The following is a 57,671-nucleotide window of genomic DNA, read 5'->3' on the forward strand; positions in this document are numbered from 1 at the left end:
GCACCAGTGCGGTATCGAGACCGGGGGTGAGGGTTAAAATGCCAGCGGCAAGCGCGTAAGAAAGCAGGGATTCGGTAACGGTCATTGGCTTTTCCTGATGAGCGAAAAAACCAGAATAGTGAAGCGGACGGCAGAGATGCAATCGCGAATTTAAATGAAATTCGGCATAAAAATACTGGCAAATAAAAAAGCCTGTGGAAGTCGGGCTTCCACAGGCTTTTCAGAGGGTTTTCTCGCAGACGATTATTTGTAGATTTCAGCGTCAGCGTGCAGTTTGTTGTTCCCGGTCACGGAGATGATGCGGTAAGAAGAGGCACCGGCATCTTTCGCTTGTTGTGAAAGTTTCGCTTCCAGGCCACTGATAGAGGTGGAGTTGGCGGCGGAAATCACCCCAATTTTCTGCATGTCACTTGATGGCTGAGTAATCTGCTGAGCCGCGAAGCTGCCGAAAGAAATCAGGGAAAGGGTTGCAGCTACAGCAAAAATTTTGACGTTTTTCATGATGATTTATCCATTCAGGTTATGAGAGTGAAAGGTGGTTGCCTTTCGATGAATGTATAATAGGCGTGATACCCGGAGATGAAAAACGGATTGATTTGAGTATCTTGTTCAAAATATTTGGTCTACTTTTTACGCAATTTTACGTGCGAATGCGGGTAGCTGACGAAACCGCATTCGTGCTGACACAGCCTGAAACTGCCTTAGGTTTCTCTGCATTTCTTCCCTTCCTGCTGATTTTGGGCGGTTTTGTAGAAAGGGTGCTAGACTTTATCTGCAGTTCAAGAAGAGGGCGTTCGTGCAAAACACACGTTCTGCTCGCAGAGCCTGAAACGTTCTGCTCTTGTTTGGCTAATTTGGCTGAACAATATTCACGGTAACGGAAATTTATTCGGAGGAGTCGAAAATGGGAATTTTATCCTGGATTATCTTTGGTCTGATTGCAGGTATTCTGGCGAAATGGATCATGCCGGGCAAAGATGGCGGCGGATTCATTCTGACCGTAGTCCTGGGTGTTGTAGGTGCCGTTGTGGGTGGTTATATCAGTACTTTCTTCGGTTTTGGTCGCGTAGACGGATTCAACTTCGGCAGCTTCGTGGTCGCCGTGATTGGTGCGATCGTCGTACTGTTTATCTACCGTAAAGTCAGAAGCTAAGGTGTCGACCTTAGGTTGAGATGTGAAAAGCCGCGCAAGTCGCGGCTTTTTTGTGTCTGTTAATCACTCCACCGGCGACGTCGGCAACCGTACGATGTCCTGATTATCATTACCCATCCAGTAAACGCCTTCCTTCGCCCAGAACGGTCCTTCGATAAAGTCGAGCAGGTCGGAATACTCTTCGTAAAATTGTTTGCCGTCGCGGTTGTAGACACGCATATAGCCGGAATAATGCCCGCCGTCGCCCGGCATGGTCATGCGCGGAATAAATTCGAAAGTTTTATACTCGCGCACCACATACTGTTTGTTCGGACTCCATTGCTCGGAGACGAGTTTCCCTTGTTTCCACCACTGATGGCCTGCGGCGATCACCGCCAACAGCACCGCCAGCATGATCCAGCGCTTGCGCTGACGCATCAGAGCTTCCTGACTTTTGATTTTGGGCATTAACGTAACTCTGTATTTTTACGCGGACGTCCGCCTTTTTTACCATTTTCCCGGCTGGCACTGGCTTTAACGGCGCTGCGCATGGCACCGTTAATTGAGGCAACAATTTTCTGTAAGTCGCTGGCATCAAAAAGAATTTTTGCAAGTAATCCCGGCAGGTAAATATCCACATTACAGGCCGGAATACGCAGTGCTTTGCTGAAACCATCGACTGCTGCGGTGTTCAGTTGTTCCTGCGTCGCGTGCTGAAGTTCTTCAATCAAATCAATGTTAATAAGATACCCGACGCCGTTGCCGTGCATGATCATAAAGGCATGTTGTTCAGGACGGTATTCGACCGAAACAGGGCGGGAAGGGTCATTAGCCGTTTGCTCCCCGCGCTTTAACGCCGCATCAAATCGTGTCATTGGTGCCATGGATCTTCTCCCATTCAGCATTGAGCGTGACGATATTTGCTTCTAAGTAACGAAACAAAGCTTTGATCTCCGCGTCGTAAATGAACATGGCGCGGCAGGTGATCATGGCTGTAAACCATAATCAACCATCCTGAAAAGCGGAGAATTGTGGGCATGAGTTTATCCATAAACCTAGCAGTTAGGTTTATGGTAGACCTGAAGGGATGAATTAGCGAGCGTTACTTTATCAGGGACTAAATCGCCACCAGCCCGCGCACGCCTTCCGCCTCCATTTCTGCCCCGCGCCCGCGTTTCACAATGCTGCCGCGCGACATCACCAGATAGCTGTCGGCCAGTTCGGCGGCGAAATCGTAGAATTGTTCGACCAGCAGGATTGCCATGTCACCGCGGGCGGCGAGCTGTTTGATCACCGCACCGATTTCTTTAATCACCGACGGCTGAATGCCTTCGGTCGGTTCGTCGAGGATCAGGAGATTCGGTTTGCAGGCCAGCGCACGGCCAATCGCCAGTTGTTGCTGCTGGCCGCCGGACAAATCCCCGCCGCGGCGATGCTTCATTTCCAGCAAGATCGGGAACAGATGGTAGATTTCATCCGGCACCTGTTTAGCATTGCTGCCGGAAAAACGCGACAGCCCCATCAGCAGATTTTCTTCCACGGTCAGACGCGGAAAAATTTCGCGTCCCTGCGGGACATAGGCAATGCCCGCCTGTACACGCTGGTGCGGTTTTCGGGAATTGATCACCTGATCCTGCCAGGTGATGGTGCCGGATTTCGCCGGTATCAGCCCCATCAGGCATTTGAGCAGCGTGGTTTTTCCGACGCCATTACGCCCGAGCAGGCACGTCACTTCGCCGATTTTTGCCTCAAAAGACAGGCCGCGCAGAATGTGGCTGCCGCCGTAAAACTGATTCAGTTCATTTACCTGCAACATAATGCGACTCCTCAGCGCCCTAAATACACGTCGATAACCTGCTCGTTGGCCTGCACTTCACGCAGCGAGCCTTCAGCCAGTACCTGACCCTGATGCAGTACGGTGACGTGGTCAGCGATGGTTTCCACAAACCCCATATCGTGCTCGACCACCATCAGCGAATGCCTGCCAGCCAGTTGTTTGAACAGTTCTGCGGTGTATTCGGTTTCGGCATCGGTCATGCCTGCCGCCGGTTCATCGAGCAGTAACAGATGCGGTTCCTGCACCAGCAACATACCGATTTCCAGAAACTGTTTCTGACCGTGCGAAAGCAGGCCCGCCGGTCGGTGGCGCTCAGCGGCGAGGCGCAGCGTGCCAAGCATTTCATCGATACGGTCACGCTGCTCGCTGTTCATTTTTGCGCGCAGACACGCCCATACCGATTTATTGGTTTTCTGCGCGATTTCCAGATTTTCGAATACCGTCAGCGCTTCAAATACCGTCGGTTTCTGGAATTTCCGCCCGATGCCTGACTGCGCAATTTGCACCGGATCCAGTTTCGTCAGATCGGTACGCTGGTCGTAAAAAACACGACCACTTTGCGGTCGGGTTTTGCCGGTGATCACGTCCATCAGCGTGGTTTTCCCCGCGCCGTTCGGGCCGATCACGCAGCGTAATTCGCCGACGCCGATGTTCAGCGACAAATTGGTCAGCGCCTTAAAGCCGTCAAAGCTGACGTTGATGTTTTCCAGTTGCAAAATCGGGTCAGTTTGTTCGCGGTGCCGGTCCGCCCGCTGCGGTTGGGTAAACAGGTCTTCGGTCATGGTCATCAGGATTTCCTCTTGCGCAGCAGGCCAATCACGCCTTGCGGCAGGAACAGTGTCACCAGAATAAACATGCCGCCGAGCACAAATTGCCAGTATTCGGGAATGGCGACGGTGAACCAGCTTTTCGCGCCATTCACGATGCCTGCGCCAATAACCGGGCCGATCAGCGTGCCGCGTCCGCCGAGTGCCACCCAGATGGCGGCTTCGATGGAGTTGGTCGGCGACATTTCGCCCGGGTTGATAATGCCGACCTGCGGCACGTACAGCGCACCCGCCAGACCGCACAGCATGGCGGAAATCGTCCAGACGAACAGCTTGAAACCTTTCGGATCGTAACCGCAGAAAATCAGCCGGTTCTCAGCGTCACGCACTGCCGTCAGCACGCGGCCATATTTACTTCTCGCCAGCGCAAAGCCCAGCGCCAGACTGGCGACCAGCACCAGAACCGTGGCTAAAAATAATCCCACGCGGGTGCCGGTGGCGGTGACCGGAAAGCCGAGCAGGGTGGTAAAACCGGTGAAACCGTTATTGCCGCCAAAACCGGTTTCATTGCGGAAAAACAGCAACATACCGGCGTACGTCAGCGCCTGCGTCATGATCGAAAAATAGACGCCTTTGATTTTTGAACGGAAGGCGAAATAGCCGAACACAAACGCCAGCGCGCCGGGCACCAGCACAATCAGGCACAGCGCCCAGGCGAAATGCTGCGTACCTGCCCAGAACCACGGCAACTCGGTCCACGACAGAAACGACATAAAATCCGGCAATCCGCTGCCTGCGGCCTGCCGCATTAAATACATGCCCATCGCATAACCGCCGAGGGCGAAAAACAGCCCGTGGCCGAGCGACAGCAAACCGGCATAACCCCAGACCAGATCGAGCGCGATCGCCACGATCGCATAACAGAGGATCTTGCCGATCAGCGTCAGCGTGTACGTGGAGATCGCCAGCGGATTACCGGCGGGCAACAGCGCCAGAAACGGCATCACAATCAGGAAGATGAGCACCAGCGTGCCCACCGAAATCGCAATCTTAGGCGCTTTTTGTACGCCGGTAATCGTCAGAGGCTGGCTCATCAGTCAATCACCCTGCCTTTGAAGGCGAAGAGTCCCTGAGGACGTTTCTGAATAAACAGGATAATCAGCGCGAGGATCAGGATTTTCCCCAGTACTGCGCCGATTTCCGGCTCAAGAATTTTGTTCACGATGCCCAGACCAAAGGCCGCCACCACGGTGCCCGCCAGTTGTCCGACACCGCCAAGTACCACCACCAGGAAGGAGTCGATGATGTAGCCCTGACCGAGTTCCGGGCCGACGTTACTGAGCTGCGATAATGCCACGCCACCTAAACCGGCAATGCCGGAACCGAGGCCGAACGCCAGCATATCGACGCGCCCGGTGGGCACCCCACAGCAGGCCGCCATGGCGCGGTTCTGGGTGACGGCGCGTACGTTCATGCCCAGCCGGGTTTTATTGAGCAGCAGCCAGGTCAGGCCGAGCACCAGCAACACGAAGATGATCACCGCGATGCGGTTGTACGGCAGCACCAGATTCGGCAGCAACTGAATACCGCCGGAGAGCCAGCCGGGATTCGCCACTTCGACGTTCTGCGCACCAAACAGCATACGTACGCCCTGAATAAGGATCAGGCTGATGCCCCAGGTCGCCAGCAGCGTTTCCAGCGGACGACCGTATAAATGGCGGATGACCGTGCGCTCCAGTGCCATGCCAATCCCCGCCGTAATGAAAAAGGCCACCGGCAGTGCCACCAGCGGATACAGCGCCAGCAGGCCAGGGGCATAGTGCTGAAACAGCGACTGCACCATGTAAGTCGAGTAAGAGCCGAGCATTAACATCTCGCCGTGTGCCATGTTAATCACACCCAGCAAACCGTATGTGATCGCCAGTCCGAGTGCGGCCAGCAGCAGAATCGAGCCGAGCGATAAGCCGGTAAACGCCTGACCCAGTAAATCGCCAATCATCAGGCGATGCTGCACCGCTTTCAGGCTGGCGAGCGCGGCATTACGCACCGTGGCATCAGGCTCGGTTTTCGGATCCGTCAGGCTTTGCAGGCGGCCCTGAGTATCCGGATCGCCCGACGTGCCGAGCAGTTCAACGGCTTTCAGGCGCACCTGCGGACTGGCATCAGCCAGTTGTAAATTTGCCAGCGCGATGGAAAGGGCGTCGTGAACGGTGCTGTCTTTTTCCCGTTCAAGACGACGGGTCAGCAGCGGCAACTGATCGGCCTGCGCTTCGCGCTGTAAGGCTTTGGCGGCCTGTAAACGGACCGCGCTGTCGGTGCTCACCAGACGGTGTGCGGAAAGCGCATTGGCAATCAGAATACGCAGGCGGTTGTTCAGCCAGACTTTTTTGGTGTCACCCTGCGGTTTAACGTCGCCTTCCAGCGGCGTCAGTTGATCGCCATTTTGCGCAAACGCATGTTTTGCTTCGTCGATGACGACGTTTTCCTGCTTCAGTGCCTCGAGCAGTGGCAGCCTTTCCGGCTGCGGGTCTGCCGCCCATTGCTGTAATAACGTGGCCTGCTGGCTGCGGCTGGCGGCAGCAAAGTCATTCGCCGCACCCGCCTCTGCCAGCAACGGAAGGCAACAAAGCAGGAAAAGCAGTGATCGGATGAGGATTCTCATAATGTTCTCGCCGCATAAAGTTGATGCTGGTTTGCTCCTCCCCCTGCGAAGGGGGAGGCGGGGAGGGGGTTTTGCAAACAACACAGTTGCCATTAATACCCCACCCCAGCCCTCCCCTTCGCAAGAAGGAGCTAAAGCAATCAGTTAGTCGTTTTTACCGGGGTATCTGGCTTTTTATCGTTACCCGCGATGTACGGGCTCCACGGCTGGGCGCGGATTGGTTTGTCGGTCTGCCAGACCACGTTGAACTGACCGTTGGATTCGATTTCGCCGATCATTACCGGTTTGTGCAGGTGATGATTGGTTTTATCCATGGTCAGCGTGAAGCCGGACGGTGCAGCGAAGGTCTGTCCGGCCATCGCGGCGCGGACTTTATCCACATCCGTCGTACCGGCTTTTTCCACCGCCTGCGCCCACATATGGATGCCGACATAGGTCGCCTCCATCGGGTCGTTGGTCACCGCGTTATCGGCGTTTGGCAGTTTGTGCGCCTTCGCGTAAGCCTTCCATTCAGCCACGAATTTCTTGTTGGTCGGGTTATCAACCGACTGGAAGTAGTTCCACGCCGCAAGGTCACCGACCAGCGGTTTGGTGTCGATACCGCGCAGTTCTTCTTCACCGACCGAGAACGCCACCACCGGCACATCCGTCGCTTTCACGCCCTGATTCGCCAGCTCTTTGTAGAACGGCACGTTGGAATCGCCGTTGATGGTGGAGATCACCGCAGTTTTGCCGCCAGCGGAGAATTTCTTAATGTTGGAAACGATGGTCTGATAATCGCTGTAACCGAACGGCGTATAGACTTCTTCGATGTCGCTGTCTTTCACGCCTTTGGAATGCAGGAAGGCGCGCAGAATTTTGTTGGTGGTACGCGGATAGACATAATCGGTGCCGAGCAGGAAGAAGCGTTTGGCCGCACCGCCGTCTTCACTCATCAGGTATTCCACCGCCGGGATCGCCTGTTGGTTAGGCGCGGCACCGGTGTAGAACACGTTTGGCGACATTTCTTCGCCTTCGTACTGCACCGGATAGAACAGCAGGCCGTTCAGTTCTTCAAACACCGGCAGCACAGATTTACGCGACACCGACGTCCAGCAACCAAACACCACCGCGACTTTATCCTGCGTCAGCAACTGGCGGGCTTTCTCAGCGAACAGCGGCCAGTTGGAGGCTGGATCGACCACCACCGGCTCGAGCTTTTTGCCGAGCACGCCACCTTTGGCGTTGATGTCGTCAATGGTCATCAGCGCGATGTCTTTCAGCGGAGTTTCTGAAATGGCCATGGTGCCGGAAAGCGAATGCATAATACCGACTTTGATGGTCTCGGCTGCCTGCGCGCTCCAGGCTAAGCCCATGCTGACTACGGTAGCGGAAAGAGCAAAGGCTTTAATAAAACGTCGACGTTGCATAGATGTACCCTCTGAAGAAAAGTTAAGAGAACGCTGGTATGTAGAAAGTCGAAAAAACATTTAAAAAAGTCATGACGGGTTGCCCTCGTCACTCTCCGCCCGGGCCCGGTGCAACATGTGCAGAGTAATTTTGCGTACCTCGGCCTTACTGACGGCAATATGATCGTGTAACTGGTGCTGTGCCTCCTCGGTTTGTTGTTGGATGATGGCGAGCAAAATGCTCGCGTGTTCTTTATAGGTGGCGTTAACCCGCTCACCTTTGGTGAAATCCAGCCGCCGGATGATGCGGATTTTCTCCGTCAGCTCGCGGTGGATTCGCGCCATTTCGGCATTACCCGCCGCGGCCACCAGCGTCATGTGAAACTCCTCGTCATAACGCGAGACCACCTGACCATCTTGCAGTTGCGGCTGATCGATCCAGAACGCTTTCAGTTCAGCCAGTTGTAAGGGCTGAGCGGCTGGCGGCAACGCACACAGACGTTTCACTGCTTCCAGTTCCAGCACGATACGCAGATCGTACAACTGCTCGAAAAAGTCGAAATCGAACGGGCGAACCTGCCAGCCACTGCGGAAAAACACTTCGACATAGCCTTCATGTTCCAGCCAGAACAGCGCCTGACGTACCGGTGTGCGGCTGACTTCCATGCGGTCAGCGATGTCGTTTTCGCTGAACCGGTCACCGGGCAGCAGGCGGAAGCTGAAAATGTCGTCTTTCAGCTGCTGATAAATGCGTTCCGCCAGCCCTTCCGGGCGGCTTTTACTGCGTGAAGATTTAGGTCCCGTGAGTTGCATGAAATATTCCCTGTTATTCCCGATAGTTTTAAACGGCTGTGTCCAGCCACAACAACGCATCACCTGGCCCGACCGGACGGCCTTGCTGGCAACTGATTTTCAGGACGGTACCGGCGCACGGCGCGTTCACCGACAGTTCCATTTTCATGGCTTCGACGACGATCAGCGGCTGGCCTTCTTCGACCTGCTGGCCCGGCTGTACCAGGATTTTCCAGACGTTGCCGTTAAGGTCAGCGCTGACTAAATGGCCGTCCTGATCCGCGTCGTCTTCCTCTAACTGCACGGCATTGGCTGCTGCTTCCACCGCGGCGCTTTCAGCCTCATGCCAGTGCGCCACTTCGCGGGTAAAAGCGTCGGTTTGCCGGGTGCGGAAATCAGCAATGTCGGCGGCGTTGTCGGCGAGAAATTGCGTATAGTGCGCAAAATCAAATTCCGTCTCTTCGATGCGGATTTGCGCCCGTCCTTCGCGGAAGGCTTCGCGCTGAATGTCCAGCTCGGCTTCGGTGACTTCATAGAACCGCACCTGATCGAAGAAGTGCAGCAGCCACGGCTCGCCGTTTTTGAACTGCTCGTTTTTCAGGAACTTGTTCCAGATCGGCAGCGTGCGCCCGACCAGCTGATAGCCGCCCGGCGAATCCATGCCATAAATGCACATGTACATGCCGCCGATACCGACCGTGCCTTCGGCGGTAAACGTGCGCGCCGGGTTGTATTTGGAGCTCAGCAGGCGATGGCGCGGATCGACCGGCACCGCGCACGGTGCGCCGAGATACACATCCCCCAGCCCGAGGATCAGATAGCTGGCGTCGAAAATGATGTTTTTCACGTCTTCACGGCTCGCCAGCCCGTTGGTGCGCTGGATGAAATCGACGTTATTCGGCAGCCACGGTGCTTCTGCGCGCACGGTTTGCTGATAGCGTTCGACCGCGCCGAGCGTGGCGGAATCTTCAAACGCCATCGGCATGTGCACGATACGGGTCGGGATTTTGAGCTGGCTGATATCGGCCAGGCTGTTTTCCAGCGTCAGTAAATGTTGCAGCAGCGCCGTCTGATGCAGCACGCGGCTGTCGTAGCGGATTTGCAGCGAACGCACGCCCGGTGACAGTTCCTCAATGCCCTGCTGACCGGCGGCTTTGATGGCATTCATCAGCAGATAAATGCGCATGCGTAACGCCAGATCCAGCACGTTGTCGCCGTACTCAATCAGCACGTAGCCGTCGCCCGCCTGACGGTATTCCACCGAAGGGCGTTCTGCCGTGGCCGGTAATGCCGCAAGAATGGTGGCGGATGCGGTGGTGTCCGGCAGCAGGGATGGCACCGGCAGCGCCATCGCGTTGACTGGCATCAGCGAATCGAGCGTGCCTTGTTGCGCCCGTTCCAGCGCCTGCGCCTGTTCAAAACTGATCGGATGGAAACGGATTTTATCGCCCGGTTTCACCTGTCCGACTTTCCACAGTTCGGCTTTGGCGATGGTTACCGGGCAGACGAAACCGCCGAGGCTTGGCCCGTCGCGGGTCAGAATCACCGGGAAATCGCCGGTGAAATTAATCGCGCCGATGGCGTATTCGCAGTCATGCACATTCGACGGATGCAGACCGGCTTCGCCGCCGTCCTGCCGCGCCCATTGCGGTTTCGGACCGACCAGCCGCACGCCGAGACGGTTGGAGTTGTAGTGCACCTGCCATTCTGCGGCGAAGAACGTATCGATGGCGTCTTTGGTGAAGAAATCCGGCGCACCGTGCGGCCCGTAAAGCACGCCGATATTCCAGATGTCGCCGTAAGGCGGCACGATATTTTCGGCTGCCTGCGGTAAACCGACCGGCGCGGGCGTGGTGCAGGCCGCGAGTTCCGGCTGTGAAACAGTCAGCATATCGGCGACGCGTAACGTGCGACCGGCGTGCCCGCCAAACTGCCCGAGTGCAAAGGTCGACCGGCTGCCGAGATACACCGGCACGTCGAAACCGTTACGCACGGCGAGATAGGTGCGGCAACCCTGTGTGGCGCGGCCAAGTGTCAGTGTCTGACCGGCTTTCACATCCACCGGCTGCCAGTAAGAAACAGCTTCGTCATCAAGCGTTGCCGGGCAGCGTGCGCCGGTCAGTGCGATAACGGCGTCGCAATGGAAACGCAGTGTGGGTCCCTGCAACGTGAATTCCAGACCGGCGGCATCCGGATGATTGCCGACAATGCGGTTGGCGAGACGGAAGGCAAAATCGTCCATCGGGCCGGACGGCGGCACGCCGATATCCCAGTAACCGAGACGTCCCGGATAATCCTGCACACTGCTGTAAGTGCCGGGCGCGATCACTTCGATGGCGTTGGGCGAGTAGTCAAAACTGTCGAGCATGCGCGTCCACATTTTGGCGTCGCGGAACACCGGCGTGGCGACGACCTGACGCAGATAATCAATGTTGGTAGCGATACCGTGCAGGCGGGTGGCGGCCAGCGCGACGGACATTTTCGCCAGTGCGTCCTGCCGGTCGGTGCCATGCACAATCAGCTTGGCGATCATCGGGTCGTAAAACGCCGACACTTCACTGCCGGTAGACACCCAGCCATCGACGCGGACGTCTTCGGGGAAAAACACTTCGGTCAGCACGCCGGGGCTTGGCTGGAAATTCTTCAGCGGATCTTCTGCGTAAATACGCACTTCCATCGATGCGCCCTGCGGGGCTTTTTCCATTGCTGGCCAGTCCGGCGATTCACCGGCGGCGACGTTCAGCATGCATTCGATCAAGTCCAGACCGGTGACCATTTCGGTGACCGGATGCTCAACCTGCAAACGGGTGTTTACTTCGAGAAAATAAAATTCGTCGCGCGCGGCGTCATAGATAAATTCAACCGTACCGGCGCTGCGGTAGTTCACCGATTTGCCGAGCTGCACGGCGGCGCGATGCAATGCTTCGCGGCTGGCCTGCGGCAGATCCGGCGCAGGGGTTTCTTCCACCACTTTCTGATTGCGGCGTTGCAACGAACAGTCACGCTCGCCGAGGGCCACCACGCGGCCTTTACCGTCGCCGAAAATCTGCACTTCAACGTGGCGGGCGCGATCGACAAAGCGTTCCAGAAACACACCGGCATCACGGAAAAACTGCTCGCCGAGACGTTTCACGCTATCCCATGCGGCACGCAATGCCTCTTCGTTATCACAGCGCGTCAGACCAATGCCCCCGCCGCCTGCGGTGCTTTTCAGCATGATGGGATAACCAATTTCGGCGGCAGCTTTCACCGCGTCATCAATGCTGTCGAGCAAACCGGTGCCCGGCGTCATCGGCACATTCGCGGCACCGGCTAATTCGCGGGCGCGGTGCTTGAGGCCAAACTCGCGGATTTGTCCGGCGGTCGGGCCGATAAACGCAATGCCCGCTGCTTCGCAGGCATCGGCGAACTCTGTGCTTTCGGATAAAAAGCCGTACCCCGGATAAATTGCCTGCGCGCCGGTTTCTTTTGCGGCGGCCAGAATTTTGTCGATCATCAGGTAGCTTTCGCTGGCCTTTTCGCCGCCCAGCGCGATGGCGATATCCGCCTGTGTGACGTGCGGGGCATTGCGGTCAGCGTCGGAATATACCGCGACGCTGGTGACGCCCAGACGTTTCAGCGTGCGGATCGCACGGCAGGCGATTTCGCCACGGTTAGCAATTAAAACGGTGGTAAACATGTGCGTTCCTCAGCTTTTTACCGGTGATGAATTCAGACTCTGGATGTAACTTCTCCAGCCGCCAAACGCGGTGATATCCGTGGCTCCGCCAGTCGCCCATGGCTCGCAGATAAAGCCTTTCACGATGCGGCCATCGGCCAGTTCGAGAGAACCGATCCCCAGCGGTGCCGGGATTTCAGCGACGAATTCCCCAAAGCGCGCCAGCGGGATATCCCACAATTCGACGATAATTGCGCTGCCGCTCTCAGCCCGCACCAGCCCCGGCTTCGGCGGTTTAGTGTTGGCGAGGGCGAAGAGTTTGTAGGTGGCAGCAGTGGTGGTTTGTTCGACGCGTACCGCGTGGCGGCTGGTGAGCTGGAAATTCAGCGGCATGCCGGTCAGATGAGCGCCGACCACGGCAACGCGCACGCTGGCGGCACTGACCGGCGCGGATGTCATGAATTCTTCAGGTTTCATCGTAAGCCCGGTCGCGCCAAGCGGCAGGCTCAGGCTGCGCTGCCACTGACGCCCAAAACTGGCCAGTGCGTCGTCATGCCAGGCCGGAGCGATCAGCGTGATCCCGGCGGGCAGGCCGTCGGCGCGCAGGCTGCAAGGCAGCGCCAGCGCCGACAAATCCGCCAGATTAGTGAAGTTGGTGTAAATACCGAACTGCGAGTTGTAGAGCACCGGTTCCCGAACCAGCTCTTCCTGGGTGCGGATGGTCGGCGACGTCGGCACTACCAGCGCGTCAAACCCTTCCAGTGCCAGATTAATTTTGCGTGCCAGCTCCGCCCGTAAGTATTCAGCGCGCCAGGCATCGCAGGCGGTGTAGTTCAGGCCATTGGCGACAATCCCGCGTACGACCGGATCCATTGCTTCCGGGCTTTCTTCAAAAATTTCGCCGACCGCCACGGTGCGTTCTGCCACCCAAGCGCCGTAATACAACTGCTCAGCCAGTTCGCGGAACGGCGTGAAATCAATCGTTTCCAGCGTGGCACCATGGTGGCGCAGGCGATCCAGCGCCTCACTGAAAGCGGCCTGTGCCAGATCGTCCCCAAAAAATTCCAGACGGTCAGGCATGGCGATGCGCGGCTGTGCGGAAAAAGCCACCGGCGCGGTATGCGGATTTTTACGCGAATAGGCATCGGCGGCGTCATATCCGCCTGCGGCATGGGCCACGGTTTGGGCATCGGCGACGGTCAGGGCGAAAATCGAGACGGCATCGTTGAGGCGACAGGCCGGAACCACACCGGTATTCGACAGCCAGCCTTTGGTCGGTTTCAGCCCGACAACATTGTTAAAGCCCGCCGGAACGCGACCGGAACCGGCGGTGTCGGTGCCCAGCGAAAACGCCACCAGACCGCGGGCCAGAACGGAAGCCGAACCCGAGCTTGAGCCGCCACTGACGTAATCAGGATTGAACGTATTGCGCACCGCGCCGTACGGCGAGCGGGTGCCGACCAGGCCGGTGGCGAACTGATCGAGATTAGTTTTGCCAATCACCACCGCGCCTTTGGCTTTCAGATTGGCGATGACGGTGGCATCCGCTTCTGCGGTATAAGCAAACGCAGGGCAGGCCGCCGTGGTCGGCCAGCCAGCGATATCCATATTGTCTTTGACGGCGAACGGCACGCCAAACAGCGGCAGGGCGCTCAGGGAGCCTTCAGCCTGATCGCGCAGGGTTTCAAGACGGGTGATTTGTGCTTCAAGCTGTTCTGCCGTGGCGAGATAAATCCAGGCATTGTCTGTGTCACTCAGGCTCCCCAACACCAGGGAAAGCGTAGTGCGCAGGCTGTCGGGCGCACTGCGGTAATGCTGCTGCCATTCCCGCAAGGTAAAACCGCGAAAAGGTGATGCGACTGTTTCTGAAGCTGAAGCCATATTGTGAATCCCATCTGGTATACAAGATTGAATTCATCTAAGCAAAGCCTGTGCCACATCATTATCTATTGATATTGTTGGGTTTATGTTTTGTTGTATGACCGGTCTGTATATTTGTTGCACCACGGACGGAATGCAACTGAACAAAAATGGGGCGAAAATTTGCGCGATGGCTCGCATCAAAAAGATAAATCTGGCTCAGTAGAGATATCGGTATATAGTTGTATGAACCGATGATTTATTATTATTTGCAGAAAGGCTGGCAGGGATATGTCTAAAGAAACTATCGACCATTCAACATTAATTTGTCTGGCAGAAGCTGGCGCGGTCAGCCAGCTCAGCGTGGTCGCACAACAGGGAGGATGGATAATAATGATCAGATACGGCGAACATCAGCGGACCCTTATCGCACAACGTAGCGGTAAAGTGCGGGTTTTCAAGCGTTTCGACACGCTGGCGGCTTATTTAAAAGACATGGGCATAAACCAGTTCGAAGTGGATATTACCGACTATGATCCTGTAGGGAGCGGTAAAGGAACTCGCCCCGACCGGTCGGCAGCGCTAAAAAGGGCGCATGAAGCTGCCGCGATGGATGAAGCCACCTATGATCTGTGGTTCAGGAAACGGGTTCAGGAATCACTGGATGATCCGCGCCCCGTCATTCCTCACGAACAAGTGAAGGCTGAGTTTGCAGCCCGGAAAGCCGCGTTACTTAAGGAACAGGAAAAGTAACGAATGACCAAAATGCTGGTATGGAAACCACACGCGCAGGATGATCGCGAGCATATATTCAGTTATGTCGCGGGTGAGAATCCTCATGCCGCTATTGAGCTGGATGATGATTTTGATGCCGCAGCAGAGCGCATTTTACTAAGTCCCGACATGTATGCAGCAGGACGCGTTACCGGAACCAGAGAATGTATTATCCGTAAGCATTTCAGGATGGTATATCGCGTGACTGACACCGAAATTCAAATCATCAGGCTGGTGCATAGCGCTCAGCATTGGCCAGAGGAAACCCCTATTTAATGCAACTTCGTCATCTCTCTGAACGCCTGAAAAAGCTGTTACTGGCGCTGGTTCTGGTGATTATCACGCTTTTGGCTGTGCGTACTTATGACGCCTTACAAGGGCCGCCGCTTGAACCGTGGCACAAACTGGTGCCGGACGAACTGAGTACGGAGCAACTGGATAAGAGCGACTGGCCGGCGTATCTGCGCGCGGAGCAGCAGGCGTTTGTTGAAGTGAAGCAGCAGGTGACGGACAAACTCGACAGAGAAGATCGTATTCCGCTTAACCGCTATTACGATCGGAGCCCGATTTATCCCGAGCATTTTGCACAGGACTGGAACCGCTCTTATGAGCTGATGCCCGACGGTAAGCCAGCCGGTGCAGTGGTGCTGTTACACGGTCTGACCGATTCCCCTTACAGCCTGCGGCATATTGCGCAGGATTATCGTCGCCGCGGATTTGTGGTTGTCGGTATCCGCCTGCCCGGTCATGGCACCGTGCCCGGCGGCCTGACGCGGGTGGACTGGGAACAGTGGCTGGCGGCAACGCGGCTGGCGGTACGTGAGGCGCGTCGCGCAGCCGGGACAGATGTACCGCTGCAACTGGTGGGTTTCTCCAACGGCGGGGCGCTGGCGATGAAATACACGCTGGATTCCCTTGATGACCCTGCGCTGGCGAAGCCTTCGCGTGTGGTGCTGATTTCCCCGATGATTGGCGTGACCAGTTTTGCGCGCTTTGCCGGATATGCGGGCTGGCCGGCAATTTTCCCGGCCTTTGCCAAAACCGCCTGGCTGAACCTGATGCCGGAATTTAATCCGTTTAAATACAATTCTTTTCCGGTGAAAGCCGCCCGTCAGTCCTATCTGCTCACCCATGTTTTGCAGCAGCAGATCAGCAAGGATGCGCAATCCGGCAAGCTGGCGCAGTTGCCACCGCTGCTGGCGTTTCAGTCGGTTGTTGACTCCACCGTCAGTTCCCGTGCCGTGGTGACGGCGTTGTTTAATCAGCTTCCCGCCAATGGCAGCCAGCTGGTTCTGTTTGATATCAACCGCAGTGCCTATGTCGGCCCGCTGCTGCGTCCTTCCTCTGAAACAGCAGCAGAGCGCCTGTTGCCTGAGCCCCCGCGCGCTTATCAGACGACGGTTATCACCAATGCCTCGCCGGACGATGCCGCCGCTGTCGCGAAAACCACTGCGGCGGGGCAAAACAGCACGTCAGTTACGCCACTCGGCCTGAATTATCCGTCGGAATTCTATTCGCTGTCGCATGTTTCGCTGCCTTTTCCGACGGACGATTCGCTGTACGGGCGCAATCCGCAAGGTCCGGCGCAGTTTGGCATCCGGCTGGGAACACTGGCTGCCCGTGGAGAAAATGGCGCGCTGGTGGTGAGCATGGATCAACTGATGCGGGTTTCATCCAATCCGTTTTATCCGTATATGTTGCAGCGAATTGAAGGTTTCTGATTTCTGCTGATTTTTTTCACGGAAATAGCTTGCGATAATATCGCGCACTATATATATTGGCGGCATGAACATGAAAACAGACAGCGACCCAACACAACACCGCATGCTGCATCTGGATCAACAGATGTGTTTCGCGCTTTACTCTGCGAATCTGGCACTGCATAAAGTTTACCGTAAGTTACTCGGGGAACTCGGGCTCACTTATCCGCAATATCTGGTGATGCTGGTGCTGTGGCAACGTGATGAAGTCACGGTGTCTGAAATCGGCGAAAAACTGTTTCTGGATTCGGCGACCTTAACGCCGCTGTTAAAGCGTCTTGAAGCGGCAGGTTTACTGGTGCGTCAGCGCGCCAAAGCAGATGAACGCCAGGTGATTATTTCCCTGACTGATGCGGGTAAGGCACTACGTGAAAAAGCACAGGACATTCCCGAAGCCATTGTGTGTGCGACGGAATGTGATATCGGCGAACTCGTGGCGCTGAAACAGCAGCTCGAAGTATTACGGGCTAAACTTCAGGATAAAGCGTAGCGCTGATTGTCTTAAGAGTGTTAACCAGACGAGTCCGAAGGTGCTTCTGCGGGTCGTTAGGTAAAGTTAATTAAGTAGTGTGCGATTAAATCGTTTGAAACTAATAAGTATTTATCACAGATAAGGAACGAAATATGTCTATTGAAAAAGTTGTGTATCGTGCTCATGCATCCGCTACCGGTGGCCGTGATGGCCGTGCGACTTCCGATGACGGCGTTCTTGACGTCAAACTGGGCGTACCAAAAGAGATGGGCGGTATGGGTGGCGGTACCAACCCTGAGCAACTGTTTGCCGCCGGTTATTCCGCGTGTTTCCTCGGCGCACTGAAAGCCGTGGCCGCGCAGGAAAAAATTAAGATCCCTGCTGACGCTAAAATCGAAGGTGCGGTAGGCATTGGTGCTATCCCGGGCGGCTATGGCATCGAAGTACAGCTGGATATTACCCTGCCGGGCTTTGAACGCAGCGAAGCCGAAGCGCTGGTGGCAAAAGCGCATCAGGTTTGCCCGTACTCCAACGCGACCCGTGGCAATATCGACGTCACGCTGAACGTTAAATAATGTTCTGATACACAACGCCTTCACCAGGGGAATGTTGTGATGTATAAAAGCAAAAAATCTCAGGAGGCTTCGGCCTCCTTTTTGCATTGCCAGCGCGTATCCACAGACCAACAGAAAATATTCGGAAAGAAAATACGACGTCGCTGCGCATGCGGAATAATCCAGAAAGCTGCATAAAACCGCATTCTCAGCATAATCTGTGAACCAGTCCGCCATAAACATGTCACAATGATTCCAAATCTTTCAAAATACGTTAGGAAAGTCACTTTTCATGAATAGAGTGAAGACTCTATCGCAGCAAAATATCTCTTTATTGTTAGCGATTTACATTGGCATTTTTCTGAATGTCTCTGTGTTCCAGCGCCGCTTTGCTGCATTGGTCAATCATTTCACGTCGGCTGAACTGGTTCAGGCCGTCACCGAAGTCTGTGCCATCGTCTTATTTACCTTCTTTGTTCTGCGCTTGCTCTCGCTGGGCGGGCGGCTGTTCTTCCGCATTATCGCCAGTTTGCTGGTGCTGATTTCCGTTGCCGCCAGTTATTACATGGTGATGTTCAACGTGGTGATCGGCTACGGCATCGTGGTGTCGGTGATGACCACCGATATCGATCTGAGCAAAGAGATCGTTGGTTATCACCTGTTTATCTGGATGGCGCTGGTCAGCGCGGTACCGCTGTTCCTCATCTGGAAAAATAATCTGCGTCTGACGTTGATCGAACAAATGAAAACGCCGGGGCAGCGTGTGCTGCCTTTAGCGGTGCTGCTGGCGGCGGCATTGCTGGTGTGGTTGCCGCTGCGTTCCCTGGATCACGCGCAGAGTGTGAATGAGAAGAAAACTAACGTCGATTTGCCAAGCTACGGCGGTGTTGTCGCGCACTCCTATCTGCCGTCTAACTGGCTGGCTGCACTGGGTTTGTATGCCTATACGCAGGTGGATGAAAGTCAGGATGCCGGTAATTACTTTGATCCGGCGAAGAACTTCACTTACGTTGCACCTGCTGACATCGACGATACCTACGTGGTGTTTATCATCGGTGAAACCACCCGCTGGGATCATATGGGGATTTTGGGCTACGAGCGGGATACCACACCGCGCCTGTCCAAAGAGAAGAACCTGGTGGCGTTTCGCGGGACATCCTGCGATACGGCCACCAAGTTGTCACTGCGTTGTATGTTCGTGCGTGAAGGCGGCACGGCGGATAATCCGCAGCGTACGCTGAAAGAACAGAATATTTTTGCGGTGATGAAATCACTGGGCTTCACCTCAGAGCTGTTCGCGATGCAAAGCGAGCTGTGGTTCTACAATAATGCTGACACCAATAATTTCTCCTTCCGTGAAATTATCGCCTCGGAAAAACGCAACGATGGCAAGCCGGTCGATGACATGTTGCTGGTCAATGAGTTAGAGCAATCACTGAAAACACATCCGAAAGGCAAGCATCTGGTGATCCTGCATACCAAAGGCTCGCACTATCTGTATTCCCAGCGTTATCCGCGCAGTTATGCCCGCTATACCCCGGAATGTAAGAGCAACACCTGCACCAAAGCGGAACTGATTAATGCCTTCGATAACAGCGTGTTGTACACCGATACTTTTATTGACAGCGTAATTGATCAACTGCGTGATAAGAAAGCGCTGGTGTTTTACGCTTCCGATCACGGCGAATCTATCGATGAGAACTCGCATCTGCACGGTACGCCGCGCGAGATGGCACCACCGGAGCAGTTCCGCGTGCCGATGATGGTGTGGGCTTCTGACAGTTTCCTCGAACAACCGGATCACAAGCTGGCGTTTGAGCAGTTGCAGGCGCAGCAGCGGGTCGGTGCGAAGAAACGTCACGTTGAGTTATTCGATTCGATTTTAGGCTGTCTGGGTTATACGTCGCCGGACGGTGGTATTAATCCGGCGAATAACTGGTGTGCAAAACCGCAGACAGAACAGAAGCTGTAGGTTATTTTGGCGGCGTATCGGATAATTTATGGGCAGTCAGTTCGGATGTTATAAAAAGCCGTTGACGCTCTGAGGGGGTCGCAGTAAGATGCGCCCCATTCGGCGAGTAGCGCAGCTTGGTAGCGCAACTGGTTTGGGACCAGTGGGTCGGAGGTTCGAATCCTCTCTCGCCGACCATATTTGAAAAACCTGCTTTTTAAAGCAGGTTTTTTTTCGTCTGTAAAAAGCCCGCGGCCTTCTGGTTGCGGGCTTTTTGCTTTGTGGCGTGTATGAGGGAGACTAAGGTAATTCTTCCGCCGCTACCTTCCCTGACGCCTCGCAAAGTGCCTGCCAGTTGTCTGGCGGTTCACCGCTTTTCAACATCTTGCGAAACATCCGGTATGCGTCTGTTTTGCTTTCGTAGGCGCGTAATTCTTTATCATCATTCACCCAGGCGTAAATAATGATCCGGCTTTTCAGATTGTAGCGGAAAAACAAACGGTACTGCTGGAAGAATTTTGCCCTGAACCAGTGTGAGAATTCCCCGCCTAACGTATCGCCCTGACGGAATTCAACACGCGCCGGATCCTGCGGGATAACGTCAAACATCAGCTTATTGATCGCAGCCAGCCGTTTGGTGGCGTTCTTACTTTTATAGCCTGCCGGATCTTTGCGGCGCAGTAAAACAACCTGATCAGTGAGTGCCTGTATTTGTTGCAGGATCAGAGGATGAGCGAGAAGGGTCCATCCGTTAATCTCCATGGCCTGATTGTGCATAATCCTTTACTCGTCATCGTCAGAAAGCGGGCTCTCAAGATCGATAGCCATCCCGGCGGTCAGTACATTGATTTTTTCATGCAGGGATAATGTTACCGGCTGCATATTTTCCGGGTTATTGAGCATATCTTTTGCCACAAAACCGAGAAAAGCACTGATAACAGGGTCTTCCGCTTCTTCGAGTTGCCTCGAAATAACCACCTGCCCGTCTGGCAAAATCTTGTACTGGATCCGATCATTTTCGGTGAGATTTAATGCCTTACGGATAGTGGCCGGAATGGTGGTCTGGAAGCGGCGGGTGACTTTGGATTCGGCTTCGAATTTTATTCCCCATAGTGCCGAGGCTGACATAATGAGACTCCATAATGATGCTTATTTGAGCAATTTTGTCAGCGTAATGCATTTGCATTGCCAATGCAAATGCATTGCTTTTTACTTCATCATCTTCAAATCGCCTTTGCGGTGATTTTTATGATCCTGATAGAAATTCTCATGCGAATCCAGGCTCAGAAGATACAGTTCAATTTTCTCTTCACGCCAGCAATAACCCAGCAAAGCCTGCTGCTTTTCCAGCGGAAATTTATGCACCCTCAGGTAACTGAGATCGCCTTTCTTGAGTTCCCTGAGCCGCGAGAATAGACGTTGTCACATACGTAAGAAAGGGGCATTTTCGCGGGATTTTCATTCCTGCGAGGCATCACGTAAAAATGTCCGGCACGCCGTTTTTCCTGCAATCAACCCTGCGCACCGTCCCGCAAAGATTCACCCAACAACGGGGCTAAAAAACCTAAATCCTCCTGCTCCTCAAGCCGGTTGAGCTGACGAAAAAGGTCGCTGGCGTTGCTCATCGTGGTGCAACAATCAGTGAATTTTCGCAGTCTGTCGGCGTCACTGAACGGCTCGCTGTTGCTGCCTTTCGCCAGTTTGCGGCCTGCCTGTAACGTGCGGCCATCGCGCAGGGTAAGCGTTACTTCATGTGTCAGGCGATCGCCCGGCGGTGTTTCTGCTTCCTGTTCCGGCGTATAGCAGCGCAGGGATATGCGCGCCAGACGAGCCGGTTCAGTGAGTTCTGCGACCCGCGCTGGCGTGAAATCAGCGACGCTCAGCGAGCCGTTGCGCAGCCAGGTATCGACGCAGTATTGCATCGAAAAGCGCGCCTGCATTTCATTGACCGGCAGCGGATACGCCAGATTGCGCAGATTGGCGATGCCAACCAGCGTATCAACGGTCAGCACGTCATCATCACTGAAATCATGCTGCGCACGCAGGTCGTCCAGGGCGTCGATAATCATGTGCGTCGAGCCGCAGCACGGGTGACGTTTGGGCATCACGCCGGTGGTTTCTATGACGTGAAAATGGGTGCCCAAAATAGCCGGAATATTCCAGCCCGGCGGCGTCAGGCCGCCAAACATTTCCAGAAAGCCCTGCGGCGCGTCCAGAATATCAATGCGTCCCTGCATGTGTTGCCGGGCAAAATTCGCCGCGTCAACTGCATTACGGGCAGCCCATCCTGCGTGCAGCGGTTTGATCGGCGTGCCGAACTGACCTTTGGTGCCGGAGGCAAAACTGACGGCATTGCTTAACGCTCTGGCGATACCTGCCTGATCTAATCCCATCAGCCAGGCGACACCTGCCGCGCTGCCGATGCAGCCGACGGTCGAGGTGCCGTGCCAGCCGGCGGTGTAATGTGATGGTGCGACGCCGGAACCGACAAACGCCTGCGCCTGCAAACCGATCAGATAGGCTTTCACCAGTTGTTCGCCACTGGCATGGATATCATCAGCGACCGCCAGCAGCGCCGGAACCAGCACCGCAGACGCATGGCTCATGCCCGGCGCGAAGTTGTCGTCATAATCGATGGCGTGCGCGGCCGTGCCGTTGACCATCGCGGCGATGGCCGCAGGTGCGCGTCCGCCACCGGCTAAACGGCAACGGGCTTGCGGGGTAAAATAGCTTTCGCTGGCGGCACGCACGGCACGACTGGAGAAATCATCCTGTCCGGCGTACAGGCAGGCCAGCGTATCGGTGATCGCTTCCCGGGCTTTGCGGCGCGCGGTGGTGCTGAAATCAGGCTGGCTGCAACACCAGCGGGCAATGGCTTCAATCACATTCATGATGTTTCCTTCAACGGCTTCAGTGGCGGCTGGCAGCAAGAAATTGTTGGGTATACGGCTCGCGGGCCGCGCCGCTGCGGATTTCGGCGGCGGTCAGTTCTTCCAGCAGTTTTCCCTGATGCATGATGGCGACGCGGTCGCACAGGTGCGCGACCACCGCCAGATCATGCGTCACCATCAGATAGGTCAGGTTGCGTTCGCGGCGCAGTTTTTTCAGCAGATTGAGGATTTCCGCCTGCACTGACACATCCAGTGCGGACGTAGGTTCGTCGAGCAGCAGCACCTGCGGTTCAATGATCAGCGCCCGTGCCAGTGCCACACGCTGGCGCTGACCGCCCGAAAGCTGATGCGGATAGCGGTAACGAAAGGCATCGCTCAGGCCAAGCGCATTCAGCACGTCGCTGATGCGTGCCTCCCGCCGGTCCATGCCGTGGATCACCAGCGGTTCCAGCAGCGTGTGGTAGACCATTTTGCGCGGATGCAGCGAGGCATACGGATCCTGAAACACCATTTGTACCTGCCGGTAATAGTCTTTATTGCGCACCGGATGTTGTTCGCGGTTCTGATACAAAATCGCGCCGCTGTAACGGGTGTTCTGGCCGGTCAGCGTGCGCAGAATGGTCGATTTTCCGCAGCCGGACTCGCCAATCAGCCCGTAACTTTCGCCTCTGGCGATGTGCATTGTGACGCTATCGACCACGGTTTTGCTGTGAGTGCCTTTGCCGAAAGCGATGCTCAGATCGACGGTTTCGAGCATCCGGTCAGCGGTCAGCGGCGGCGTGGGATTCATGAAAGTGGTCATCAGCAGGCTTCTCCGTAGCGGTATACCGGGCCGGTCAGCCACGCCGGGTCGCGTGCCGGAATAGCGAGCATGTCCACCGGATGCTGTAAATCCGGCTGACTGGCGAGCAGGGCGCGGGTGTAAGGATGTCTGGCGTTATGCAGCTGATCTGCCGAAATTTCTTCGAGAATACGTCCGGCGTACATCACCAGTGCGCGGTCGCAGAAACTCGACACCAGCCCGAGATCGTGAGTAATAAACAGCAGGCCGGTTTTGCGCCGTGCCAGCAACGCGTCCAGTACGCTCAGCACCTGCTGACGCACCGTGACGTCCAGCGCCGACGTGGGTTCGTCGGCGATAATCAAATCGGGTTCAGGGATCAGCATCATGGCGATCATGATGCGCTGCCCCATGCCGCCGGAAATCTCGTGCGGATACAGGTCAAACACCCGTTCCGGATCGCGGATATTCACCGCTTCCAGCATCGCCAGTGCTTTCACGCGGGCTTCTTTTTCACTGACATGAAAGTGAATGCGGTATGCCTCATTAATCTGATGACCGACGTGCATCAGCGGATTCAGCGAGAATTTCGGGTCCTGCATAATCATGGAAATCCGTTTGCCGCGGATTTTGCGCATCTGGCGCTCGCCGGTACTGAGCAGGTCGATATCGCCAAACTGCATGCGGTCGGCGCTGACGCTGGCACCCTGCGGCGTCAGTTTCAGCAGTGAACGGCCGGTGAGCGATTTACCGGAACCGGATTCGCCGACAATCGCCACTTTTTCACGGCCAACTGAGAAGGAGATACCGCGCACCGCGTGGTTTTCCTGCCGGTGGCCTTTGAACGTAATGTTCAGGTTTTGCACATCAAGCAATGTTTCAGTCATGGCGCAGATCCAGTACGTCGCGCAGGCCGTCACCGAACAGGTTGAACGCCAGGCTGGTGAAAAGAATCGACAGGCCGGGAATGGCGGCAATCGTCCAGTGAGTCATCATGAACTGGCGGCCGGAAGAGAGCATCGCGCCCCATTCCGGACTGGGTGCCTGTGCCCCGAGGCCGAGAAATCCGAGGCCGGAGGCGGTCAGGATAATCCCCGCCATATTCAGCGTCAGGCGCACCACCACCGAAGGCAGACACATCGGAATGATGTGGCGCAGGATGATGCGCATCTGCGATGCACCCTGCAAACGCACGGCGGCGACGTAATCCATTTTGCGGATAGACAAGGCTTCGGCGCGTGCCAGACGGGCAATCGGCGGCCAGGCAGAAAGTGAAATCGCGATAATCGCATTCTCGATACCCGGGCCGAGTGCGGCGACAAAACCCAGCGCCAGAATCAGGCTCGGGAACGCCAGAAAGATATCGACGATGCGCATCAGAATGGTGTCCGTCCAGCCGCCAACGGTGCCCGCCAGCGTGCCGACCAGTAATCCGAGCGGACCGACAATCAGCGCCGTCAGGCCGGTGATGTAGAGCGTGATACGCGCGCCATAAATCAGGCGGCTGTAAATATCGCGTCCGAGTTCGTCGGTCCCCAGCCAGTATTCCCGGTCCGGCGGTGCCAGCCGCAGGTGCAGGTTTTGCGCGTAAATATCGTGTGTCGCCAGCCACGGCGCGAAAATCGCCACTGTGACGATAAACAGGATGACGATCAGCCCGAACAGCGCCGACGTATTCCGGCGAAAGCGCCGCCACTGATTCAGGCTTTGCTGCACACGCGCCTGCCACGGTGTGGCCGGAACCGGCGCGTCGAGCCATGCCCGCAGGGAAAACGCCGGGCGCGCAGTGAGATGAGGTTTAGCGGAGTCGGTCATGATTGCTCCTGACGGGTTCGCGGATCAAAGATGCGGTAAAGCAGGTCGCAGATAAGGTTCAGCGCCACAAAAATCACGCCGATCAGTAACGAGCAACCCACCACGGCGTTCATGTCGCCCGCCAGCATGGCGTTGGTGAGATAGCGGCCAAAACCCGGCCAGGCGAATACCGTTTCGGTCAGCACCGCGCCTTCGAGTAAAAAGGCGTAAGACAGCGCGACGACCGTCACCACCTGCACCGCCACATTACGAAAGGCGTGGATCCACACACTGCGTGCCCATGACAACCCTTTCACCCGGGCGGTGATCACATATTCCTGTCCGAGTTGTTCAATCATAAAGCTGCGGGTCATGCGGCTGATGTACGACAGCCCGCTGAGGCCAAGAATCGATGCCGGTAAAATCAGGTGGCTGAAAACGTTGCGAAACGCCTCCCAGTTTCCGGTCAGTGCGGTGTCGATGAGATAAAATCCGGTGACTTTCTGCACGTCGAATTCATACATAAAGTCGATACGCCCCGGCCCGCCGATCCAGCCGAGTCCGGCGTAAAACAATACCAGCCCCATCAGACCCAGCCAGAAATTCGGCGCAGAATGGCCGAGCAGGCCGATAAAGCGGATGCAGTGATCAAACCAGGTATTGCGGTACATTGCCGATAACACGCCTGCCGGAATGCCCAGACAGGTGGCGATCAGTGCCGCCAGCGTCGCCAGTTCCAGCGTGGCCGGAAACACGCGGGCAATGTCGGTGGTGACCGGATTGCCGGTGGTCAGTGCGTTACCGAAATCCAGCATCGCGACGTTTTTCAGGTAGATCAGAAACTGTTCCCACAGCGGTTTGTCCAGCCCGAGCAGGTGATACATCTTCTGATAGGCTTCCTGACTGGCGTTATCGCCGAGCACTGATACCACAGGGTCAATCGGCAGCAAGCGCCCGATAAAAAAGGTCAGCGCCGCCAGCCCCAGTAACGTGCAGAACACGGAAACCAGCAATTTACTCAGCCGGGCGGCGCTTTCGCGCAGCCGCAGCCAGAGAGGTTCAGCATGCGCTATGCCTGCTGTGGTCGAATCGAGGTGCGACATCGGGCGCTCCTTGGTTTTTTATGGAAGGCTTATTTGGATGCCAGTGCGTAATAAACGCGGAAGCCGTTCCACGTCCAGTCTTTGACCTGTCTGGTCAGCCCGGCGGTGTTGTACATCTGGAACATGATCGCCATCGGGCCTTGCTGCATCTGCTCTTCCTGCAAGGTGTGATAGAGGGCAATACGTTTTTGCTCATCGGGTTCGAGCAGCGCTTCGGTGACTTTTTTATTCATCGCCGGATCGAAATACGAAGCACGCCAGCTCGGATACTGGGTTTTCTTGGCTTCTTTGCTGTTGTCCGGGTTGTAGACCAGACGCGAGGCGTTACCGTGCGCATCCGGCACCGAGGTCTGCCATGCCATCATGGCGCTCTGGAATTCACGCCCGCGCACGCGGCTGAATAACTGGGCATTGGCCATGCTTTCGATGGAGAGTTTTACGCCGATTTTCGAGGCATTTTCCTGCGTGCTCTGGGCGATAGGCGCCGAGTGCGGCAGGGTGCCGATGATCAGTTTGGCGGAGAAACCGTCGGGATAACCGGCTTCGGTCAGCAACTGTTTGGCTTTCGCCAGATCCAGTTTGAACGGCTGTCCGGCATCTTTATCCAGCGCACCAAAGGCGCCGAGCTGGGCGAAACTGGCGCGCGGCACACCGAGATACGGCATCACGGTGGAAGCCAGCCCCTGATAATCAATCAGATAACGCATCGCGAGGCGCACTTTCGGGTTTTTGAAAATCGGGTCTTCGCTGTTAAAGGTCCAGAAGAACAATTGCGGCTTGAGGACTTTCTCCACCTTCACCTGACCGCCTTTGTCCAGATCACGTAAATCGTCCGGCGCCAGGTCACGGGCGATATCCACATCCCCCTGTGTCAGCAACAGGCGCTGCGTGCCGGTTTCCGCAACGTGGCGGATCAGGATGCGTTGCAGTTTCGGTTTCTCGCCCCAGTAATCTTTATTCGCCTGCAACACCACGCCTTCACCGGCATTCCAGCGCATCAGCTGATAGGCACCGACGCAGGCGGTGTGCGTGGTCAGGTATTTGTTGCCCATGTCGTCGCCAACGGCATTTTTCTCCACCAGCGCCTGATCCAGCGTGGTCGACACGTTATTGGCGGCGATAGCCTGTAAGACCAGATTGGTCGGGTACGGCTGGTCGAATTTCATCACCAGCGTGTTGTCGTCGGGCGCGGTAATGCGTTCTTTGACGTTATCTTTGGTAAAGCCATATTCAGTCAGGGTGGCGGAATTGCCGAAACCGAGCAGCACCACGCGCTGCAACGACCAGGCGACGTCTTTCGCTGTGGCTTTATTGCCGGACGGGAACGTCATGCCGGTATTGAGATGGAAGGTGATTTGTTTGCGATCAGGCGAGATATCCCAGCTTTTTGCCAGGCGCGGAATAACGCGGGATTCGTCTTTCGGATCGAAATCCACCAGCGTGTCGCAGGTGTTTTTGATGATTTCATTAGTGACCACTTCGCCAATCTGCGCCGGGTCAAAGGTGCTGATTGCGTCAATATTCCATGCCATCACCAGCGAATCCGCAGGCGTCGCGGCCTGTGCAGCCGTACTTCCCCATGTGAGACCAATCATTGTGGCGAGGATTTTTGTTCTGGTGTTGAGCATAAATCGGGTTCCTTTGATTAAAAAAAACGAGCGTAAAATAGTGAATCTCTGTCAGCCCCTTTCGCAGAAAGAGAAGGCGTATTCGGTCAACTCCCTCCCCTGCGAAGGGGAGGGTTGGGGTGGGGTATTAATGGCGTCGCCGGAGTTGCCTGCTAAACCCCCTCCCGGCCTCCCCCTTCGCAGGGGGAGGAGCAAAGACTCGATCGGCTCCCTCCCCTGCGAAGGGGAGGGTTGGGGTGGGGTATTAATGGCATCACCGGAGTTGCCTGCTAAACCCCCTCCCGGCCTCCCCCTTCGCAGGGGGAGGAGCAGACCCACTCCCTGTCATCAGAGAGGGTGCTTCAAACTTTTATTCAGGACGTGGCTGAACCGGCGGTTTGACTTCCGGCGGGATCGGGCACACATAAGGGGTTTCAGCGGTCAGTTCCTGATGCGCCTGTTTGGCGGCTGCCATCAGTGCGCTGTCGGTCAGGGTGTCGATGGCGGTGGCGGCCATGATTTTGGCGACGTAAGCCAGCCCTTTATGCGCGGCAGGCATTTTCCCCTGCGCAGTGAGCTGCCACGAGTGACCCGGTGTCCCTATGGCGTAAGTCGGGACATGCGCCTGCACGGTCGGCATTTTCCAGCTGATATCACCGACATCCGTTGAACCCAGCATCAGTTCGCCGGAGGTTTCCAGCGGGACAATGAATTCACATAACGGTGAGGCGTCCTGCGGTTTTTTGAGGCCGATGCGGCGGTAGGCGCTTTGCAAATCCTGCGGGCTGAGCGTGGCCTGAATTTCAGCGGCAAAGGCTTTGTCAGCCGCGTCGAATTCCAGCGGACCGAGCAGTTCGAAGTTACGCTGCATGGCTTCTTCCAGCGGGCGGTTGCCCAGCAGGTTGGCCACGGCGCTCATGATGCTGATATCGACGGTGGTTTCGGTCATCAGCGCTGCGCCCTGTGCGACTTTTTTCACGCGCTCGTTGAGTTCAAACATGGCATGTACGTCGCGTGAACGGATGGCATAACGCACGGCGGCACGCGCCTGCACCACGTTCGGCGCGATGCCGCCGGAATCGAGCATCGCATAGTGAATGCGGGAATCCTGCGGTACGTGTTCGCGCAGGTAGTTAACGCCGACGTTCATCAGTTCAACGGCGTCCAGCGCACTGCGTCCAAGATGCGGCGAGGCGGCGGCGTGCGAGGAGCGGCCATGGAAGACGAAATCCATGCGGGTATTGGCCAGCGATTCGGCGCGGGCAACTTCAGTAAAGGCATTCGGGTGCCAGGTGATGGCGACGTCCACGCCGTCAAACGCCCCGGCGCGCGCCATAAAGGATTTGGCGGCGCCCCCTTCTTCCGCCGGACAGCCGTAATAGCGCACGCGCCCCGGCGTGCCGGTTTGTGCCAGCCAGTCTTTCAGCGCCGTAGCTGCCAGCATGGCGGCAGAACCCAGCAGATTGTGCCCGCAGCCATGCCCCTGACCGTTGCCCGGTAAAGGTTCAGGGCGGGCAATCCCGGCTACCTGGCTCAGCCCCGGCAGCGCATCGTATTCGCCCAGAATGGCGATGATCGGGCCGCCTTCACCGGCTTCGCCCATCACGGCCGTCGGAATGTCGGCGACATTTTCAGTGACGCGAAAACCCTGTTCTTTCAGCATCGCCGTGTGTTCGGCAACGGAACGGTATTCGGTATAGCAAATTTCCGGCATACCCCAGACGCGATCGCTCAGGGCGGTGAACAGGGCTTTTTTGGCGTCGACCAGGCTCCAGACGGTTTCTTTATTCTGCGCAGATGCGTTATTCAACGGAGACTCCTTGTGCCAGTGGCTACGGTTTTATGAGGTCAGTGTGTCGGAGGAACCTGTTCAGAATGTGTGCAGAAAAGGCAAAGATCCAATGAGTCTTTCAGCTGACCCATTCCAAAACCGCATAGATATTTTGAGATATGCGAAAACAGAATAGTCAGCGTGACTCTCTGAATAGAAAGGAGAAATTACAGGTTGCGGGGAGCCTCACGCGGGAGCCTGGCGTGGAAAGGGAACATTTTTATCGCCGGAACCGGTCAGGCGACGGCGCGGGTCTGGTGCAACTGGCTGGCTTTATTCCACAGCCGTTCAGCCTGTGGTGTACGAAATTTTTCCAGCCGGTAAAGACGGATGCTGGCCTGAATATCCCAGCTTCGTTCTCCGGCGCGGATAAGCGAGCCGTTCGCCAGTTCCTCGCAGATCAGGCTGGTGGGCAACCACGACACGCCGCAGCCGGAAATGGTCATCGCTTTCAGGCCGCTGCACATCGGATTTTCATACACCGGCTTCAGCGGCAGCGGGCGCGACGCAAACAGGGCACTCAGCGCGTGGGCAAAAAAGGAGCGATTGCCGTAACTGAGATAAGGAAGCTGGACGCGGGTGCCGCCAAAGGGGCTTAGCGGGAACAGGGGCTTGCCGTCATCGTCTGGTGCACAGACGGCCAGCGCATTCTCTTTTCCCAGTTCGATATAGGGAAAGCGTTCGAGCTGTTTCATCAGCGGAACGGAATCATGGGCGTAGGTCAGCAGAAAATCCGTTTCGCCATCCAGCAGCAGGGAAATATTGCCGCTGAATGACGGCTGCTGATCGCACAAACGAATGTAGCCGTACTGATGCGACGGGTCGATCTGGTTGATCCAGTCGGGGAAAAAGGTCAGGGAGAGCGTATTGAGCGCGGCAAAATGCACGATGGCGTGCTTCTGCGCATGGCGCTCACGCAGGTCGCTGCGCAGTTGTGTCATGGAAAACACCAGATCTGCCGCAGTATGCAGGAAGTCCTGGCCTTCCGGCGTCAGGCGTATCGGGTAGGTTTTTCGGTCAAAAAGCGGCACGCCAAGCCATTCTTCCAGTTGCTTAATTCGTCGGCTCAGCGCGGACTGGGTGATGTTTCTTTCACTGGCGGCTCGCGTAAAGCTATAGCACTGAGACACACTGAGAAAATCTTCAAACCACTTCAGTTCCATCAGAAAACCTCTGGCGGGTAATAAGCCCGTAATAACAAGCAATAAATGCGCCAGAGTTTAAAAACTGCTTAACATATTGGTTTCAATCCATGTCCGCCCGCAACCCGGCTTATGCCGGAAAAACAGACAACATCAGTACGCTAAATCACCTGCACCACCAGCGTGCAATTGCGCTATTTTGGGGTATTTTGCGGGTGCCAGCGCAAACGCTTTCGCTGATGAGTCGACGCCGTTTGCTACACTTGTCAGCATTTTCCGCTGGTTTCCACCCCTATCTCAAAAATAACCGTTCATATATTCATCATTTAGCCAGAAATTTTTAGGGATTTAAAATGGGCGAAACCCCCAGGAATATTCTTTTACAAAGGGGATTGTCTGGTTATTCACTGCGCAAACTGAACATTCATCCTGATTTGGTTAACAAAATGTTTTTTTATGTTTGTTTGTTGTAACTCACAGTCTGTGTAAATGCCTGATGGTTATATTGACGTCAAGGAAAGGAGTTGCCAAATTGATAGCCCCAAGGAAGACCAGTGATTATTTCCGGTAAGATTTTGTAAAGACAGCTTTACAGATCGAAGGAAAAAAATGGCAGTTCACCATGCTCTGGTTGGACTTATTGCAGCACACGAGCAAACACAGTCACCCGCAAATAAAAATAAAGGGTGACGTGAGCTGTATACACAACACACACATCCACATCACCATTAATCGATGGAGCAGAAGCGATGACAATCTCTTTAGGTAAGTCGGGGCTACTGAAATTCAGTATGGGCCTGATTGCGCTGACCGTTGCGGCCAGTGTCCAGGCAAAAACGTTAGTGTATTGCTCTGAAGGTTCACCTGAAGGCTTCAACCCTCAGTTGTTCACCTCTGGCACCACGTATGACGCAAGCTCCGTGCCTATCTACAACCGTCTGGTTGAATTCAAGATCGGGACCACTGAAATCCAGCCGGGTCTGGCTGAGAAGTGGGACGTGTCTGCTGATGGCAAAACCTACACTTTCCATCTGCGCAAAGGCGTGAAGTGGCAGGACAACAAGGAATTCAAACCGACCCGTGATTTCAACGCGGACGACGTCGTGTATTCCTTCGAACGTCAGCTGGACAAAAATAACCCTTACCACGGCGTTTCCGGCGGCAGCTACGAATACTTCGAAGGCATGGGTATGGGCGATCTGATTAACAAGATCGTGAAAGTGGACGACAACACCGTGCAGTTCGTGCTGAACCGCCCGGAGTCTCCGTTCCTGGCTGACCTCGCGATGGACTTCGCTTCCATCCTGTCTGCGGAATACGCTGACAACATGCTGAAAGCGAAAACCCCTGAGAAAGTCGACCTGGATCCGATCGGTACCGGTCCGTTCCAGCTTCTGCAATACCAGAAAGATTCACGCATTCTCTACAAAGCCTTCCCGGGCTACTGGGGCACCAAGCCGCAGATCGACCGTTTAGTCTTCTCCATCACGCCTGACGCTTCCGTGCGTTACGCGAAACTGCAGAAAAACGAATGCCAGGTGATGCCATACCCGAACCCGGCTGACATCGCGGCAATGAAGAAAGATAAATCCATCAACCTGATGCAACAGCCTGGCCTGAACGTAGGTTATCTGTCCTTCAACGTTGAGAAGAAACCACTGGATGAAGTGAAAGTGCGTCAGGCACTGACCATGGCTGTGAACAAAAAAGCCATCATCGATGCGGTTTATCAGGGTGCTGGCCAGCCGGCTAAAAACCTGATCCCACCAACCATGTGGGGCTACAACAAAGACGTTGTGGATTACGAATACAATCCTGAGAAAGCCAAAGAGCTGCTGAAAGAAGCCGGTCACGCAGACGGTTTCGCTATCGACCTGTGGGCGATGCCGGTACAGCGTCCGTACAACCCGAACGCACGCCGTATGGCTGAAATGATCCAGGCTGACTGGGCAAAAATTGGCGTGAAAGCCAACATCGTGACTTACGAGTGGGGCGAATACCTCAAGCGTGCTAAGAACGGTGAGCACCAGTCTGTGATGATGGGCTGGACCGGCGACAATGGGGACCCGGATAACTTCTTCGCTACCCTGTTCAGCTGTGCAGCGGCGAAAGACGGTTCCAACTACTCCCGCTGGTGCTACAAGCCGTTTGAAGATTTGATCCAGCCAGCCCGTGCTGAATCTGATCACGCCAAACGTGCCGCGCTGTATCAGCAGGCTCAGGTTGTGATGCATGACCAGGCACCTGCGCTGATCATCGCTCACTCCACCGTGTACGAACCTGTTCGCAAAGAAGTCAAAGGGTATGTCGTCGATCCGCTCGGCAAACACCACTTCGAAAACGTCTCAATGGAGTAATTGACTACTGAGCGCACAGGGAGCTGCGTTGTGCGGTGCTCGCAATTTTCGCCTACCTAATGGTATGTCTCAATTGCTCTGCTCCTCCGCCTTGCTCGCTGAGCGCTCACTACGTCTTTTAGTTCAGCGATATAAAGTTTTGTGAGCTATCAATAAGCCCGGCGAGCTACGGTTCGCCGGGCATTTTATACAGAGAGTACGGGATATGTTGCAGTTCATACTCCGACGTCTGGGGTTAGTTATCCCAACGTTTATCGGCATTACTTTGCTGACTTTTGCCTTCGTACACATGATACCAGGCGACCCGGTCACCATCATGGCAGGCGAACGCGGTGTTTCCCCCGAACGTCACGCCCAGCTGATGGCAGATATGGGGCTCGACAAGCCTCTTTACCAACAATATTTCCACTACGTGAACGGTGTGCTGCATGGCGACCTGGGCACGTCCTTAAAAAGCCGCACCCCTGTCTGGCAGGAATTCGTACCGCGCTTCAAAGCGACACTGGAACTGGGCATCTGCGCGATGATCTTCGCGATCATTGTCGGTATTCCGGTGGGTGTGCTGGCGGCGGTAAAACGGGGATCGATATTCGACCACACGGCTGTGGGGATCTCGCTGACCGGCTATTCGATGCCGATATTCTGGTGGGGGATCATGCTGGTGATGCTGGTCTCGGTGCAGCTCAATCTGACGCCCGTATCGGGGCGAATAAGCGATACCGTCTTCCTGGATGACAGCCTGCCGCTGACCGGCTTTATGCTGATCGACACGCTGTTCTGGGGCGAACCGGGTGATTTCGTGGATGCCGTGATGCACATGATTTTACCGGCCATCGTACTGGGCACCATTCCGCTGGCGGTGATTGTGCGTATGACCCGCTCTTCCATGCTGGAAGTGCTGGGCGAAGATTACATCCGTACCGCGCGCGCCAAAGGCGTCAGCCGTATGCGGGTGATCGTCATTCATGCACTGCGCAATGCGCTGTTGCCGGTGGTGACCATCATTGGTTTGCAGGTCGGTACGCTGCTCGGCGGTGCCATCCTGACCGAAACCATCTTCTCCTGGCCGGGACTCGGCCGGTGGCTGATCGACGCACTCCAGCGCCGCGACTATCCGGTCGTGCAGGGCGGGGTGTTGCTGGTCGCTACTCTGATCATCGTGGTTAACCTGCTGGTAGATGTGCTCTACGGCGTGGTCAACCCGCGTATTCGCCACAAGAAATAAGGGGCGCACAATGTCTCAAACCACTGAGCCGGTCGCTAACGAGTTAGTGACGGCTGCGCCAGTGCCGATGCCGCCTTTGCGCGAATTCTGGCATTACTTCAAGCGTAACAAAGGGGCCGTTGTCGGCCTGGCTTACATCATTATCATGCTGGTCATTGCGATTGGTGCGAACGTGATTGCACCACATCTGCCTGCCGAACAGTTCCGTGACGCGCTGTTGCGCCCGCCTGTCTGGATGGAAGGCGGGAGCTGGAAATTCCTGCTGGGCACCGACGACGTCGGCCGCGATATTCTGTCGCGTCTGATGTACGGCGCGCGTTTATCGCTGCTGGTCGGTTGCCTGGTCGTCGTACTGTCGCTGATCCTCGGCGTGGTGTTCGGTCTGTTTGCCGGTTACTACGGCGGTGTGGTTGACGCCATCATCATGCGTGTGGTCGATATCATGCTGGCCCTGCCAAGCCTGTTGCTGGCACTGGTGCTGGTGGCAATTTTTGGTCCGTCCATCGTGAACGCCTCGCTGGCGCTGACCTTCGTGGCCTTACCGCACTATGTCCGCTTAACCCGCGCTGCGGTGCTGGTGGAAGTGAACCGCGATTACGTCACCGCGTCGCGCGTGGCCGGTGCCGGTTCTGCCCGTCAGATGTTCATCAATATTTTACCTAACTGCTTAGCGCCGCTGATCGTTCAGGCATCGCTCGGCTTCTCCAACGCCATCCTTGATATGGCAGCGTTGGGCTTCCTCGGTATGGGCGCACAGCCGCCAACGCCGGAGTGGGGCACCATGCTGTCGGACGTCTTACAGTTTGCTCAAAGTGCCTGGTGGGTCGTGACCTTCCCCGGCGTGATCATTCTGCTGACGGTGCTGGCATTTAACCTGATGGGTGATGGCCTGCGTGATGCCCTCGACCCTAAACTTAAGCAGTAAGGGGTTGGAGATGGAAACAACATTAACGAATGATGTTCAGGTCGGTAAAACGTTGCTGACCGTGGATAAACTCTCCGTTCACTTTGGTGACGAAGGGACGCCGTTCCGCGCCGTAGACCGTATCAGTTACAGCGTGAAGCAGGGCGAAGTGGTCGGGATTGTCGGTGAATCCGGCTCCGGTAAATCAGTCAGTTCACTGGCGCTGATGGGGCTGATCGACTTCCCCGGTAAAGTGATGGCTGAAAAACTCGAGTTTGGTGGCCGTAATCTGCAGGGCATCAGCGAAAAAGAACGCCGCCAGATTGTCGGTGCCGAAGTCGCGATGATTTTCCAGGATCCGATGACCAGCCTGAACCCGTGTTACACCGTCGGTTTCCAGATTATGGAAGCCATCAAGGTGCATCAGGGCGGCAACAAAAAGACCCGTCGTCAGCGCACCATCGATTTGCTGAATCTGGTGGGTATTCCGGATCCGGCTTCGCGTCTCGATGTCTATCCGCATCAGCTTTCCGGCGGGATGAGTCAGCGCGTGATGATCGCAATGGCGATTGCCTGTCGCCCGAAATTACTGATCGCCGATGAGCCAACCACCGCGCTCGACGTGACCATTCAGGCGCAGATTATTGAACTGCTGCTCGATCTGCAACAACGCGAAAACATGGCGCTGATGCTGATCACCCATGACCTGGCACTGGTGGCCGAAGCCGCGCAGCACATTATTGTGATGTATGCCGGACAGGTAGTGGAATCGGCAAAAGCCACGGAAATCTTCCGTGCGCCACGCCATCCGTATACGCAGGCGCTGCTGCGCTCACTGCCGGAATTCGCCGCAGATAAAGCGCGTCTGCAATCCTTGCCGGGTGTGGTGCCGGGTAAATATGACCGTCCTAACGGCTGTCTGCTGAATCCGCGTTGCCCGTATGCAACCGATCTTTGCCGTAAAGAAGAACCTGCGCTGCGTGACCTCGCGAACGGGCGTCAGTCGAAGTGCCATTATCCGCTGGATGATGCCGGGAGACCTACTTATGAGTCCTGATAACACCCAACCGCAGCCGCTGTTGCACGCGATTGACCTGAAAAAACATTACCCGGTGAAGAAGGGCATCTTCGGCCAGGAACGCACGGTGAAAGCGCTCGACGGCGTGTCGTTTACCCTCGAACGCGGTAAAACGCTGGCGGTGGTCGGGGAGTCCGGTTGTGGTAAATCCACGCTGGGCCGCCTGCTGACCATGATTGAAGTGCCGACCGGCGGTGAGCTGTATTACCGTGGTCAGGATTTGCTGAAACCTGACGCAACCGCTGAAAAGCTGCGCCGTCAGAAGATCCAAATCGTGTTCCAGAATCCTTACGGATCGCTCAACCCGCGTAAGAAAGTCGGGCAGATCCTCGAAGAGCCCTTGCTGATCAACACCAAACTTAGCCGCGAAGAACGTCGCGAAAAAGCCCTGGCGATGATGGCGAAAGTCGGCCTGAAAACCGAGCATTACGACCGCTATCCGCACATGTTCTCCGGCGGCCAGCGTCAGCGTATTGCTATCGCTCGCGGTCTGATGCTGGATCCGGACGTGGTGATCGCCGATGAACCGGTCTCCGCGCTCGACGTTTCCGTGCGTGCGCAGGTACTGAACCTGATGATGGATTTGCAGCAGGATTTAGGGCTGTCGTACGTCTTCATCTCCCACGACTTGTCCGTGGTTGAACACATTGCTGACGAAGTGATGGTGATGTATCTGGGACGCTGCGTGGAGAAGGGGCCGAAAGACGCCATCTTCAGCAATCCGCGTCATCCGTACACACAGGCGCTGTTGTCCGCGACACCGCGTCTGAACCCGGACGAACGCCGTGAGCGCATCAAACTGACCGGCGAGCTGCCAAGCCCGCTGAATCCGCCAGCCGGTTGCGCGTTCAACGCCCGCTGCCGCCGTGCGTTCGGCACCTGCAAACAGTTCCAGCCGCAGCTGAAACAGTACGGCGATCAGCTCGTCGCCTGCTTTGCCGTCGATCAGGATGAAACCGGTACGACGCAGACGGTCGCCGTAAATCAGTAATCCCCCGCCGTTATAACGAAGCCCGCGAAAGCGGGCTTTTTTCTGGGTAATATTTAGTCAGAAGCAAATCTGATAAGGCGCCTATAATCGCCATTGTCGGCTTCTCTCAGAGCGAGAATGTATTCAGCGCGATGTGCATCTGGTGAAACGAGTTCGCCTGCTGATATCCCCCAGGGAAAGAACCCCCTTCCAAGCGCGCGACGAAGCACGTCGCAAAATATCCGGGAATGCCTTCCATTCCCATTGGGAAAAGGGTGGATCCATACAATGTCTCTGTGAAGTCTCAGGCAGATTTCATCGGGTGGGTAAGTTTCGTTTTCAATCCAGAAAATTGCATTATCGAGAGTATCTCTGACACGCATTGAGATCATATAAGGCGGCGTATTCCCGATGTTTACTTCTCTGCGTCTGAGTTGCCCCGCCCATTCCCACGTTTTATTGAACATGTTGCGGTGTAATCGAAGACAGAAATCGACAGTTAAGATCTCTGTGTAAATCAGCTTCTGACGGCTGAGATGCGCTAATGCCTGCTGTATGTTCGTTTTTTCAAATTGATTCAGGTCTTCCCGGGTAAAGATGTAGTCGGGAATTAAACCGGCCAGATCGTCAGGGCTAAGTTCCGTTGCCCCTTCAGGAAGGCCATTATTGATGGTTTCGCTCATTTTTCATCCCAGAAATCCCGAGGCCATTTTTGTAATAGGTCGCTTTTAAGCTTGTCTTGTGTCGATTCTTGGAACGCTGATGATGTGGATTGCTGTTCCAGTGACATATGAATTTCAGTGTACTGATTAAGGAATTTCGCTTTTTTCCCGGCCTGCTGCTCTCTTAGTTCTTGCAGCGTTCGCCCTTGCTTTGGCTGCAAAAAGTATACAAGCTCACAATCCAAGCCCTCAGCGATTTTTTCCAGTGTATTCAGCGTTAGCGACCCTTCAATTTCACCTTTTTCTATCAGCGAGATGCGCGACTGACTTAAACCACATCGTTCGGCAAGGGAGCGGGTGCTCATACCCAGCGCGCTTCTGAGAAGTTGTATCCATCCTTTTTTTGGGCGCTTGGCTTTGCGTCGAGGTTTCATTTCATTGAGAAGGTTGTCTACCTGTTTGATCTTTAATTCTTTATCCCACATAGAGAAACCTTTTAATTGCATATTTACAATAGATTTATTGATTTTCAATATTAAATATACAATCAAATTTGGATAAATCAATTGTATATATACAATCATTTTAGAATTAATCGATTGTATATATGCAATCGATTACAACAAAAAAGGCCAGTCAGCATCCACTGACTGGCCTTACTATTTCAGAGTACGCTTATCCTTTATGACTTGCCCACCAGCTCAGCAGTTGCAGGGTGGAAGAGTAGTAATCGTCTTTCGGTGCCAGGTTCGGGCTGATGGCGCCAGCGTTGGCCATGGTGAAATCGCGCACGGCTAATAATCCCGGTGACATGTTGTAGCCCGCTTTGGTGCCGGTCATGACATCAATCCAGGCGGGTGTGGCGTCGCGTGGGGATTTTTGCCACCACAGAATAAACGGTGCCAGTTGCGGGCTGCCGGGATGCGCCCAGCCGAGATACAGCGGGATACGCACGGCATCGTAACTGAAACGCGTTGGCCAGCGGCTGGCCGGTTTCAGGGTGCCATCGGCCTGCATATCCACCCAGTCCGTCGGTAAGCGGAAATCGCCAAACGCCATTTTACTGAGCATCGCGGTGCTGCTTTCATCCAGATCTTTCCAGACTTTCAAATGGCTGTGCGCATAAAATGCCTGCCAGGCAGGGAAGATGAAATAGGACGGATTGACGGTCACGTTGCTGGTCTGATTGAAACCCTTCACGCCCGGCAGCATCACTTTGTAACCGGCGTAATCAATCACATTGTATTTGATCAGCGCCGTCTGCAATTTTTCAGAGGCTTTGGTGTAACGGCTGTCGTTCCACTTATCACCCGCCAGCAACAGCGCCCAGGCCATCAGCGTATCGCCATCAGAGGCGTTGTTGATATCTGCCACATGCGGAGTGCTGTTCGGGTCATACCGCCATGAATACAGGCCGATATCTTTGCGATAGAGCGTCGTGTTTGCCCACTGCCACAGCTTGTCGAACGTCGCCTGATCGTCATTGAACACCGCGAGCAGCATACTGAAACCCTGACCTTCGGTGTGACTGACGTTTTTATTGGCGGTATCAATGATTCGTCCATCTGGCATCAGAAAGCGACTTTTATACGCAGACCAGCCAGCATCCTGAGCCATTACAGCGGAACTGAAAAACGCGAAAATAAGGCCGAACCACAGCACCAGGCTGTAGCGCCGAAATAACGACATAGAGATTCCTTACAAACCATTTTGATAACGGAAAACGAATGCGCCTTCCGGTGTGCTTTCCTGCCAGCGCAGCGGAACATAGGGTTGCCCGCCTTGTGATAACAACCACTCAGCATACAGTCCTTCAAACAGGGCGATGAGCGCAATAGGCCACAACGCATCATCCTGCCCTTGCGGTGATGCCGGCCAGGCAATGTGCACCAGCGCCAGTTGTTGCGAAGTCGCTTCCAGCTTCACGACACCCCAGTCAAAACGGCTGAGAATATGATTGATATTGTCTTCCAGTTCGCCAAGGGTCGCAGAGGCGGGAAGCGGATGCTGGCGTGCCAGGTTATTGCCCATCAGGGTCAGAAAGCGGCGGCCATCTTCGTCATCGGCGGACGCCAGAATACCTGAAAATAGCACCTGTACCAGGCTTTGCCAGCCGGGTGTGGTGTGGCGCTGGCGGTAATATTCCTGCGCGACCTGGGTATAGTTATGTTCTTGCATGGTTTTATTTCACCGCGATTAATTTTGGCCCATCAGATAACGGAAGTAGACCTGCGCTTTACTTTCGTTGTAATCGCCGAAAGTATCGTAGCCAACCTGTCCGCCAATCTGCATGCTTTTGTTCAGATGATAGTTGCCGCCGACGCCCGCATTCCAGCCGATGCCATTTTGCGTTTTACCGCTGTAATAAGCTTCTGTGCCGTAGCCCTCAGCCACCAGATCTTCCAGTTGTTTCTGCAGGTCCGGGTTATTCGGGAAGTAGGCGCTCTTATCCTGCGAATAAGACTGATAGCCCACCGCGCCGGACAGTTTCAGATCCCAGTCGTCATATTTCTGGGTGTATTCCACCGGGAAGGAGACGCTGACATAGTTTTGCGGGCTGAAGTAACCGCCCTGACCGAAGCTGTAATAGCTGAGGTTTTTGTCGAAATCCATGTAACCGACGTTGATGCCGGTTTTCAGTTCACGATCGTCATAACGGAACGGACGTACATACAGACCGGCATTGGCGTTCACCGATTTGTTGCTCTTCACGTTGTTACCCAGATAGCTGTAATAACCCGCTTCGGCGTAAAAACCAGCGTCGCCATCGTCGTACGACAGATTGACGCTGCCGCCGTTTTTAGTGACCTGACCCCATTCCTTGCCGCTGTAATTATCTTTGGTGCCGACGTAGGACAGAATACTGTCAGTGACAGCACGACGCTCAGCCGTCACGCGCAGGGTGGTGAAGTCAGTCAGTTTCGGTGCCCATTGCACGCCACCGACCAGCGAGTTCAGATCCTGCCCGAGCGGCGTACTGCCGATATCGGCTTTATAGCTGTCACCGGTCAGCGCAGCGTTCACTTCTACGCCGGTTGCGCTTTGATTGCCTGCGGCTGGCGCTGCGTAAGTCGTTGGATCCGTACCCGTAATGGTGTTGTAGGCCACGCATTGATCGGAGGTTGCGTTAGCTGACGTACAGTTGGTGCTGGAATTCGCCGCTGCAGCCGCCTGCAATTTCGCAAAGGTGCTGTAGCTGGCGATATCCAGACCGGCCGCTGCGGCTGCGGCAGCCACATCTTTCTGCGCCGACTGTGCTGCAGCCAGTGCGCCCTGACCGAAGCGGGAATTGCCGGTACCGGACGGGCTGCCTGCGCTGAGAGAAACCGGCGTGACGCCAATACTCAGACGGGACGTATCAAACGGCACGAAGGCAAAGGTCATCGGTGCTTTAGCTTCGGTCAGCTGGCTGAGACCGCTTTCGCCGTCACGGCCACGGATCGACATATCACCCTGCGCCCAGGTCGCGGTCTTGCCCTGCAACTCGTCGAGCATGTCGTCGATCTGTTTTTCCGTGGCATTACGCTGTGTGACCGCTGTCGGTTCGGTCGTTGCCGCCGGAATATTTCCCGGCGTGGAAACCTGATCTGATACCTGCCACGGCAATACGGCACCGTAAGAAGATTGTGTCGCCGGTCGTGAGGCGGAGGTGTGTGTTGAGCGGTTGATGAACGGGTTGTCGCTGATCTGCAATCCGGCCACCTGCGCCTGACTGTCTGTGCCTTCCAGCCCGATCATCTTGCCCTTCGCAGAACGCAGTAACGCCAGCGCCTGCTGATGATCGCCCTGTGCTTCGGCGACGCGCGCTTCGAGTAACAGACGGTCCGGCGTACGCGGTCCGCGCAGGCCTTCCATCAGCGTTTTAGCACGCTGGTTATCGCCTTCGCCCAGCGCAACGTTAATCGCACCGACGCGTGCATCCTGTGTCGGTGTGTCGTTGCTCATCAGGTAGTTATAGACCTGACCGGCTTGCTTATTGAGTTTTCCGGACTGATACAGGCGCGCCATCGCCAGCATCAGGTCGCGGTTTTGCGGATCAGCCTGCAACGCGACGACCAGTTTGTCGTAGGCCGCTGCGTACTGACCCTGTTCGCGCAACTGGTCAGCCTGGGTGATCACGAAACCGTTACGCAGGCTCGCCAGCGCTGTCGGTGACGTGCCGGACTGGATTTGTGGATTTTGCAGGAAGGCTTGCGCCTCATTGCTCAGACCGGCCTGATTCAGCACGCTGACCTGATCGGCGTAATCCCCGGCATTGCCGGTGACGCCCTGACGCATATTCTGGCGAACCAGTTGCACCGCCAGCGGAAGCTGACCGGCCGCCGCCAGGTTTTTCGCCAGCGCGCCGACATCCGCAGGCGCGGCTGGTGGATTCTGTGCCAGCGCACGCAAGGTGTTAGACGCAGCGGCGGCATTGCCCTGTTGCAGATAGCTTTCGGCATCGGCCATTTGCGCATTGAAGTTGGCGCGCTGCGCCAGTTCACGCATCCCCTGATTCTGACTGCTGCGCGGAATACGCGAGAGCAGGGCGTTGGCGGTTGACCAGTTTTTGGTTTCTGACGCGAACAGGGCCGCGGCGTACAGATCGGCAGAAGAGGCACCCGGACGCGCAGACGGCGCCATGATTGACTGTGCCTGCGCGGTTTGCCCCTGCGATTGCAGGATGCGCGCCATATCCAGTTTCACCCAGACATTTGACGGCTGACGTTCCCGTGCCTGCTGAAGAATATTCAGTGCGCGCTGCGGATCGTTGTTCGCTACGGCCTGGGCGGCCTGACGGCGCATTGGCTCGATAACATCCGCCACGGTCGGCGGGTTCATTTTGGCCTGAATCCCGGCTGGCAGCGTTTTCAGCACCTGACTGGCTTCGGCGGTTTTGTTCTGCTGACGCAGCACGTAATACAACCCGGCGCGGGCATCGGCATTATCGCCCAGCGCGCTGTATTGTTGCTCAGCCCCGGCCAGATCGCCTTTGCGGCGCAGAATATCCGCACGCAACAGGCTGGCTGACTGACCTTTCTCACCACCGACCTGCGTCAGCGGAGTGACGGCAGCCAGTGCGGCGTCGTAACTGCCGGAGCCGGCGGCGTCTTTGGCTTTCGCCAGTTGGGCGTAAAACGCGGAATCCTGTGCCTGATTGCTCAACTGGGCGCTGTTCGGGCCGCCCTGTGCGGCAGCTTTGCTCAGATACTGTGACGCCTGCTCAAAGTTACCGCTGCGCTGCGCGATATAACCGAGACCGGCCAGTGCATCGGCGTCATTCGGGTTATCGGCCAGTACGCTTTCAAACTTAGCTTTCGCGCTGTTGACGTCGCCGCTGTTCAGTGCCGTGAAGCCCTGACCTTTCGCCGCGCCGCCGATGTTTTTCTGGAAGTAAGTCATCACGCCGGTGTCGTTCGGGTGACGCGCCTGATAGCCCTGATAAAAATCACGGTCAGCTTCCTGCGGCGTCATCCACAATAATGCCTGACGTAATGAGCGGTCGGCTTCGGTGCTGGAACCGGCCATCGTGCTCAGTAATTTTATACCGTCGCGGCGGGTGGATTCCTGATACGTCAGCACCTTACCCAGACCAAGGCGCGCCTGTGTGTCGTCAGGACGCGAGGCGACACGCTGTTGTAACCCGGCAATGGCCTGCGGCTGGAGCGACTTGTCGCCCGCCATCGTCAGATAGTATTCGGTCGCCAGGCTGTCGAGTGGCTGGTTGCCGTTAAAGATCGTGCGGTACGCCGAAAGCGCACCGCTGACGTTGCCCTGCGCGGCCATCTGGCGGGCAGAAGCCAGCTGAGCCGGCGGGATTGACTGCATAGCTTTGGCGCTGTTGAGCGATGTCAGACGCGGATCGTCCGGCGAGGCAGCGGCCAGTTTTTCGCGCCACTGACTGGCTGCGGTTTTATCGCCACTTTGCATGGAATACAGCGACATCAGGTACAGCGCTTGCGCATTGTCTGGCTCAACCAGCAGCACTTTCTGTAAGGCGTCTTTCGCCAGGTCGTCATGGGCGCGTTCATGCCAGTAAGCGGCCTGATCAAACAACGCCTTCATGGCAGGATTGGTGGTATCCGCTGCAAAGGTGGTGGCACTAAAACTCGCTACTCCGGCGATCCCTACCAGATAAATAGCCCTGATCACCGCCAGGGACAGTTTATGTTTCTTCATTTTCCAGCTCCGGTAATCGCCAGAGAGTCGCCGCCCGAAATCGGGGCGATCTTCATTGTTTTTGTTTTAAAGCCGATGCTTTTCATTTCTGACCCAGACGTTTGGCCGCGTGACGACGCAGGACAACGAACAGGCTCAGGCCAACCACCAGCGAAAGCAGGGTCGCAATCAACGACAGGATCACGATGTGTTTGCTGGCATACCAGAGCACCATCATGTACCACGGCATTTGCCCGGTCGGGAATTGCTGACCCACTGAGAAGCTGCGGATGCCATTTTCATCGGTAATAATCGCCAGATCGCCGCGCACGTTGGCGTTGATTTTGGGTGATTTCAAATCGTTATGGATTTTCAGCAACTGTTGATCGTCTGTACCGGTTGCCAGCACGACCACATGGTCGGCAGACCAGCGCGAACGGTAGCTGACGAAGCCACGCCATGCGCCGGTTGAGGACAGATAACGGTCTGCATCGACCGGCTGGCGGTACCAGTCACCGGTCAGCCAGGCGACAACGCGCTGCATTTCGGTCGGCGTTTTTACGCCCATTGAGCCACCGTTGATGCTGAAAGGAGAGTCCGCAAGTAACTGCTGGTTGAATGGCGTGTCGCCCAGCGTGGTGACGGCCAGAATATCGCGGTCAAACAGCGGGTTATTTTGTTCATCACCGTTCAGGCCGAAGGCCACCTGCACATGATTCACCGGCATGCCTGTGGCTTTACCGGCGCGTGAGGCCAGGTTCAGCAGGGTGTGGATTTCATCCGCCGTCGGCGTTTGCGGCAACAGCATCAGGGTGTCGGAGAAATCAGCCAGTTTGGAGTACGGATAAGACGCGCCGACGAAATACGACAGGTTCGGCAACTGGGCGAAGTGGTAGCTTCCGCTCAGATCGATGAAAGATTTTGGATCGATACGGCTCTTAATATTGTCGCTGGTCAGAATGCTGCACGGCGCATCTTTTTTCGGCTTGATGTCGAAATAGAATTGCAACTGGTTGTCGCCGTAAATCAGGTAGGGCGCGAGTTGCAGCGTGTAGCGTTCCTGACGGCTGTCACCGCCCAGGCGACGCCAGATATTTTCCACCAGACCCACTTTGTTGACGGTCAGGCTGCGCAGGAAGTTGCTGTTGATGGAGACGTTGAGTCTTGAACTGTCTTCATCAATCCAGTTTTCGGTGGGGAAACGGTAATCAATGCGCACCGGAATATTGTGTCCGTCCCACATGAACAGATCTGGCGCAGCGCGGAAGGCGACCTGAATGCCGTCGTGATAAATGCCGTTTGAAATCAGCGAATCTTGATCTTTACCCGCCAGTTCACCCAGCGTCACCGGCCGTGAGGTGTCAATCCAGCGCGGCGCGTCATACGGTTTGCTGGACGGAATGGTTTGCTGGGCCACATCCAGATGGTCGGTGTTGTTCGGCATCCCGCCACTGATCAGGCGATACGCAGCCTGACGCAGTTGGTTATCGTCATTACCGAGTACCAGCAGCAGCTTGTAAACCGGATTGATCGGGTTATCGATAATCTGAATCGATGCGCCGTTGCTCGCCGGCAACGTCAGTGAACCGATTTTATCCCCCGGCTTGCCGAACAGAATGCCATTCTGATCCGGCAAATCATTCAGGATGACCGGGAAATCGACGCTGCGATAATCGGACAACATGCCGAGATAAGAAGAGACCATCGCCGCAGCGCTGATATCGCCCGGTTTCATGGCAGCAGAGAAGCCCATGGTGATTTTGGACTCCTGCATCTGCAGGCCATCAAAGAACGGACGCGGGAAGTTACCCAGATTACGGCCAATATTCAGTTGCTGACCTTCCAGCCCGATGCTGGTGGTGGGCAAAATAGTGACCCAATATTTATCCGACTGATCTTTCTCGCAGGTCATGGTGTTGCTGTCATGCACGCGGAAGCTCAGGTTGTTGTTGGATACCACCATGGCTGCCGGAATATCGAGATCGTAAACATCGCCGCCGTTGCTGCTCTGATTCAGCGGCAGGTTACCCAGCGGCTGGCCGTTGAGCATCAGTTCGAGTGTGGTATCGCGGGCAATCAGCGCCGGAGAAATTTTCAGTGCCAGCGACAGGTGCGCGTTAGTCACCACTTCATCGGCAGGCAGGGTGAAAATGATACCGGACTGCAACTGGCCGCCGCTGAGCGTCAGCCCGTTCGGCTGGCCCATTTCGGCAACGGTGACGTTGCTGGTCACCGGCTGAACCAGCGGCATTACCGGCGCAGCGGCAGCGGAAGGATCGGCAGTTACATCAGGCATCGCCGGGCTGTTATTCACCGGCGTGGTATCCGTCTGTGGTGCATCTGCGGCCGGGGCTGGCGTTGTGTCACCGGCTGGCGCCGTTTCACCCGGCATCGGCATGACCGGCGGTAGCCATGACGGCGCGGCTGGCAGGCTGGTTGCCGGATCAACGGCTGGTGCCGGCGCGTCTTCCGCCTGTGACAACGGCAGACTGCTGAACGTCAGCAACAAACCGGTGGTGATTTTTCTGAACAGGGATGCGCCCCGTGCAGCCAATAAACGGCGCTTACTCATGAGGTTATAAGGTCGGTTCATGCTGCTTCACTCTTGCTGGTGGCGTCAGCGGGTTTATTTTTAGCACGGCGTTCCTTCCACGTGTTATAGAACAACTCGAACACGCAACGGATGATGCTTACCAGCGATCTGAACGGGTTATCCGGCGGGTATTCTTCGCCAATCCAGGCATCAGCACGGCATAAGACCACGCGAACCAGCTCGCGGCGTTTCGATAACGGCAGGTTTTCAAATTGCAGACGCAACCGCTCTTTGTCTCCGCTGATTTGCGTCACCGGGAAACTTTCCGCGCCGGAAGACAACTGAATTTCTACTTCTTCAATTTCTTCATCCAGATAGCGCACGTCCGGCGTCACCAGTTGCACACCGCCCATCGACATATCGATAGTGGTGGTGCGCAGTGAAATACCATTGGCGTAATGAATAATCGCCGGGATGGCCACATCGATACGGATAGTTTTACGTACCTGACGGGTTTCTTTCGCTACTGCAATCGCTGCCAGCAAAATCAGCACGCTGAAACTGCCCCACGCGATATTCAGCGCAATAACATTTGGGTCGATGGCAAAGTAATTGTGGAAGATGGCGCGCACGATGCCGTAACCGATGCCGATAATCATCAGGATGGCGACAATCAGGTGAGGTTTGACGATGTTGAAGTCGAAGAACCCGACGTCCAGCAAACCGCCTTTATCCGTCACGTTAAACTTGCCGCGTTTTGGTGCGAACATCGTCACCAGCGTGGGCAGGATCAGGTGGAAGGCCATCACGGTCTCGTAAATCTCACCCCAGAAGGTGTAGCGGAAACGCCCGTTCATGCGGGAGTTGATGTACAGCGACATCACCAGGTGCGGCAGCGCGTAAGCAAAAATCAGGCTGGCGGACGAGGAAATAATGTTCAGGTTGAACAGCAGGAACGCCAGCGGTGCGGTCAGGAACACCACACGCGGCAGACCAAACTGGAAGTGCAGCATGGCGTTCAGGTAACACAGGCGTTGCTGCCATTTCAGACCGCGGCCGAGCAGCGGATTATCCACCCGGAAAATCTGCGTCATACCGCGCGCCCAGCGGGTACGCTGAATGACGTGCAGACCCAGACGTTCGGTCGCCAGACCGGCGGCCAGCGGGATATCCAGAAACGCGGTATTCCAGCCACGACGCTGCATTTTCAGCGCGGAGTGTGCATCTTCGGTAACCGTTTCAACCGCAAAACCCCCCACTTCTTCCAGAGCCACACGGCGGATAACCGCACAGGAGCCGCAGAAGAACGTCGCATTCCAGTTGTCGTTACCTTGCTGAACCGGGCCGTAGAACAGGGCACCTTCGTTGGGCATGGTGCGGCCCGCAGACAAGTTACGTTCAAACGGGTCAGGTGAATAGAAGTAGTGCGGTGTCTGGATCAGCGCCAGACGCGGGTCTTTCAGGAAGCTGCCGACCGTCGCCTGCAGGAACGCGCGGGTGGCCACGTGGTCACAGTCGAATACGCAAATCAGCTCGCCTTTGGTGAGTTTCATTGCATGGTTCAGGTTGCCGGCTTTGGCATGGGAGTTGTCGTTACGGGTGATATATCCCACACCGGCGTCAGCGGAGAACACCGCAAATTCGTCCCGTTTACCGTCATCCAGAACATAAATTTTGATTTTATCTTTCGGATAATCGATGCACTGCGCCGCCAGCACGGTGTCACGTACTACGTCGAGACTTTCGTTATAAGACGGAATATACACATCGACGGTTGGCCACAGCGTGGTGTCATCCGGCAAAGGTTCGATGGTGCGTTTTAATGGCCAGGTGGTTTGCAGATAACCCAGCAACAAAATTAGCCAGACATACAGTTCGGCAAGGAATAAGCCGATCCCTAAAATAGCTTCTATTGTTGAATTAAAATGCAGCGTTTCCGTCGCGCGCCAGTAAATATAACGCGTCGACATCATGACGGACATGATGACCATCACCACGCTAATCCGTCGGCTTTTACTGATGCCAAGCAGGAATAACAGACCGATGCTGATCAGGCCAAAAATGTACTGCTTCTGGCTGTCCATCGGGGTAATGATGATGACTGCTGCCACCGGCAGCAGCAGAAGTACAAGGAGAGAAAACAGGAATTTATTCATCGCTTTTGGGGTCGCTGTTAACAGTGATAGCTAATAACTGCCAGATTTAGGCGCGGCGTGTAATTCACCATCACCGACTTTAATCCCTAAAATGGCGGCGACTTTTTTGCTGATCAGTTCAATATCAAATGCCGAAGCCGATACCGGACTGAAATCAATAATAGAGCGCTGCGAGGCATTGGCCTCTGGCACACATTCATCCCTGTGGATTGTGCCTAATAATCTTTCATTTAAACGCTGTTCGAAAAATTGGGTGACGTCGCGGCTTAATGTCCGGCGGGTGTCACTTTGGTTAACAACATAATATTCACCCAACTTGTTATTCAAAGGGGTGCCAATTAATTTGTTTTTTTCCATTAAGGGTAATAAAGATAATGATGCGGTGTCGGCCAGCATCACCACCACATGTAAATCAGCAATGGCCTGAACGGCTTTTAATGCCGGACTCGGGCCGGGAGGGAAATCCGCGATAATAATTAATCCCGGATAATTCAGGACGGTATTTAATCCGCGCTGTAAAAAATGCTGATCGCTGGCAAGCTGATGTTCGAATTCCAGCCGCTGATCTTCCGTCACTTCGCCATAAGGTAAGACAAACGTATTGGAACCCGCTTTCAGGATGAACTGGCTCCAGTCGGATTCATTACCCGAACCGGCGACAAAACCGCGGGTATCGGCAATAGGCACACCGAAATGAAGGCGAAGGGCGTTCTGCACATCAAAATCGATGACCAGCACTTTGCTGCCACTGCGGGCAAGCGAATAGGCCAGGTTGGAGGCCACCGTGGTTTTTCCTACCCCACCTTTCGGTGAACAAACGCAAACTAACGGCATGAGGCAATCATCTCTAACAGGGGTTGAAGCGGTGTGTCGCGATGTAAATAAGCGCTGGCAGGCTGCGGCGCTCGCTGTTTAAACATTTGTTTAAAGCGCTGGTTAACCTCAGCAGACGCCGGGGATGCGGGCACCACTGGCGCTGGATTTTGTACCGGCGGCTGGTGGTAAACCGGCGCGGCGGGGTGTTGTTCTGGCTGAGGCGTCTGAACCGGCGCAGGTGCAGGCTTTGAAGGCGCTTCGGGCATTGCTTTACGCAATGAATCGAGTAAACCTGAGCCGCTGTCAGGAATGACTGACTGGGCGTGCAATGTCGGTGCTGTGTGAACAGGCTGATGTTGCGCGGGCTGCACGGACACGGGGGCTGGCTGAACGGGTGCGGACGGCAGCGTTTCGCGCAGGGCATCAAGCAGACCAAAACCGGCTGGCGGAGGAGTAACCTCCGAAGACATCGGCGTGGCTGGTGTGTGCATAACAGGCTGTGCGGCAGAAGCATGCGGTTTCTGCTGCTCATTGACAGACTGAGAAGCAGAAAGCGAAAACTCGTCCGCAGAAATGGATTGTGGCGTTGGCTGCGTGGTACGCCCGTTATCAAGTGGACCGGCAGGCTCTTCGCTGGCTGAGACTTGTTTAATCAACGTCCACTGATTCATTGAACCTGTTATGGATTCTCCCGTTGATTTTTCATTAAGCTCTTTATAATCAAGATTTTCCAACTTCGTCTTATCCATAAAACGTTTAATGTCATCATATTTATTCATAAATCCCGCCCGATAGGATTATATATTTCGGTGTTTTCTGGACGTCAAAACGACTGTGATTGGCCGTTAACAAAGAGTGTAAAAAGATGAATATTTTTAAAGTTTTATGTGGGAATAGGACTCGTCTTAATATATCAGTTCTTTTACAGCATAGAGCAGTTTTTACAAAAAATAGGATTAACCCGCATAAAAAACAACACGGGCATAACTGGCTGGCGCAAAAGGTTTTTGATGTTGTTTTGCGATGCGTTTTTGTTAAATTAGTATAATGTTTGGTTTTTTATGTGATGAATAGCACATAATATTCATCAGGTGCGCCGGGCTCAGGATGTTCTTATGCTGTGAATTATTCGATTAACCTGAGTAATGTATGTTTTCTCTAAGTTGAACAACATAAAGAATATTCATTGTAGGTGTGTACCGGCAAACATGTTGTTTTTTATAGCCAAAACTTCGTCTTTAACCTCGAAATAACACGTTATAAGGTATACTGCGCACAAGTACCGTTTATGCCCGGATGGGCGCGGAAAATCATGTCGGTGGTAGATGGAGAATTAAGTTGCGGGTCAGGCGTTCATTAACGATTAAACAGATGGCGGCCGTGTCGAGCATTGCGGCCATCACCATTTGTATTTTTATCGTCATCCAGCTGTTCCACTTTGTACAGCAACGGAGGGACGATTACGCCCAGCAACTTGAGAATATTGCGCATTCTGTTCGGGTTCCGCTCTCGCAAGCCGTGCTGGATGTTGATCTGGAAGAAACGCAGGACATTCTGAATACGCTGCAACCGGTGGGCATTCTGAGCCGTGCCGACGTCGTGTTACCCAATCAGATCGCCGCACTGCATACGCATTTCCCACCAGGCCGCCCGGTGCCGCAATGGGTGACCCGCGGTTTCAATCTGCCGGTGACAATCTCCGTACCTCTCTATTCTGCGGCTGCCAGCCCTAAAGCCCCCAAACCCCTGGCTTATCTGGTCCTTCAGGCTGATTCCTACCGCATGTATCAGTTCATCATCAGCGCGCTCTCGACCATGCTGACGACATATCTGTTGCTGGCGCTGATCCTGACCATTTCCGTGAGCTGGGTTATCAACCGTTTGATCGTGAAACCGCTTCGCGCGATTGCCAGCGATCTGGAATCCCTGCCGGAAAGCGAGGTGCCAGGCCATCAGCTAACCCTGCCGCAACGCCACGAAGACGATGAGATCGGCATGCTGGTGCGCAGCTACAACCGCAATCAGCAACAGCGGGAGAAGCCGCAATGCACTGCCCGTGAAGCACTGCTGCCTTCTCAAACCATGCTGAATAATGAAGAACAGTTTATGCAGCATCTGGAACACCGCCTGCATTGCGCTGAACCGCAAAAAAGTTTCCACCTGCTGTTAATCGGCATTGAAAGCCTGCGCGATGACGGCCATGTGGATTGCCCGCTGATCTCTTCCATCATGAATGTGTTGCCTGAGAACTGCCTGCTGGCGCGCCTGAGTTATAACGAATTTGCTCTGCTGGCGGCGGATATTCCGCGGCCCTTTATGGCGATGCGTCTGGCGCGGCAAATCATGGAGCGCATCAATGCGCCGCAGGAAAGTCATGCTGGCAATATGTCTCTGCATCCGACTGGCAGCATCGGCATCGTGCAATACACCGGCGAATTCCCGGTGAGTGCGCAGCAACTGATGGTGAATGGTCGTGCGGCCAGAGTCTCGGCCTATCAGCAGGGGAAAAACCAAATCCTGTTCTTCGAGCCGGAACTGACCGAAAAAATTCAGAAACGCTTACTGCAGGAAAACGAAATCCTGCATGCGATGGAACAGAATGATTTCACGCTGTTTATCCAGCCGCAGGTGAATATGGCAACTGACGTGGTGGTCGGGGCGGAAGCCTTGCTGCGTCGTAAAATGACCGATGGAAGTTACGGTCTGGAAAGCGATTTTATTGTGCTGGCCGAAGAAATCGGCGTCATGAGTCAGCTGGGTTACAAAATTCTTGAGCTGGGCTGTCAGATCCTGGCGGACTGGCAGCAACGAGGCATTCCCCTGCCGCTGTCAGTCAATCTCTCCGGCGCGCAGGTACAGCAGCGTAACTTCCTGCCGGAACTGCGCAGCCTGCTGAGCCGTTACAAAATTAATCCGGGACAACTGGTGCTGGAAATCACGGAAACGGCCCGCATTGATGATCTCGATCGCGCGCTGCTGTTGCTCAGCGAACTTCGCGCCGTGGGTGTTTCCATCGAGCTTGATGATTTTGGTCTGGGTTACTCCGGGCTGGAATACCTCAACCGGCTGCGCACATTGCCTATTGATGTCATCAAAATTGACCGCAGCTTCGTCAGCGTGCTGCCGCAGGATGAAGTGATGGTGAATATTGTGGCCTCGATTGGTCGCGCCATGAATATTCAGCTGGTAGCCGAAGGCGTAGAAACTGAGGAACAACGTCAGTGGCTGCTTAAGGAAAATATTCAGATCGGACAAGGCTATTTATTTTCCGCGCCGCTTTCCAAAACTGACTTCGAACGGAAATTCTGCCAGCCTTCCTGACCTGTACCACGGACAGGAAAACCTCTTCTTGTCCGGCATTTCCCCCTCCTGACGCTTTTTTTACTTACATTACTTCCTGCTGAATCCTTTCCGCTCCGGTTTTTCATGACTCGTGATTGCGGAGGGAAACGAAATATTTCCATCATGTTGTGCTTGTGTTATTTACCTGCTGCCACTCATTACCTTTGACCTTACAAAAAATAGAAGTCGGCGCAATCACTTCAGGATGGGTATTCATGAAAAAATCACTCTTCAGAAGCCTGTATTTTCAGGTGCTTTTGGCTATTACCGTCGGTGTTCTTCTGGGGCATTTCTACCCTGAGATTGGCGCTCAAATGAAACCACTTGGTGATGGTTTTGTTAAATTAATCAAGATGATCATCGCGCCGGTGATCTTCTGTACTGTCGTCACCGGTATTGCGGGTATGGAAAGCATGAAAGCGGTCGGCCGCACCGGTGCGATTGCGCTGCTGTACTTTGAAATTGTCAGTACACTGGCGCTGATCATCGGGCTGGTGATCGTCAATATTGTACAGCCGGGAGCCGGGATGAACGTGGATCCTGCCGCGCTGGATGCCAAAGCGGTAGCGGTTTACGCCGAGCAGGCGCAAAGCCAGGGCATCATTCCGTTCCTTCTGGACGTGATCCCCTCCAGCGTGATTGGGGCATTCGCCAGCGGGAACATTCTTCAGGTGCTGCTATTTGCTGTGTTGTTTGGCTTTGCGTTGCACCGTCTGGGCCACAAAGGCCAGCTGATTTTCAATGTGATCGAAAGCTTCTCTCAGGTCATTTTCGGCATCATCAATATGATCATGCGCCTCGCACCGATTGGCGCATTTGGGGCCATGGCGTTTACCATCGGCAAATACGGCGTCGGTTCGCTGGTGCAACTGGGACAACTGATCCTGTGCTTCTACCTGACCTGTATTTTGTTCGTGGTGGTGGTGCTCGGGCTTATTGCGCGCTTCACCGGTTTCAGCATCTTCAAGTTTGTGAATTACATTAAAGAAGAGCTGCTGATCGTGCTGGGCACGTCATCTTCTGAATCAGCGCTGCCGCGCATGCTGGATAAAATGGAGCGTCTGGGTTGTAAGAAATCGGTGGTCGGGCTGGTCATTCCGACCGGCTATTCCTTCAATCTGGACGGCACCTCGATTTATCTGACGATGGCAGCAGTCTTCATCGCGCAGGCGACCAATACCCATATGGATATCTGGCATCAGATCACCCTGATTGTGGTGCTGCTGTTGTCTTCAAAAGGGGCGGCAGGCGTAACGGGCAGCGGATTCATCGTGCTGGCGGCAACGTTGTCTGCTGTGGGCCATTTACCGGTTGCAGGACTGGCACTGATTCTGGGCATTGACCGTTTCATGTCCGAAGCGCGTGCGCTGACCAATCTGGTCGGTAACGGCGTCGCCACCATCGTGGTCGCAAAATGGTGTGATCAGCTGGACGAAGGGCAGTTAAAAGCGACCTTAAACGGCCAGAAGGGTCTGACAGAAGCCGAAAAGTCCGCCTGAAATTTCTGAAAAATGGTGGCTGAATGGATGAAAATATTGAGAAAGGTTTCTAAAAACGCATTTATTTAGCCCCAAACCCACCTAATATCCACCGGTTACTTGATGCAACCGGTGGATTATCTTCATAATATGTCCCTCAAATGCCTCATCTGGCGTTCGTTCCCATAATATTTTTGCGGGCTGCGTGACATTGCGAAAAATGCGCGGTCTAACGAAGGGCTGTATTTTCCGTCCTTAAACTTACGCATTCAATTCCTGTGGGCCAGTCGACCGACACCGGCAGGACAGCATATTGAAAATTGGATTGTCATTACGTAGGGGTTCACATGCAGGGCACCAAAATCCGTTTACTCATTGGTGGATTGCTGCTGGCAGCAGCCGCAAGTCATGTGCAAGCTGAAGCATTACAACCAGATCCGGCCTGGCAGCAGGGGAAACTGGACAATGGATTTACCTGGCAGTTGCTGACCACGCCGCAACGCCCGAGCGATCGCATTGAATTACGCCTGGTGGTTCGCACCGGCTCGCTGGCGGAATCAGCCCAGCAAACGGGCTATGCCCATTTCCTTCCCCGCCTTGCGCTGATGCACAGCGAAGGCTTCAGCACGGCTCAGCTCCAGTCTCTGTGGCAGCAAAGTATCAATCCGCAGCGGCCCTTGCCGCCAGCGGTCAGTTCTTATGATTTCACGATGTACAACCTGAGCCTGCCCAATAACCGTCCTGAGCTTCTGAAAGATGCTCTGAACTGGCTGACAAATACGGCGGGCAAAGTGTCTGTCACCCCGGCGCTGGTGAGTGCAGCCCGTCAGGAATCTCAGGATCCGGTAGGTTCTCTGCCTCAAAATACGCAGGATGCCTGGTGGCGTGCGCGGATGGCCGGTTCGACGCTGGTTGGTCACAATCCAAACCATTTACCCACCAAACCTGTCAACATCGACGCATTAATCAAATTTTATCATCAGTGGTATACGCCTGATGCGATGACGTTATTTGTCGTCGGTAATGTCGACAGCCGTGGCCTGAGTGAACAAATCAATCGCACGTTCTCGTCACTCAAAGGCAGCCGCCAGACGCCGCAGACGTTGCCCACGCTGTCTGAAGTGACGACAAAATCCATGACCGTCATGGATGAAAATCTGACTCAGGATCGCGTCTCATTAATGTGGGATAACGCCTGGCAGCCCATTCAGGATTCACAGGCACTTGCCGCATACTGGCGCAGTGATCTAGCCCGCGAAGCGTTGTTCTGGCATTTGCAGCAACAACTGAAAAGTGCGTTTGAAACCAAAAAAGACACCCCGGCACCTGGCCCGGGGCTGGGTTTCGACTGTAATGTGCAATATCAGCGCGCGCAGTGTGCAATCCGCATTGAAGCACCGCAGGCTAAGCTGACCGAGCTGTTTAAACGTTTGTCAGAAGAACTCCTGGCTGTTCGCGATAAAGGCATTTCTCAGGCTGAATTTGACGCACTGATTGCGCAGAAAAACGATCAGCTGAGCAAACTGTTCGCGACTTACGCCCGTACCGATACCGATGTGCTGATGAGCCAGCGTTTGCGTTCCCAGCAAAACGGTGTGGTAGATATCGCCCCAGAACAGTATCAGCAATTGCGTCAGCAGTTCCTTTCCACGCTGACCCTGCCGGTGCTGAATCAGGAACTGAAGCAACAGCTTTCCCGCGCTCCTGCGTTATTAGTGGCGCAGCCAAAAGGGGAACCTGAGGTGAATGCCGCAGAGCTGCGGGCGGTTTATGACAAGATAATGGCACCGGTGGAAACCGCGCCTGCGGTTGATGCCCCTGCGGGGGATGTGCCAGCGGCATCGGCGACGACTGCGCAATAAGTAGATCGTTGAGTAAGAATTCGGTCGGCTCCCTCCCCTGCGAAGGGGAGGGTTGGGGTGGGGTATTAAGGTCTAAATCAAAAAGTTTAAGTGTGCTTTAGCAAAGAGTTAGTCATTAAAACCCCCTCCCAGCCTCCCCCTTCGCAGGGGGAGGAGTAAAGAAAAACTCCCCTTATGCCCGCCCCGGCATAAACTCCATCGGAATGATTGCCCCGCGATGCTGGATAACCGTACTCGCTGTTTCATGTCCACGCACTGCGGCTTCCACCGCGCTGCCACCGGTGAGCCTCACCGCCAGATAACCGGCGCTGAAGGAATCTCCTGCTGCCGTCGTATCAATGACTTTCTCTTTCGGCAATTTCACCGCAGGGACATCATGCAACTCGCCTTCAGCGCTGGAGACGATGCAACTGTCGGCTCCGCGTTTGACGACCACTTCGCTGACGCCCAGCGCATGGGTGCGCGCAATCACGTCGTCGTACGGCTTCTGGCCCCACAACATATCTTCGTCATCGAGGGTCAGGAAGGCGATGTCGGTGCAGGAAAGCATGGCGTTATACGCGGCCTGCGTCTGTTCTTTGCTGGCCCACAGACGCGGACGGTAATTGTTATCGAAAATCACTTTGCCACCGCGTGAACGGCAGGCTTTCAGCAAGGTCATCAGACGGTCACGGCTTGCGTCGCTGAGGATCGCCAGACTGATACCGCTCAGATACAGATAATCAAATTCTGCCAGTTTCCGGCAAATCTCTTCGGATTGCGGACTGTCGAGCCAGTAGCGCGCGGCAGCATCATTGCGCCAGTAATAGAAGGTGCGCTCGCCGGTGCTGTCCGTTTCAATCACATACAAACCGGGTAACTTGTTTTCAAGGCGCTGGGTCAGATCCGTGTGAACCCCTTCCTGCTGCCAGGCCTGCAACATTTCATTGCTGAAACTGTCATTGCCGAGCGCGGTGACGTAATGCACGTTCAGCGCATCAGGGGAAACCTGGCGGGAGATATAAACAGACGTGTTCAGCGTGTCGCCACCAAAACCGCGGTGGAGCGCATCGCCTTTCTGAGATAATTCGATCATGCATTCGCCGATAACGGCAATGTTTTTGCTGGTCATGGTACCTGGCCTATGTCTGAAGCATTAAAACGAAAGGAAAGAAAAGACCGTCATTATTGCGCTCTAGTCTCTTCATAAGAATGCGGTCAGTCAAATAAATTAAAACAAGGTTTTATTTTTGTAGGCAGCAGGCAAAAAAAAGAAGAAAAAACGAGGGGAAAAGTGGAAGCGTCAGCACTTCCACCTGAGGCAGTTACTTATTTTCCTGACGCAGTTCGGTCACCGGACGGCCACCCACTCCCCAGTTATCGGTGTCGACCTCGTCAATGACGACCACGGTCGT

At 55.0% G+C, this 57,671-nt stretch carries 48 protein-coding genes, 1 tRNA gene and 1 pseudogene (2 of these 50 running past the window's edge); 16 read left to right on the forward strand and 34 right to left on the reverse strand.

Annotated features, from left to right (window positions below; all coding sequences use genetic code 11):
• Positions 1-85 carry the 5' end (the start) of a LysE family translocator gene (locus ABIC79_RS16640; RefSeq protein WP_013573415.1) on the reverse strand. It extends 551 nt beyond the left edge of the window, so only the first 85 of its 636 coding nucleotides appear in the window; the start codon lies at positions 83-85; its stop codon lies off the left edge, out of view.
• Positions 86-243: 158 nt separating this feature from the next.
• Complete coding sequence (gene bhsA / locus ABIC79_RS16645; RefSeq protein WP_013573416.1) at positions 244-501, reverse strand: multiple stress resistance protein BhsA; 258 nt, start codon at positions 499-501, stop codon at positions 244-246.
• 403 nt (positions 502-904) lie between these two features.
• On the opposite strand from bhsA, the gene ABIC79_RS16650 reads away from it, so the two are divergent.
• On the forward strand, positions 905-1,153 hold the full coding sequence (locus ABIC79_RS16650) for a GlsB/YeaQ/YmgE family stress response membrane protein (RefSeq protein WP_013573417.1): 249 nt from the start codon (positions 905-907) through the stop codon (positions 1,151-1,153).
• 63 nt (positions 1,154-1,216) lie between these two features.
• On the opposite strand, the gene ABIC79_RS16655 is transcribed toward ABIC79_RS16650, so the two are convergent.
• From ABIC79_RS16655 to atzF, 10 genes are all read right to left on the reverse strand, one after another.
• Positions 1,217-1,570 carry a hypothetical protein gene (locus ABIC79_RS16655; protein WP_217217098.1) on the reverse strand — a complete coding sequence of 118 codons (354 nt, stop codon included), beginning with the start codon at positions 1,568-1,570 and terminating at the stop codon, positions 1,217-1,219.
• Between the two features lie 29 nt (positions 1,571-1,599).
• The gene (locus tag ABIC79_RS16660) at positions 1,600-2,016 is read right to left on the reverse strand and encodes a DUF2442 domain-containing protein (RefSeq protein ID WP_013573419.1); all 417 of its coding nucleotides are present in this window, start codon (positions 2,014-2,016) and stop codon (positions 1,600-1,602) included.
• Between the two features lie 233 nt (positions 2,017-2,249).
• On the reverse strand, positions 2,250-2,948 hold the full coding sequence (gene urtE / locus ABIC79_RS16665; protein WP_112197281.1) for an urea ABC transporter ATP-binding subunit UrtE: 699 nt from the start codon (positions 2,946-2,948) through the stop codon (positions 2,250-2,252).
• Positions 2,949-2,959: 11 nt separating this feature from the next.
• Positions 2,960-3,757, reverse strand: coding sequence for an urea ABC transporter ATP-binding protein UrtD (urtD, locus tag ABIC79_RS16670; RefSeq protein ID WP_013573421.1), 798 nt, complete (start codon positions 3,755-3,757; stop codon positions 2,960-2,962).
• The gene (urtC, locus tag ABIC79_RS16675; RefSeq protein WP_112197282.1) at positions 3,757-4,830 is read right to left on the reverse strand and encodes an urea ABC transporter permease subunit UrtC; all 1,074 of its coding nucleotides are present in this window, start codon (positions 4,828-4,830) and stop codon (positions 3,757-3,759) included. The genes urtD and urtC overlap by 1 nt, the downstream gene beginning before the upstream one ends.
• Positions 4,830-6,398 carry an urea ABC transporter permease subunit UrtB gene (urtB, locus tag ABIC79_RS16680; protein WP_119261067.1) on the reverse strand — a complete coding sequence of 523 codons (1,569 nt, stop codon included), beginning with the start codon at positions 6,396-6,398 and terminating at the stop codon, positions 4,830-4,832. The genes urtC and urtB overlap by 1 nt, the downstream gene beginning before the upstream one ends.
• 140 nt (positions 6,399-6,538) lie before the next feature.
• Positions 6,539-7,807, reverse strand: coding sequence for an urea ABC transporter substrate-binding protein (gene urtA, locus ABIC79_RS16685; protein WP_013573424.1), 1,269 nt, complete (start codon positions 7,805-7,807; stop codon positions 6,539-6,541).
• Between the two features lie 69 nt (positions 7,808-7,876).
• Positions 7,877-8,599 carry a GntR family transcriptional regulator gene (locus tag ABIC79_RS16690; RefSeq protein ID WP_119261068.1) on the reverse strand — a complete coding sequence of 241 codons (723 nt, stop codon included), beginning with the start codon at positions 8,597-8,599 and terminating at the stop codon, positions 7,877-7,879.
• A 28-nt stretch (positions 8,600-8,627) separates the two neighbouring features.
• Positions 8,628-12,257, reverse strand: a complete 3,630-nt coding sequence (gene uca, locus ABIC79_RS16695) for an urea carboxylase (protein ID WP_119261069.1) — start codon at positions 12,255-12,257, stop codon at positions 8,628-8,630.
• Positions 12,258-12,266: 9 nt separating this feature from the next.
• A complete protein-coding gene (atzF, locus tag ABIC79_RS16700; RefSeq protein ID WP_119261070.1) occupies positions 12,267-14,117 on the reverse strand; it encodes an allophanate hydrolase in 1,851 nt (616 codons plus the stop codon).
• Between the two features lie 270 nt (positions 14,118-14,387).
• Here atzF and relB point away from each other — a divergent pair, with 270 nt between their 5' ends.
• The 7 genes from relB to ABIC79_RS16735 all read left to right on the forward strand — a co-directional run bounded on the left by relB (position 14,388) and on the right by ABIC79_RS16735 (position 19,805).
• A complete protein-coding gene (relB, locus tag ABIC79_RS16705; RefSeq protein WP_119261071.1) occupies positions 14,388-14,849 on the forward strand; it encodes a type II toxin-antitoxin system RelB family antitoxin in 462 nt (153 codons plus the stop codon).
• 3 nt (positions 14,850-14,852) lie between these two features.
• Complete coding sequence (locus ABIC79_RS16710) at positions 14,853-15,146, forward strand: type II toxin-antitoxin system RelE/ParE family toxin (RefSeq protein ID WP_013573429.1); 294 nt, start codon at positions 14,853-14,855, stop codon at positions 15,144-15,146.
• Entirely contained in the window at positions 15,146-16,591 is a 1,446-nt protein-coding gene (locus ABIC79_RS16715) for an alpha/beta hydrolase (RefSeq protein WP_119261072.1), read from the forward strand. Before ABIC79_RS16710 ends, ABIC79_RS16715 begins: the two co-directional genes overlap by 1 nt.
• Before the next feature lie 70 nt (positions 16,592-16,661).
• Entirely contained in the window at positions 16,662-17,120 is a 459-nt protein-coding gene (locus ABIC79_RS16720) for a MarR family winged helix-turn-helix transcriptional regulator (protein WP_013573431.1), read from the forward strand.
• 134 nt (positions 17,121-17,254) lie between these two features.
• Entirely contained in the window at positions 17,255-17,677 is a 423-nt protein-coding gene (locus tag ABIC79_RS16725; RefSeq protein WP_013573432.1) for an organic hydroperoxide resistance protein, read from the forward strand.
• 271 nt (positions 17,678-17,948) lie between these two features.
• A complete protein-coding gene (gene eptB, locus ABIC79_RS16730; protein ID WP_013573433.1) occupies positions 17,949-19,628 on the forward strand; it encodes a kdo(2)-lipid A phosphoethanolamine 7''-transferase in 1,680 nt (559 codons plus the stop codon).
• Between the two features lie 100 nt (positions 19,629-19,728).
• Positions 19,729-19,805: transfer RNA gene (locus tag ABIC79_RS16735), tRNA-Pro, on the forward strand.
• Positions 19,806-19,907: 102 nt separating this feature from the next.
• Here the strand turns inward: ABIC79_RS16735 and ABIC79_RS16740 are convergent.
• The 11 genes and pseudogenes from ABIC79_RS16740 to ABIC79_RS16790 all read right to left on the reverse strand — a co-directional run bounded on the left by ABIC79_RS16740 (position 19,908) and on the right by ABIC79_RS16790 (position 30,777).
• Positions 19,908-20,384 carry a type II toxin-antitoxin system YhaV family toxin gene (locus ABIC79_RS16740; RefSeq protein WP_014411451.1) on the reverse strand — a complete coding sequence of 159 codons (477 nt, stop codon included), beginning with the start codon at positions 20,382-20,384 and terminating at the stop codon, positions 19,908-19,910.
• A gap of 6 nt (positions 20,385-20,390) precedes the next feature.
• Entirely contained in the window at positions 20,391-20,735 is a 345-nt protein-coding gene (locus ABIC79_RS16745; protein ID WP_013573435.1) for a type II toxin-antitoxin system PrlF family antitoxin, read from the reverse strand.
• A gap of 81 nt (positions 20,736-20,816) precedes the next feature.
• A pseudogene (locus tag ABIC79_RS16750) lies at positions 20,817-20,993 on the reverse strand (type II toxin-antitoxin system RelE/ParE family toxin); the annotation flags it as partial.
• Positions 20,994-21,118: 125 nt separating this feature from the next.
• A complete protein-coding gene (locus tag ABIC79_RS16755; protein WP_013573436.1) occupies positions 21,119-22,498 on the reverse strand; it encodes an MmgE/PrpD family protein in 1,380 nt (459 codons plus the stop codon).
• A 19-nt stretch (positions 22,499-22,517) separates the two neighbouring features.
• Positions 22,518-23,300: an ABC transporter ATP-binding protein gene (locus ABIC79_RS16760; RefSeq protein WP_014411455.1), complete on the reverse strand. Its 783-nt coding sequence runs from the start codon at positions 23,298-23,300 to the stop codon at positions 22,518-22,520.
• The gene (locus ABIC79_RS16765; RefSeq protein WP_354567876.1) at positions 23,300-24,166 is read right to left on the reverse strand and encodes an ABC transporter ATP-binding protein; all 867 of its coding nucleotides are present in this window, start codon (positions 24,164-24,166) and stop codon (positions 23,300-23,302) included. Before ABIC79_RS16765 ends, ABIC79_RS16760 begins: the two co-directional genes overlap by 1 nt.
• A complete protein-coding gene (locus ABIC79_RS16770; RefSeq protein WP_119261073.1) occupies positions 24,159-25,094 on the reverse strand; it encodes an ABC transporter permease in 936 nt (311 codons plus the stop codon). Before ABIC79_RS16770 ends, ABIC79_RS16765 begins: the two co-directional genes overlap by 8 nt.
• Positions 25,091-26,176, reverse strand: a complete 1,086-nt coding sequence (locus ABIC79_RS16775) for an ABC transporter permease (RefSeq protein WP_119261074.1) — start codon at positions 26,174-26,176, stop codon at positions 25,091-25,093. The genes ABIC79_RS16770 and ABIC79_RS16775 overlap by 4 nt, the downstream gene beginning before the upstream one ends.
• A gap of 29 nt (positions 26,177-26,205) precedes the next feature.
• On the reverse strand, positions 26,206-27,804 hold the full coding sequence (locus ABIC79_RS16780; protein ID WP_153376176.1) for an ABC transporter substrate-binding protein: 1,599 nt from the start codon (positions 27,802-27,804) through the stop codon (positions 26,206-26,208).
• 349 nt (positions 27,805-28,153) lie between these two features.
• A complete protein-coding gene (locus ABIC79_RS16785) occupies positions 28,154-29,593 on the reverse strand; it encodes a M20 family metallopeptidase (protein ID WP_037033813.1) in 1,440 nt (479 codons plus the stop codon).
• A 257-nt stretch (positions 29,594-29,850) separates the two neighbouring features.
• The gene (locus ABIC79_RS16790) at positions 29,851-30,777 is read right to left on the reverse strand and encodes a LysR family transcriptional regulator (protein ID WP_013573443.1); all 927 of its coding nucleotides are present in this window, start codon (positions 30,775-30,777) and stop codon (positions 29,851-29,853) included.
• A 728-nt stretch (positions 30,778-31,505) separates the two neighbouring features.
• Between ABIC79_RS16790 and dppA the strand changes: the two genes are divergently transcribed.
• From dppA to dppF, 5 genes are all read left to right on the forward strand, one after another.
• Positions 31,506-33,113, forward strand: a complete 1,608-nt coding sequence (dppA, locus tag ABIC79_RS16795; protein ID WP_037033811.1) for a dipeptide ABC transporter periplasmic-binding protein DppA — start codon at positions 31,506-31,508, stop codon at positions 33,111-33,113.
• A gap of 205 nt (positions 33,114-33,318) precedes the next feature.
• The gene (gene dppB / locus ABIC79_RS16800) at positions 33,319-34,338 is read left to right on the forward strand and encodes a dipeptide ABC transporter permease DppB (RefSeq protein WP_013573445.1); all 1,020 of its coding nucleotides are present in this window, start codon (positions 33,319-33,321) and stop codon (positions 34,336-34,338) included.
• Positions 34,339-34,348: 10 nt separating this feature from the next.
• Complete coding sequence (gene dppC / locus ABIC79_RS16805) at positions 34,349-35,263, forward strand: dipeptide ABC transporter permease DppC (protein WP_013573446.1); 915 nt, start codon at positions 34,349-34,351, stop codon at positions 35,261-35,263.
• A gap of 10 nt (positions 35,264-35,273) precedes the next feature.
• Positions 35,274-36,299 (forward strand): dipeptide ABC transporter ATP-binding protein, encoded by a 1,026-nt coding sequence (dppD, locus tag ABIC79_RS16810; RefSeq protein WP_013573447.1) that lies wholly within the window; start codon positions 35,274-35,276, stop codon positions 36,297-36,299.
• Positions 36,289-37,311: a dipeptide ABC transporter ATP-binding subunit DppF gene (dppF, locus tag ABIC79_RS16815; RefSeq protein ID WP_013573448.1), complete on the forward strand. Its 1,023-nt coding sequence runs from the start codon at positions 36,289-36,291 to the stop codon at positions 37,309-37,311. Before dppD ends, dppF begins: the two co-directional genes overlap by 11 nt.
• Before the next feature lie 53 nt (positions 37,312-37,364).
• Here dppF and ABIC79_RS16820 read toward each other — a convergent pair whose 3' ends face one another.
• From ABIC79_RS16820 to bcsO, 9 genes are all read right to left on the reverse strand, one after another.
• Positions 37,365-37,973 carry a mobile mystery protein B gene (locus ABIC79_RS16820; protein WP_013573450.1) on the reverse strand — a complete coding sequence of 203 codons (609 nt, stop codon included), beginning with the start codon at positions 37,971-37,973 and terminating at the stop codon, positions 37,365-37,367.
• Positions 37,970-38,437 (reverse strand): mobile mystery protein A, encoded by a 468-nt coding sequence (locus ABIC79_RS16825; RefSeq protein WP_013573451.1) that lies wholly within the window; start codon positions 38,435-38,437, stop codon positions 37,970-37,972. Before ABIC79_RS16825 ends, ABIC79_RS16820 begins: the two co-directional genes overlap by 4 nt.
• 190 nt (positions 38,438-38,627) lie before the next feature.
• Positions 38,628-39,641 (reverse strand): family 8 glycosyl hydrolase, encoded by a 1,014-nt coding sequence (locus ABIC79_RS16830; RefSeq protein ID WP_013573452.1) that lies wholly within the window; start codon positions 39,639-39,641, stop codon positions 38,628-38,630.
• A 9-nt stretch (positions 39,642-39,650) separates the two neighbouring features.
• Entirely contained in the window at positions 39,651-40,130 is a 480-nt protein-coding gene (bcsD, locus tag ABIC79_RS16835; protein WP_013573453.1) for a cellulose biosynthesis protein BcsD, read from the reverse strand.
• 18 nt (positions 40,131-40,148) lie between these two features.
• Complete coding sequence (locus ABIC79_RS16840) at positions 40,149-44,111, reverse strand: cellulose biosynthesis protein BcsC (protein ID WP_354567884.1); 3,963 nt, start codon at positions 44,109-44,111, stop codon at positions 40,149-40,151.
• 82 nt (positions 44,112-44,193) lie between these two features.
• Positions 44,194-46,683, reverse strand: coding sequence for a cellulose biosynthesis cyclic di-GMP-binding regulatory protein BcsB (gene bcsB / locus ABIC79_RS16845; RefSeq protein WP_126124567.1), 2,490 nt, complete (start codon positions 46,681-46,683; stop codon positions 44,194-44,196).
• Positions 46,680-48,779 carry a UDP-forming cellulose synthase catalytic subunit gene (gene bcsA, locus ABIC79_RS16850; RefSeq protein WP_013573456.1) on the reverse strand — a complete coding sequence of 700 codons (2,100 nt, stop codon included), beginning with the start codon at positions 48,777-48,779 and terminating at the stop codon, positions 46,680-46,682. Before bcsA ends, bcsB begins: the two co-directional genes overlap by 4 nt.
• A gap of 30 nt (positions 48,780-48,809) precedes the next feature.
• Entirely contained in the window at positions 48,810-49,613 is an 804-nt protein-coding gene (bcsQ, locus tag ABIC79_RS16855; RefSeq protein ID WP_121020021.1) for a cellulose biosynthesis protein BcsQ, read from the reverse strand.
• Positions 49,604-50,374, reverse strand: a complete 771-nt coding sequence (gene bcsO, locus ABIC79_RS16860) for a cellulose biosynthesis protein BcsO (RefSeq protein WP_013573458.1) — start codon at positions 50,372-50,374, stop codon at positions 49,604-49,606. Before bcsO ends, bcsQ begins: the two co-directional genes overlap by 10 nt.
• A 559-nt stretch (positions 50,375-50,933) precedes the next feature.
• On the opposite strand from bcsO, the gene hmsP reads away from it, so the two are divergent.
• From hmsP to ABIC79_RS16875, 3 genes are all read left to right on the forward strand, one after another.
• Positions 50,934-52,916, forward strand: coding sequence for a biofilm formation regulator HmsP (hmsP, locus tag ABIC79_RS16865; RefSeq protein ID WP_354567888.1), 1,983 nt, complete (start codon positions 50,934-50,936; stop codon positions 52,914-52,916).
• A 236-nt stretch (positions 52,917-53,152) separates the two neighbouring features.
• Entirely contained in the window at positions 53,153-54,436 is a 1,284-nt protein-coding gene (locus tag ABIC79_RS16870; RefSeq protein ID WP_013573460.1) for a dicarboxylate/amino acid:cation symporter, read from the forward strand.
• Between the two features lie 326 nt (positions 54,437-54,762).
• Entirely contained in the window at positions 54,763-56,277 is a 1,515-nt protein-coding gene (locus tag ABIC79_RS16875) for a M16 family metallopeptidase (RefSeq protein ID WP_354567890.1), read from the forward strand.
• Between the two features lie 172 nt (positions 56,278-56,449).
• Here ABIC79_RS16875 and kdgK read toward each other — a convergent pair whose 3' ends face one another.
• Both kdgK and ABIC79_RS16885 read right to left on the reverse strand, forming a co-directional pair.
• The gene (gene kdgK / locus ABIC79_RS16880; protein ID WP_013573462.1) at positions 56,450-57,388 is read right to left on the reverse strand and encodes a 2-dehydro-3-deoxygluconokinase; all 939 of its coding nucleotides are present in this window, start codon (positions 57,386-57,388) and stop codon (positions 56,450-56,452) included.
• Positions 57,389-57,581: 193 nt separating this feature from the next.
• Positions 57,582-57,671: the final stretch of a 2-hydroxymuconate tautomerase family protein gene (locus ABIC79_RS16885; protein WP_013573463.1), read on the reverse strand. Its footprint extends 114 nt past the window's final position; 90 of the gene's 204 nt are visible here — the last part of the coding sequence; the start codon falls outside the window, past its right edge; its stop codon occupies positions 57,582-57,584.

This window comes from Rahnella sp. 2050 (assembly GCF_040544515.1).
Lineage (GTDB): Bacteria > Pseudomonadota > Gammaproteobacteria > Enterobacterales > Enterobacteriaceae > Rahnella > Rahnella aceris.

What these genes read in the sequence shown, in the direction of transcription:
- ABIC79_RS16690 (WP_119261068.1), bottom strand. Translation starts at nt 8,599, where the DNA reads ATGCAACTCACGGGACCTAAATCTTCACGCAGTAAAAGCCGCCCGGAA.
- urtC (WP_112197282.1), bottom strand. Translation starts at nt 4,830, where the DNA reads ATGAGCCAGCCTCTGACGATTACCGGCGTACAAAAAGCGCCTAAGATT.
- eptB (WP_013573433.1), top strand. Translation starts at nt 17,949, where the DNA reads ATGAATAGAGTGAAGACTCTATCGCAGCAAAATATCTCTTTATTGTTA.
- dppB (WP_013573445.1), top strand. Translation starts at nt 33,319, where the DNA reads ATGTTGCAGTTCATACTCCGACGTCTGGGGTTAGTTATCCCAACGTTT.
- ABIC79_RS16820 (WP_013573450.1), bottom strand. Translation starts at nt 37,973, where the DNA reads ATGAGCGAAACCATCAATAATGGCCTTCCTGAAGGGGCAACGGAACTT.
- bcsB (WP_126124567.1), bottom strand. Translation starts at nt 46,683, where the DNA reads ATGAACCGACCTTATAACCTCATGAGTAAGCGCCGTTTATTGGCTGCA.
- dppC (WP_013573446.1), top strand. Translation starts at nt 34,349, where the DNA reads ATGTCTCAAACCACTGAGCCGGTCGCTAACGAGTTAGTGACGGCTGCG.
- ABIC79_RS16870 (WP_013573460.1), top strand. Translation starts at nt 53,153, where the DNA reads ATGAAAAAATCACTCTTCAGAAGCCTGTATTTTCAGGTGCTTTTGGCT.
- bcsQ (WP_121020021.1), bottom strand. Translation starts at nt 49,613, where the DNA reads ATGCCGTTAGTTTGCGTTTGTTCACCGAAAGGTGGGGTAGGAAAAACC.
- bcsA (WP_013573456.1), bottom strand. Translation starts at nt 48,779, where the DNA reads ATGAATAAATTCCTGTTTTCTCTCCTTGTACTTCTGCTGCTGCCGGTG.
- ABIC79_RS16780 (WP_153376176.1), bottom strand. Translation starts at nt 27,804, where the DNA reads ATGCTCAACACCAGAACAAAAATCCTCGCCACAATGATTGGTCTCACA.
- ABIC79_RS16775 (WP_119261074.1), bottom strand. Translation starts at nt 26,176, where the DNA reads ATGTCGCACCTCGATTCGACCACAGCAGGCATAGCGCATGCTGAACCT.
- bhsA (WP_013573416.1), bottom strand. Translation starts at nt 501, where the DNA reads ATGAAAAACGTCAAAATTTTTGCTGTAGCTGCAACCCTTTCCCTGATT.
- ABIC79_RS16710 (WP_013573429.1), top strand. Translation starts at nt 14,853, where the DNA reads ATGACCAAAATGCTGGTATGGAAACCACACGCGCAGGATGATCGCGAG.
- ABIC79_RS16745 (WP_013573435.1), bottom strand. Translation starts at nt 20,735, where the DNA reads ATGTCAGCCTCGGCACTATGGGGAATAAAATTCGAAGCCGAATCCAAA.
- ABIC79_RS16840 (WP_354567884.1), bottom strand. Translation starts at nt 44,111, where the DNA reads ATGAAGAAACATAAACTGTCCCTGGCGGTGATCAGGGCTATTTATCTG.
- uca (WP_119261069.1), bottom strand. Translation starts at nt 12,257, where the DNA reads ATGTTTACCACCGTTTTAATTGCTAACCGTGGCGAAATCGCCTGCCGT.
- ABIC79_RS16770 (WP_119261073.1), bottom strand. Translation starts at nt 25,094, where the DNA reads ATGACCGACTCCGCTAAACCTCATCTCACTGCGCGCCCGGCGTTTTCC.
- ABIC79_RS16790 (WP_013573443.1), bottom strand. Translation starts at nt 30,777, where the DNA reads ATGGAACTGAAGTGGTTTGAAGATTTTCTCAGTGTGTCTCAGTGCTAT.
- relB (WP_119261071.1), top strand. Translation starts at nt 14,388, where the DNA reads ATGTCTAAAGAAACTATCGACCATTCAACATTAATTTGTCTGGCAGAA.
- dppA (WP_037033811.1), top strand. Translation starts at nt 31,506, where the DNA reads ATGACAATCTCTTTAGGTAAGTCGGGGCTACTGAAATTCAGTATGGGC.
- ABIC79_RS16830 (WP_013573452.1), bottom strand. Translation starts at nt 39,641, where the DNA reads ATGTCGTTATTTCGGCGCTACAGCCTGGTGCTGTGGTTCGGCCTTATT.
- ABIC79_RS16740 (WP_014411451.1), bottom strand. Translation starts at nt 20,384, where the DNA reads ATGCACAATCAGGCCATGGAGATTAACGGATGGACCCTTCTCGCTCAT.
- urtD (WP_013573421.1), bottom strand. Translation starts at nt 3,757, where the DNA reads ATGACCATGACCGAAGACCTGTTTACCCAACCGCAGCGGGCGGACCGG.
- ABIC79_RS16725 (WP_013573432.1), top strand. Translation starts at nt 17,255, where the DNA reads ATGTCTATTGAAAAAGTTGTGTATCGTGCTCATGCATCCGCTACCGGT.
- urtB (WP_119261067.1), bottom strand. Translation starts at nt 6,398, where the DNA reads ATGAGAATCCTCATCCGATCACTGCTTTTCCTGCTTTGTTGCCTTCCG.
- ABIC79_RS16720 (WP_013573431.1), top strand. Translation starts at nt 16,662, where the DNA reads ATGAAAACAGACAGCGACCCAACACAACACCGCATGCTGCATCTGGAT.
- ABIC79_RS16660 (WP_013573419.1), bottom strand. Translation starts at nt 2,016, where the DNA reads ATGGCACCAATGACACGATTTGATGCGGCGTTAAAGCGCGGGGAGCAA.
- atzF (WP_119261070.1), bottom strand. Translation starts at nt 14,117, where the DNA reads ATGGCTTCAGCTTCAGAAACAGTCGCATCACCTTTTCGCGGTTTTACC.
- ABIC79_RS16875 (WP_354567890.1), top strand. Translation starts at nt 54,763, where the DNA reads ATGCAGGGCACCAAAATCCGTTTACTCATTGGTGGATTGCTGCTGGCA.
- bcsO (WP_013573458.1), bottom strand. Translation starts at nt 50,374, where the DNA reads ATGAATAAATATGATGACATTAAACGTTTTATGGATAAGACGAAGTTG.
- urtA (WP_013573424.1), bottom strand. Translation starts at nt 7,807, where the DNA reads ATGCAACGTCGACGTTTTATTAAAGCCTTTGCTCTTTCCGCTACCGTA.
- dppD (WP_013573447.1), top strand. Translation starts at nt 35,274, where the DNA reads ATGGAAACAACATTAACGAATGATGTTCAGGTCGGTAAAACGTTGCTG.
- ABIC79_RS16715 (WP_119261072.1), top strand. Translation starts at nt 15,146, where the DNA reads ATGCAACTTCGTCATCTCTCTGAACGCCTGAAAAAGCTGTTACTGGCG.
- ABIC79_RS16655 (WP_217217098.1), bottom strand. Translation starts at nt 1,570, where the DNA reads ATGCGTCAGCGCAAGCGCTGGATCATGCTGGCGGTGCTGTTGGCGGTG.
- ABIC79_RS16760 (WP_014411455.1), bottom strand. Translation starts at nt 23,300, where the DNA reads ATGACCACTTTCATGAATCCCACGCCGCCGCTGACCGCTGACCGGATG.
- dppF (WP_013573448.1), top strand. Translation starts at nt 36,289, where the DNA reads ATGAGTCCTGATAACACCCAACCGCAGCCGCTGTTGCACGCGATTGAC.
- urtE (WP_112197281.1), bottom strand. Translation starts at nt 2,948, where the DNA reads ATGTTGCAGGTAAATGAACTGAATCAGTTTTACGGCGGCAGCCACATT.
- ABIC79_RS16825 (WP_013573451.1), bottom strand. Translation starts at nt 38,437, where the DNA reads ATGTGGGATAAAGAATTAAAGATCAAACAGGTAGACAACCTTCTCAAT.
- ABIC79_RS16755 (WP_013573436.1), bottom strand. Translation starts at nt 22,498, where the DNA reads ATGAATGTGATTGAAGCCATTGCCCGCTGGTGTTGCAGCCAGCCTGAT.
- ABIC79_RS16650 (WP_013573417.1), top strand. Translation starts at nt 905, where the DNA reads ATGGGAATTTTATCCTGGATTATCTTTGGTCTGATTGCAGGTATTCTG.
- ABIC79_RS16765 (WP_354567876.1), bottom strand. Translation starts at nt 24,166, where the DNA reads ATGACTGAAACATTGCTTGATGTGCAAAACCTGAACATTACGTTCAAA.
- kdgK (WP_013573462.1), bottom strand. Translation starts at nt 57,388, where the DNA reads ATGACCAGCAAAAACATTGCCGTTATCGGCGAATGCATGATCGAATTA.
- bcsD (WP_013573453.1), bottom strand. Translation starts at nt 40,130, where the DNA reads ATGCAAGAACATAACTATACCCAGGTCGCGCAGGAATATTACCGCCAG.